This window comes from Sphingomonas sp. (assembly GCF_035944535.1).
Lineage (GTDB): Bacteria > Pseudomonadota > Alphaproteobacteria > Sphingomonadales > Sphingomonadaceae > Sphingomonas_B.
In genome coordinates this window covers 165,397-219,458 of sequence record NZ_DASZBC010000002.1, presented here as the reverse complement: position 1 = coordinate 219,458, position 54,062 = coordinate 165,397, and the positions used below count along the sequence as shown (strand labels likewise).

Annotated in this window: 61 protein-coding genes (1 of these 61 running past the window's edge); 31 read left to right on the top strand and 30 right to left on the bottom strand. The window is 65.9% G+C overall.

Going from position 1 to position 54,062, the window contains the following annotated elements:
* The 9 genes from VGT77_RS01650 to VGT77_RS01610 all read left to right on the top strand — a co-directional run.
* Window positions 1-196 carry the end of an acyl-CoA dehydrogenase family protein gene (locus VGT77_RS01650; RefSeq protein WP_327458912.1) on the top strand. It extends 1,082 nt beyond the left edge of the window, so 196 of the gene's 1,278 nt are visible here — the last part of the coding sequence; the start codon falls outside the window, past its left edge; its stop codon occupies window positions 194-196.
* Window positions 193-1,278 (top strand): Zn-dependent alcohol dehydrogenase, encoded by a 1,086-nt coding sequence (locus tag VGT77_RS01645; protein ID WP_327458910.1) that lies wholly within the window; start codon window positions 193-195, stop codon window positions 1,276-1,278. The genes VGT77_RS01650 and VGT77_RS01645 overlap by 4 nt, the downstream gene beginning before the upstream one ends.
* A gap of 82 nt (window positions 1,279-1,360) precedes the next feature.
* Window positions 1,361-2,431 carry a phosphotransferase family protein gene (locus tag VGT77_RS01640; protein WP_327458909.1) on the top strand — a complete coding sequence of 357 codons (1,071 nt, stop codon included), beginning with the start codon at window positions 1,361-1,363 and terminating at the stop codon, window positions 2,429-2,431.
* Between the two features lie 92 nt (window positions 2,432-2,523).
* On the top strand, window positions 2,524-3,288 hold the full coding sequence (locus tag VGT77_RS01635) for an SDR family oxidoreductase (RefSeq protein WP_327458907.1): 765 nt from the start codon (window positions 2,524-2,526) through the stop codon (window positions 3,286-3,288).
* 127 nt (window positions 3,289-3,415) lie between these two features.
* Entirely contained in the window at window positions 3,416-4,213 is a 798-nt protein-coding gene (locus tag VGT77_RS01630; RefSeq protein WP_327458905.1) for an SDR family oxidoreductase, read from the top strand.
* Between the two features lie 10 nt (window positions 4,214-4,223).
* Window positions 4,224-6,257, top strand: a complete 2,034-nt coding sequence (locus tag VGT77_RS01625) for a 3-hydroxyacyl-CoA dehydrogenase NAD-binding domain-containing protein (RefSeq protein WP_327458904.1) — start codon at window positions 4,224-4,226, stop codon at window positions 6,255-6,257.
* A gap of 100 nt (window positions 6,258-6,357) precedes the next feature.
* A complete protein-coding gene (locus VGT77_RS01620) occupies window positions 6,358-6,984 on the top strand; it encodes a hypothetical protein (protein WP_327458902.1) in 627 nt (208 codons plus the stop codon).
* Between the two features lie 65 nt (window positions 6,985-7,049).
* Window positions 7,050-7,862, top strand: coding sequence for a cytochrome b/b6 domain-containing protein (locus tag VGT77_RS01615; protein ID WP_327458900.1), 813 nt, complete (start codon window positions 7,050-7,052; stop codon window positions 7,860-7,862).
* Window positions 7,859-8,647 (top strand): molybdopterin-dependent oxidoreductase, encoded by a 789-nt coding sequence (locus VGT77_RS01610; protein ID WP_327458898.1) that lies wholly within the window; start codon window positions 7,859-7,861, stop codon window positions 8,645-8,647. The genes VGT77_RS01615 and VGT77_RS01610 overlap by 4 nt, the downstream gene beginning before the upstream one ends.
* Window positions 8,648-8,732: 85 nt before the next feature.
* Here VGT77_RS01610 and VGT77_RS01605 read toward each other — a convergent pair whose 3' ends face one another.
* Entirely contained in the window at window positions 8,733-9,152 is a 420-nt protein-coding gene (locus VGT77_RS01605) for a DUF1801 domain-containing protein (protein WP_327458896.1), read from the bottom strand.
* A gap of 53 nt (window positions 9,153-9,205) precedes the next feature.
* Here VGT77_RS01605 and VGT77_RS01600 point away from each other — a divergent pair, with 53 nt between their 5' ends.
* The 4 genes from VGT77_RS01600 to VGT77_RS01585 all read left to right on the top strand — a co-directional run bounded on the left by VGT77_RS01600 (window position 9,206) and on the right by VGT77_RS01585 (window position 14,800).
* On the top strand, window positions 9,206-10,429 hold the full coding sequence (locus VGT77_RS01600) for an argininosuccinate synthase (RefSeq protein ID WP_327458894.1): 1,224 nt from the start codon (window positions 9,206-9,208) through the stop codon (window positions 10,427-10,429).
* A gap of 62 nt (window positions 10,430-10,491) precedes the next feature.
* Complete coding sequence (locus VGT77_RS01595; RefSeq protein WP_327458892.1) at window positions 10,492-12,246, top strand: hypothetical protein; 1,755 nt, start codon at window positions 10,492-10,494, stop codon at window positions 12,244-12,246.
* An 8-nt stretch (window positions 12,247-12,254) separates the two neighbouring features.
* A complete protein-coding gene (locus VGT77_RS01590; RefSeq protein WP_327458890.1) occupies window positions 12,255-13,727 on the top strand; it encodes a hypothetical protein in 1,473 nt (490 codons plus the stop codon).
* A complete protein-coding gene (locus VGT77_RS01585; protein ID WP_327458888.1) occupies window positions 13,724-14,800 on the top strand; it encodes a glycosyltransferase family 2 protein in 1,077 nt (358 codons plus the stop codon). The genes VGT77_RS01590 and VGT77_RS01585 overlap by 4 nt, the downstream gene beginning before the upstream one ends.
* Here VGT77_RS01585 and VGT77_RS01580 read toward each other — a convergent pair.
* Window positions 14,693-15,097, bottom strand: coding sequence for a GtrA family protein (locus tag VGT77_RS01580; protein ID WP_327458886.1), 405 nt, complete (start codon window positions 15,095-15,097; stop codon window positions 14,693-14,695). The two genes, VGT77_RS01585 and VGT77_RS01580, sit on opposite strands and share 108 nt — an antisense overlap.
* A 105-nt stretch (window positions 15,098-15,202) precedes the next feature.
* A complete protein-coding gene (locus VGT77_RS01575; protein WP_327458884.1) occupies window positions 15,203-15,946 on the bottom strand; it encodes a methyltransferase domain-containing protein in 744 nt (247 codons plus the stop codon).
* A 58-nt stretch (window positions 15,947-16,004) separates the two neighbouring features.
* Here VGT77_RS01575 and VGT77_RS01570 point away from each other — a divergent pair, with 58 nt between their 5' ends.
* The gene (locus VGT77_RS01570) at window positions 16,005-17,777 is read left to right on the top strand and encodes an AcrB/AcrD/AcrF family protein (RefSeq protein WP_327458882.1); all 1,773 of its coding nucleotides are present in this window, start codon (window positions 16,005-16,007) and stop codon (window positions 17,775-17,777) included.
* On the opposite strand, the gene VGT77_RS01565 is transcribed toward VGT77_RS01570, so the two are convergent.
* The 8 genes from VGT77_RS01565 to VGT77_RS01530 form a co-directional block, all read right to left on the bottom strand.
* Window positions 17,770-18,390 (bottom strand): MarC family protein, encoded by a 621-nt coding sequence (locus VGT77_RS01565; RefSeq protein WP_327458880.1) that lies wholly within the window; start codon window positions 18,388-18,390, stop codon window positions 17,770-17,772. The two genes, VGT77_RS01570 and VGT77_RS01565, sit on opposite strands and share 8 nt — an antisense overlap.
* Window positions 18,391-18,465: 75 nt before the next feature.
* Window positions 18,466-19,356: a bifunctional methylenetetrahydrofolate dehydrogenase/methenyltetrahydrofolate cyclohydrolase FolD gene (gene folD / locus VGT77_RS01560; RefSeq protein WP_327458878.1), complete on the bottom strand. Its 891-nt coding sequence runs from the start codon at window positions 19,354-19,356 to the stop codon at window positions 18,466-18,468.
* Complete coding sequence (locus tag VGT77_RS01555) at window positions 19,353-19,652, bottom strand: YggT family protein (RefSeq protein WP_327459014.1); 300 nt, start codon at window positions 19,650-19,652, stop codon at window positions 19,353-19,355. The genes folD and VGT77_RS01555 overlap by 4 nt, the downstream gene beginning before the upstream one ends.
* Window positions 19,653-19,706: 54 nt before the next feature.
* Window positions 19,707-20,612 (bottom strand): acetylglutamate kinase, encoded by a 906-nt coding sequence (gene argB, locus VGT77_RS01550; protein WP_327458877.1) that lies wholly within the window; start codon window positions 20,610-20,612, stop codon window positions 19,707-19,709.
* Window positions 20,609-21,247: a queuosine precursor transporter gene (locus VGT77_RS01545; RefSeq protein WP_327458875.1), complete on the bottom strand. Its 639-nt coding sequence runs from the start codon at window positions 21,245-21,247 to the stop codon at window positions 20,609-20,611. The genes argB and VGT77_RS01545 overlap by 4 nt, the downstream gene beginning before the upstream one ends.
* A 136-nt stretch (window positions 21,248-21,383) precedes the next feature.
* A complete protein-coding gene (locus VGT77_RS01540; protein WP_327458873.1) occupies window positions 21,384-21,797 on the bottom strand; it encodes a holin family protein in 414 nt (137 codons plus the stop codon).
* Window positions 21,798-21,852: 55 nt separating this feature from the next.
* Complete coding sequence (locus VGT77_RS01535) at window positions 21,853-22,392, bottom strand: glycoside hydrolase family 108 protein (protein WP_327458871.1); 540 nt, start codon at window positions 22,390-22,392, stop codon at window positions 21,853-21,855.
* Window positions 22,393-22,554: 162 nt separating this feature from the next.
* Window positions 22,555-23,277: a sterol desaturase family protein gene (locus VGT77_RS01530; protein WP_327458869.1), complete on the bottom strand. Its 723-nt coding sequence runs from the start codon at window positions 23,275-23,277 to the stop codon at window positions 22,555-22,557.
* A gap of 198 nt (window positions 23,278-23,475) precedes the next feature.
* Here VGT77_RS01530 and VGT77_RS01525 point away from each other — a divergent pair, with 198 nt between their 5' ends.
* On the top strand, window positions 23,476-24,099 hold the full coding sequence (locus VGT77_RS01525; protein ID WP_327458867.1) for a TetR/AcrR family transcriptional regulator: 624 nt from the start codon (window positions 23,476-23,478) through the stop codon (window positions 24,097-24,099).
* Window positions 24,096-24,962, top strand: coding sequence for an alpha/beta hydrolase (locus tag VGT77_RS01520; RefSeq protein ID WP_327458865.1), 867 nt, complete (start codon window positions 24,096-24,098; stop codon window positions 24,960-24,962). Before VGT77_RS01525 ends, VGT77_RS01520 begins: the two co-directional genes overlap by 4 nt.
* A 72-nt stretch (window positions 24,963-25,034) precedes the next feature.
* Here the strand turns inward: VGT77_RS01520 and VGT77_RS01515 are convergent, their stop codons facing one another.
* Window positions 25,035-25,358, bottom strand: coding sequence for an ArsR/SmtB family transcription factor (locus VGT77_RS01515; protein ID WP_327458864.1), 324 nt, complete (start codon window positions 25,356-25,358; stop codon window positions 25,035-25,037).
* A gap of 49 nt (window positions 25,359-25,407) precedes the next feature.
* Between VGT77_RS01515 and VGT77_RS01510 the strand changes: the two genes are divergently transcribed.
* On the top strand, window positions 25,408-25,875 hold the full coding sequence (locus VGT77_RS01510) for an SRPBCC family protein (RefSeq protein ID WP_327458862.1): 468 nt from the start codon (window positions 25,408-25,410) through the stop codon (window positions 25,873-25,875).
* A 14-nt stretch (window positions 25,876-25,889) separates the two neighbouring features.
* Here VGT77_RS01510 and VGT77_RS01505 read toward each other — a convergent pair whose 3' ends face one another.
* Complete coding sequence (locus tag VGT77_RS01505) at window positions 25,890-27,014, bottom strand: FAD-binding oxidoreductase (protein WP_327458860.1); 1,125 nt, start codon at window positions 27,012-27,014, stop codon at window positions 25,890-25,892.
* Window positions 27,015-27,120: 106 nt separating this feature from the next.
* On the opposite strand from VGT77_RS01505, the gene VGT77_RS01500 reads away from it, so the two are divergent.
* Together VGT77_RS01500 and VGT77_RS01495 are read left to right on the top strand one after the other, a co-directional pair.
* Complete coding sequence (locus VGT77_RS01500; protein WP_327458858.1) at window positions 27,121-28,794, top strand: D-aminoacylase; 1,674 nt, start codon at window positions 27,121-27,123, stop codon at window positions 28,792-28,794.
* Window positions 28,795-28,865: 71 nt separating this feature from the next.
* A complete protein-coding gene (locus VGT77_RS01495) occupies window positions 28,866-29,516 on the top strand; it encodes a hypothetical protein (RefSeq protein ID WP_327458856.1) in 651 nt (216 codons plus the stop codon).
* 5 nt (window positions 29,517-29,521) lie between these two features.
* On the opposite strand, the gene VGT77_RS01490 is transcribed toward VGT77_RS01495, so the two are convergent.
* A complete protein-coding gene (locus VGT77_RS01490) occupies window positions 29,522-30,043 on the bottom strand; it encodes a GNAT family N-acetyltransferase (RefSeq protein WP_327458854.1) in 522 nt (173 codons plus the stop codon).
* Between the two features lie 8 nt (window positions 30,044-30,051).
* Complete coding sequence (locus VGT77_RS01485) at window positions 30,052-30,348, bottom strand: GCN5-related N-acetyltransferase (protein WP_327458852.1); 297 nt, start codon at window positions 30,346-30,348, stop codon at window positions 30,052-30,054.
* 44 nt (window positions 30,349-30,392) lie between these two features.
* On the opposite strand from VGT77_RS01485, the gene VGT77_RS01480 reads away from it, so the two are divergent.
* The 3 genes from VGT77_RS01480 to VGT77_RS01470 all read left to right on the top strand — a co-directional run bounded on the left by VGT77_RS01480 (window position 30,393) and on the right by VGT77_RS01470 (window position 33,760).
* Window positions 30,393-31,682, top strand: a complete 1,290-nt coding sequence (locus tag VGT77_RS01480) for a dicarboxylate/amino acid:cation symporter (RefSeq protein ID WP_327458850.1) — start codon at window positions 30,393-30,395, stop codon at window positions 31,680-31,682.
* Window positions 31,683-31,803: 121 nt separating this feature from the next.
* Window positions 31,804-33,117, top strand: coding sequence for an APC family permease (locus tag VGT77_RS01475; protein ID WP_327458848.1), 1,314 nt, complete (start codon window positions 31,804-31,806; stop codon window positions 33,115-33,117).
* A 307-nt stretch (window positions 33,118-33,424) separates the two neighbouring features.
* On the top strand, window positions 33,425-33,760 hold the full coding sequence (locus VGT77_RS01470; RefSeq protein ID WP_327458846.1) for a UrcA family protein: 336 nt from the start codon (window positions 33,425-33,427) through the stop codon (window positions 33,758-33,760).
* Window positions 33,761-33,858: 98 nt separating this feature from the next.
* Here the strand turns inward: VGT77_RS01470 and VGT77_RS01465 are convergent, their stop codons facing one another.
* Both VGT77_RS01465 and VGT77_RS01460 read right to left on the bottom strand, forming a co-directional pair.
* Window positions 33,859-34,596 (bottom strand): LytTR family DNA-binding domain-containing protein, encoded by a 738-nt coding sequence (locus VGT77_RS01465; protein ID WP_327458844.1) that lies wholly within the window; start codon window positions 34,594-34,596, stop codon window positions 33,859-33,861.
* Window positions 34,597-34,643: 47 nt separating this feature from the next.
* On the bottom strand, window positions 34,644-35,762 hold the full coding sequence (locus VGT77_RS01460; protein WP_327459012.1) for a sensor histidine kinase: 1,119 nt from the start codon (window positions 35,760-35,762) through the stop codon (window positions 34,644-34,646).
* Between the two features lie 151 nt (window positions 35,763-35,913).
* Between VGT77_RS01460 and VGT77_RS01455 the strand changes: the two genes are divergently transcribed.
* The 3 genes from VGT77_RS01455 (at window position 35,914) to VGT77_RS01445 (ending at window position 37,577) form a co-directional block, all read left to right on the top strand.
* Complete coding sequence (locus VGT77_RS01455) at window positions 35,914-36,156, top strand: hypothetical protein (RefSeq protein ID WP_327458842.1); 243 nt, start codon at window positions 35,914-35,916, stop codon at window positions 36,154-36,156.
* Between the two features lie 166 nt (window positions 36,157-36,322).
* The gene (locus VGT77_RS01450) at window positions 36,323-36,868 is read left to right on the top strand and encodes a hypothetical protein (RefSeq protein WP_327458840.1); all 546 of its coding nucleotides are present in this window, start codon (window positions 36,323-36,325) and stop codon (window positions 36,866-36,868) included.
* A 229-nt stretch (window positions 36,869-37,097) separates the two neighbouring features.
* Window positions 37,098-37,577 carry a hypothetical protein gene (locus VGT77_RS01445; protein WP_327458838.1) on the top strand — a complete coding sequence of 160 codons (480 nt, stop codon included), beginning with the start codon at window positions 37,098-37,100 and terminating at the stop codon, window positions 37,575-37,577.
* A gap of 196 nt (window positions 37,578-37,773) precedes the next feature.
* Here VGT77_RS01445 and VGT77_RS01440 read toward each other — a convergent pair whose 3' ends face one another.
* The 4 genes from VGT77_RS01440 to VGT77_RS01425 form a co-directional block, all read right to left on the bottom strand.
* Entirely contained in the window at window positions 37,774-38,955 is a 1,182-nt protein-coding gene (locus VGT77_RS01440; RefSeq protein ID WP_414713344.1) for a mechanosensitive ion channel family protein, read from the bottom strand.
* 17 nt (window positions 38,956-38,972) lie between these two features.
* Window positions 38,973-39,950 (bottom strand): DNA topoisomerase IB, encoded by a 978-nt coding sequence (locus VGT77_RS01435; RefSeq protein WP_327459009.1) that lies wholly within the window; start codon window positions 39,948-39,950, stop codon window positions 38,973-38,975.
* 239 nt (window positions 39,951-40,189) lie between these two features.
* Window positions 40,190-40,456 carry a hypothetical protein gene (locus VGT77_RS01430; protein WP_327458836.1) on the bottom strand — a complete coding sequence of 89 codons (267 nt, stop codon included), beginning with the start codon at window positions 40,454-40,456 and terminating at the stop codon, window positions 40,190-40,192.
* On the bottom strand, window positions 40,453-40,581 hold the full coding sequence (locus VGT77_RS01425; protein ID WP_327458834.1) for a hypothetical protein: 129 nt from the start codon (window positions 40,579-40,581) through the stop codon (window positions 40,453-40,455). The genes VGT77_RS01430 and VGT77_RS01425 overlap by 4 nt, the downstream gene beginning before the upstream one ends.
* Before the next feature lie 135 nt (window positions 40,582-40,716).
* On the opposite strand from VGT77_RS01425, the gene VGT77_RS01420 reads away from it, so the two are divergent.
* On the top strand, window positions 40,717-41,343 hold the full coding sequence (locus VGT77_RS01420) for a S24 family peptidase (RefSeq protein ID WP_327458832.1): 627 nt from the start codon (window positions 40,717-40,719) through the stop codon (window positions 41,341-41,343).
* Window positions 41,344-41,413: 70 nt separating this feature from the next.
* On the opposite strand, the gene VGT77_RS01415 is transcribed toward VGT77_RS01420, so the two are convergent.
* The gene (locus VGT77_RS01415; RefSeq protein WP_327458831.1) at window positions 41,414-41,890 is read right to left on the bottom strand and encodes a hypothetical protein; all 477 of its coding nucleotides are present in this window, start codon (window positions 41,888-41,890) and stop codon (window positions 41,414-41,416) included.
* A gap of 95 nt (window positions 41,891-41,985) precedes the next feature.
* Here VGT77_RS01415 and VGT77_RS01410 point away from each other — a divergent pair, with 95 nt between their 5' ends.
* Window positions 41,986-42,756, top strand: a complete 771-nt coding sequence (locus tag VGT77_RS01410) for a Coq4 family protein (RefSeq protein ID WP_327458829.1) — start codon at window positions 41,986-41,988, stop codon at window positions 42,754-42,756.
* Between the two features lie 93 nt (window positions 42,757-42,849).
* Here the strand turns inward: VGT77_RS01410 and VGT77_RS01405 are convergent, their stop codons facing one another.
* The 4 genes from VGT77_RS01405 to VGT77_RS01390 all read right to left on the bottom strand — a co-directional run bounded on the left by VGT77_RS01405 (window position 42,850) and on the right by VGT77_RS01390 (window position 45,955).
* Window positions 42,850-43,302, bottom strand: coding sequence for a PaaI family thioesterase (locus VGT77_RS01405; RefSeq protein WP_327458827.1), 453 nt, complete (start codon window positions 43,300-43,302; stop codon window positions 42,850-42,852).
* A gap of 100 nt (window positions 43,303-43,402) precedes the next feature.
* Entirely contained in the window at window positions 43,403-43,771 is a 369-nt protein-coding gene (locus VGT77_RS01400) for a GIY-YIG nuclease family protein (protein WP_414713340.1), read from the bottom strand.
* Window positions 43,771-44,556, bottom strand: coding sequence for a succinate dehydrogenase iron-sulfur subunit (locus VGT77_RS01395; protein WP_327458825.1), 786 nt, complete (start codon window positions 44,554-44,556; stop codon window positions 43,771-43,773). The genes VGT77_RS01400 and VGT77_RS01395 overlap by 1 nt, the downstream gene beginning before the upstream one ends.
* Before the next feature lie 43 nt (window positions 44,557-44,599).
* Window positions 44,600-45,955, bottom strand: a complete 1,356-nt coding sequence (locus VGT77_RS01390) for a lipopolysaccharide biosynthesis protein (RefSeq protein WP_327458823.1) — start codon at window positions 45,953-45,955, stop codon at window positions 44,600-44,602.
* Window positions 45,956-46,038: 83 nt separating this feature from the next.
* On the opposite strand from VGT77_RS01390, the gene VGT77_RS01385 reads away from it, so the two are divergent.
* Both VGT77_RS01385 and VGT77_RS01380 read left to right on the top strand, forming a co-directional pair.
* Window positions 46,039-47,148: a CDP-alcohol phosphatidyltransferase family protein gene (locus tag VGT77_RS01385; RefSeq protein ID WP_327458821.1), complete on the top strand. Its 1,110-nt coding sequence runs from the start codon at window positions 46,039-46,041 to the stop codon at window positions 47,146-47,148.
* Window positions 47,149-47,158: 10 nt separating this feature from the next.
* Window positions 47,159-47,587: an HIT family protein gene (locus VGT77_RS01380; RefSeq protein WP_327458819.1), complete on the top strand. Its 429-nt coding sequence runs from the start codon at window positions 47,159-47,161 to the stop codon at window positions 47,585-47,587.
* Between the two features lie 92 nt (window positions 47,588-47,679).
* Here VGT77_RS01380 and VGT77_RS01375 read toward each other — a convergent pair whose 3' ends face one another.
* Window positions 47,680-48,423, bottom strand: a complete 744-nt coding sequence (locus tag VGT77_RS01375; RefSeq protein ID WP_327458817.1) for a phosphocholine cytidylyltransferase family protein — start codon at window positions 48,421-48,423, stop codon at window positions 47,680-47,682.
* Between the two features lie 11 nt (window positions 48,424-48,434).
* Window positions 48,435-49,202 carry a nucleotidyltransferase family protein gene (locus VGT77_RS01370; RefSeq protein WP_327458815.1) on the bottom strand — a complete coding sequence of 256 codons (768 nt, stop codon included), beginning with the start codon at window positions 49,200-49,202 and terminating at the stop codon, window positions 48,435-48,437.
* A 64-nt stretch (window positions 49,203-49,266) separates the two neighbouring features.
* Here VGT77_RS01370 and VGT77_RS01365 point away from each other — a divergent pair, with 64 nt between their 5' ends.
* Together VGT77_RS01365 and VGT77_RS01360 are read left to right on the top strand one after the other, a co-directional pair.
* Window positions 49,267-50,415, top strand: a complete 1,149-nt coding sequence (locus tag VGT77_RS01365) for an alpha-hydroxy acid oxidase (RefSeq protein WP_327458813.1) — start codon at window positions 49,267-49,269, stop codon at window positions 50,413-50,415.
* A 240-nt stretch (window positions 50,416-50,655) separates the two neighbouring features.
* Window positions 50,656-51,471: an outer membrane protein gene (locus VGT77_RS01360; RefSeq protein ID WP_327458811.1), complete on the top strand. Its 816-nt coding sequence runs from the start codon at window positions 50,656-50,658 to the stop codon at window positions 51,469-51,471.
* A gap of 142 nt (window positions 51,472-51,613) precedes the next feature.
* Here the strand turns inward: VGT77_RS01360 and VGT77_RS01355 are convergent, their stop codons facing one another.
* Both VGT77_RS01355 and creD read right to left on the bottom strand, forming a co-directional pair.
* A complete protein-coding gene (locus VGT77_RS01355; RefSeq protein WP_327458809.1) occupies window positions 51,614-52,489 on the bottom strand; it encodes a PhzF family phenazine biosynthesis protein in 876 nt (291 codons plus the stop codon).
* Window positions 52,486-53,874 (bottom strand): cell envelope integrity protein CreD, encoded by a 1,389-nt coding sequence (gene creD / locus VGT77_RS01350; protein ID WP_327458808.1) that lies wholly within the window; start codon window positions 53,872-53,874, stop codon window positions 52,486-52,488. The genes VGT77_RS01355 and creD overlap by 4 nt, the downstream gene beginning before the upstream one ends.
* Window positions 53,875-54,062: the final 188 nt, after the last annotated feature.

The following is a 54,062-nucleotide window of genomic DNA, read 5'->3' as shown; positions in this document are numbered from 1 at the left end:
CGACGCCATCCAGGCCTTTGGCGGCGCCGGCGTTTCCGAGGATCCGGGTCTGGCCAAGATGTATGCCGGGCAGCGCACGCTGCGGCTCGCCGACGGCCCGGACGAAGTGCACAACCGCTCCATCGCCCGGCTCGAGTTCGGCAAATATGGCGGCAAGGAAGCAATCGAGGCGGCCAAGGCGAGGGTAGGCCGGTGAAAGCTGCCGTCCTCTTTCAGCCTAACGAGCCGCTGAGGGTCAAGGAGGTGCAGGTCTCCAAGCCCGGCCCGCGTGAGGTGCTGATCCGGACCGCCGCGTGCGGCGTGTGCCGGTCGGACCTGCATTTCGTCGATGGAGCCTATCCGCATGCAATGCCTGCCATTCCGGGCCATGAAGCGGCGGGCATTGTCGAGCAGGTCGGCTCGGAAGTGACGACGGTGAAGGTCGGCGACGCAGTCGTCACATGCCTCTCGGCCTTTTGCGGCCATTGCGAGTTCTGCGTGACCGGCCGCATGTCGCTCTGCCTGGGCGGCGACACGCGGCGCAAGGCGGGCGAGCCCTCGCGGCTGAGCTTTCCGGACGGCACGCCGGTCAACCAGATGCTGAACCTGTCGGCTTATGCCGAGATGATGCTCATCCACGAGCATGCCTGCGTCCGCATCGATCCCGAAATGCCGCTCGACCGCGCCTGCGTGATAGGATGTGCGGTGACGACAGGCGCGGGTGCGGTGTTCAACGCGGCCGATGTGACGCCGGGAGAGACGGTTGCCGTCGTCGGCTGCGGTGGCGTCGGCCTGGCGGTCGTGAACGCGGCCAAGATCGCTGGTGCAGGCCGAATCATCGCCGTCGATCCCGTCGCCGAGAAGCGTGACATCGCGAAGAAGCTGGGCGCCACTGACGCCGTCGACGCCTCGTCCGACACGGCCGCTGCCGAGATCGTGGAACTCACCAGGGGCGGCGTCGATCACGCGATCGAAGCGGTTGGACGGCCGCAATCGGGCGAGCTCGCCGTCAAGGTGCTGAAGCGCGGCGGGACGGCGACAATCCTTGGCATGATGCCTCTCAGTCACCAGACCGGCCTGTCGGCGCTCGACCTGCTGTCGGGCAAGAAGCTGCAGGGCGCGCTGATGGGCGCCAACCGTTTCCCGGTCGAAATCCCGCGCCTGGTCGACTTCTACATGCGGGGCATGCTCGATCTCGATACGATCATCGCCGAGCGGGTTCCGCTGACCGAAATCAACCACGCGTTCGATCAGCTTCGGAAAGGCGATACGACTCGCTCCGTGGTGGTCTTCGAGTGATAAAACTCGCGGCTCTGTGCTCCGGCGAAGGCCGGAGCGTTGCGGCACAGGGCTCCGGCCTTCGCCGGAGCACAGGTTGTTCATGACCGAGTCGCCCGCAACCGCCATGGTCGGCACCATGCCGGTGCCGGAGAAGGATCGTCTGGACGAGGCTCGGCTGACTGATTGGATGTCCGCCAATGTCGAGGGCTTTGAAGGGCCGCTGACCCTGTCCCGCTTCAAAGGCGGCCAGTCCAACCCGACATATCGGATCGACACTCCCGTACGGAGCTATGTGCTGCGGCGCCAGCCATTCGGAAACCTGCTGCCGTCCGCCCATGCCGTCGATCGCGAGTTCCGGGTGCAGGCGGCGCTGTACCCGACCGGTTTTCCGGTCGCGCGGCCCTATGGCCTGTGCACCGACAAGGCTGTGATCGGATCGATGTTCTACGTGATGGGCCTGGCCGATGGACGCAACCTGTGGGACGGGTCGCTTCCCGGCTACACGCCCGAACAGCGGCGCGGCGTCTATCATGCGATGATCGACACGCTTGCCGACCTGCACAACACGGATCACGAGGCGGTGGGTCTCGCCGATTATGGCAAGCCCGGCAACTACTTCGAACGCCAGGTTGCCCGCTGGACCAAGCAGTATAGGGCGAGCGAAACCGAGACGATCCCGGAGGTAGACCGGCTGATCGAATGGCTGCCGACGACGGTGCCGCAGCAGGACCGGGTGTCGATCGTCCATGGCGATTACCGCATCGACAATATGATCTTTCACGCCGCGGAAGATCGGGTGATCGCCGTGCTCGACTGGGAGCTCTCCACGCTCGGCGATCCGCTTGCCGACTTTTCCTATCTGCTGATGAACTGGGTGACGGAGCCAGAAGGGCGTTCCGGTATCAAGGGCCTCGACCATGAGGCGCTCGGCATCCCGACTATCGCGCAAGCGGTGGAGCGCTATTGCGCCCGCACAGAGCGGAGCGGGGTGCCGGACCTGAACTGGTATTTCAGCTACAACCTCTTCCGCCTGACCGGCATCGTTCAAGGCATCAAGAAACGCATCGTCGACGGCACCGCCTCCTCTCCTCAGGCCGCGGCCACGGCCGCCCGGGTTCCGGGGCTGGCGGCCGCATCCTGGCATTTCGCGCAACTCGCGGGAGCTCGCTGATCGTCATGCTGAACTCGTTTCAGCATAAGGCTTTCGGCTCGGGCCGCGTGACGAGCTTATCCCGAAACAAGTTCGGGATGACGGGGGAGTAGATGGGACAGCTTTTCGACCTGACCGGCAAAACCGCGATCATCACCGGTTCCTCGCGCGGGATCGGCAAGGCCATCGCGGAGCGGATGGCGGAGCATGGCGCCAATGTCGTCGTCTCCAGCCGCAAGCAGGACGCGTGCGACGAGGTCGCCGCCGAGATCAATGGCCGCTATCCGGGCAAGGCCATTGCGGTCGCTGCCAACATCTCCGACAAGGCCGGGCTGCAGCATTTGGTCGACGAGACGCGGCGCGCCTTCGGCCAGGTCGACATCCTCGTCTGCAACGCCGCGTCCAACCCCTATTACGGGCCGATGGACGGGATTGCCGACGAGCAGTTCAACAAAATCCTGACCAACAACATCGTCGCCAATCACTGGCTGATCGCGATGGTCGCGCCCGAGATGCGGACGCGCAAGGATGGCGCGATCGTCATCATCTCGTCCATCGGAGGATTGCGCGGCACGCCTGTGATCGGCGCCTATGCGATCTCCAAGGCTGCCGATATGCAGCTTGCCCGCAACCTGGCGCATGAGTTCGGACCCGACAATGTCCGCGTCAACTGCATCGCGCCAGGCCTGATCAAGACCGACTTCGCGCGCGCCTTGTGGGAGAATCCGGACACGCTGAAGCGCTCGACCCAGGGCGCGCCGCTGAAGCGCATCGGCGAACCGGACGAGATCGCCGGCGCCGCCGTCTTCCTCGCCGCGCCGGCAGGCTCGTTCATGACCGGCCAGACCATCGTGATCGACGGGGGGCAGACGATATGAACACGCCATCCTGTTCTCCCACTCCGCTTGCCCTGAGCTTGTCGAAGGGCTGTTTCTCCCCCTTCGTGCGATGTGGAGTCAGGAAAAGCAGGGCTTCGACAGGCTCAGCCCGAACGGAGTTGGAGCAATGAGCGGTAGGCTGCACGGTAAGGTCGCGGTCATTACCGGTGCGGGCTCCGGCATTGGCCGGGCCACGGCGCGCCGCTTTGCCGCGGAAGGCGCGAGGCTCGTCATTGGCGACAAGTCGGAGGGCGTGCACGAGACCGCGTCGATGATCGGCGGCGACGTGCATGCGATGCAGATGGACGCGGGCTCCGAAGCCGATGTGCAGGCGATGGTCGCTGACGCCGTAAACCGCTTCGGCGGGCTGGACATCGCCTATGCCAATGCCGGCGTATCCGGCGGGCTGACCGGCATCTTCGACCTGAGCGTCGAGGAGTGGCAGCAGCTTCTCCAAGTAAACCTGATCGGGCCTTGGCTGATGATCAAGCATGCCGGGCGGCACATGATGGAGCAGGGCCGCGGCGGTTCGATTATCTGCACCGCGTCGGTCGCAGGCATCCGTTCGGGAGCGGGTGGGCCGCATTATTCGGCGTCCAAGGCCGGGGTGATCAACCTCGTCATGACCGCAGCGCAGCAGCTCTCGGCGACGGGAGTCCGCGTCAATGCGATCTGCCCGGGCCTGATCCAGACCGGCATGACCCAGCGCGCGTTTGACTATGCGGCGGACAAGGGCGTGACCGACAAGATCGGCCGGTTGAACCCGCTGCGCCGCGCGGGACAGCCGGACGAAATCGCCTACATGGCGTTGTTCCTGGCGTCCGACGAGGCGTCTTACGTCAACGGCCAGGCCATCGCCGTCGATGGCGGCCTGTCCTCATCCCATCCCGTGACCCGTCAGGAGACGGGCAAGACCGCAGCATAAAGGAAGAACCATGTCCGGCCCCATCACCACTGAAGTCCGCGACGGCATCCTGATCGTCACCTCCAACAATCCGCCGGTGAATGCGCTCGGCGCGGCGGTGCGCCAGGGTCTCGCCGCTGCGATCGAACAGCTCGAGCGGGATAACGAAATCAAGGCGGCGGTGATCCGCTGCGAAGGCCGCACTTTCTTCGCCGGCGCCGACATCACCGAGTTCGGCAAGCCGCCAGTCGAGCCGATGCTGCCGCAGGTGATCGACCGCATCGAAGCATCGAACAAGCCGGTCGTCGCGGCGATCCAAGGCACGGCACTCGGCGGCGGCCTCGAAGTGACGCTTGGCTGCCATTACCGCGTCGCGGTTCCCTCCGCAAAGCTCGGCGTGCCTGAGGTGAAGCTCGGCCTTCTTCCCGGGGCCGGCGGCACGCAGCGCCTGCCGCGCATCGCCGGCATCGAAGCGGCGGCCGAGATGTGCGCGACCGGCAACCCGATCAGCGCCAAGCGCGCCTCCGAAGTCGGCCTCGTCGACCGCATCGCCGAAGAAGGCCGGCTGCTCGAAGAGGCACTCGAATTTGCCAAAGGCGTGGTCGGCGTCGAACCCCGCCGCAGCCGGGACGTGCCGGTGCATGGCGACCCCGCCTTTATCCAGAAGTTCGCAACCGAGAACGCCAAGAAATTTCGCGGCTTCGATGCGCCCGCCGCAAACCTCCGCTGCGTGCAGGCGGCGGTGGAGCTGCCCTTCGATCAGGGTATCGCTTTCGAGCGGCAGGAGTTCATGAAGCTGATGATGGGCACGCAGTCGGCGGCCCAGCGGCACATTTTCTTCGCCGAGCGCCAGGCGGCCAAGATCGACGGCATCCCCGAAGACATCAAGCTGCGCGATATCAAGAAGGTGGGCGTCATCGGCGCGGGCACGATGGGTGGCGGGATCTCGATGAACTTCCTCCAGGCCGGCATCCCCGTCACCATCGTTGAAGCCGCGCAGGAGAATCTCGATCGCGGCGTTGGCGTCATCCGCAAGAATTACGACGCGTCCGCCGCCAAGGGCCGGTTCAAGCCCGAGCAGGTCGAGCAATATATGGGTGCGCTGACGCCGACCCTCAGCCTCGACGATCTCGCCGACTGCGACCTGATCATCGAAGCGATCTACGAGAATATGGACGTCAAGAAGGAGACGTTCGCCAAGCTCGACAAGATCGCCAAGCCGGGCGCGATCCTTGCCTCCAACACTTCTTATCTGAACATCGATGAGATCGCCGGCGCGACCAGCCGGCCGCAAGACGTGCTTGGCATGCACTTCTTCTCGCCCGCCAATGTCATGAAGCTGCTGGAGGTGGTGCGCGGCGCCAAGACCGCGCCGGACGTGCTCGCGACGGCGATGGCTACGGCCAAGAAGATCGGCAAAGTCGCCGTTGTTTCAGGGGTCTGCTACGGCTTTATCGGCAACCGCATGCTGATGCCGCGCCAGATCGAGGCCAACAAGCTGCTGATGGAAGGCGCCACGCCGGAGCAGATCGACCGGGTCCATGTCGAGTTCGGCATGCCGATGGGGCCGTTCCAGATGTCCGACCTGGCCGGCGTGGATATCGGCTGGCATCGCGACCCGAACCGCATCGAGAGCGTCCGCGACGCACTCTGCGCCAAGGGGCGTTGGGGTCAGAAGACGGGCAAGGGCTTCTACGATTATGACGAGAAGCGCCGCCCCAGCCCCAGCCCGGAAGTGCAGGCGATCATCGACGAGTTCGCCGCCAAGGAAGGCACAAGCAAGCGCGAGATCAGCGACCAGGAAATCGTCGAGCGCACACTCTACACCATGGTCAATGAAGGCGCCCTGATCCTTGAGGAAGGCATCGCCCAGCGCGCGTCCGACATCGATGTGGTCTGGATCTACGGCTATGGCTGGCCCGTCTATCGCGGCGGCCCGATGCTCTGGGCCGACCATGAAGGCGCCGACAAGATCGTCGCCGGCCTGGAGAAACACGGCTTCAAGGTCGCCAAGCTGCTGAAGGAAAAAGCGGAAACGAAGACGCGGTTCAACCGGCCGGTCTGATGCTTTGATCGGTGCGAGCGAGGCGAAGCAATCCAGTCCAGCGTCCGGCGCCCTGGATTGCTTCGCTCCGCTCGCAATAACGGCGCGGGGAACGAACGCCATGCGCAAGCCCGGTTCGGTCAAGTCGCTAGAAGAACTCGGCCGGGTGCGCCTTTCGCCCAACTTCTTCATGCGCGATTTCCTCTATTCGGAGATCGCCAGCTTCCACGGCATTCCAAACATCCCCGGCTTTCCGGATCGGGCGATCGAGGCGGGCACTCAGCTATGCGAGCAGTTGCTGGAGCCATTGCAGGCCCGCTTCGGCCGTATCTCGATCCGCTCAGCCTATCGCTCTCCGGCGGTGAACCAGTTCGGCAACGAGCATGGGCTGAATTGCGCGTCCAACGAGGCCAACTATGGCGGGCACATCTGGGACTATGCCGATGCCAGGACTGGCGCGACCGGCGCCACTGCCTGCATCATCGTGAACAGTTTCGTGCCTTATTATGAGCGCACCGGCGACTGGCAGGCACTCGCCTGGTGGGTGCACGACCATCTGCCCTATAGCGAAGCGGAGTTCTTCCCGAAACTTGCCGCGTTCAACCTCAACTGGAGTTCGCAGCCGGTGCGAGCGATCTACAGCAATGTCGGCAAGGGACGCTCCTGCCTGACCAAGCCGGGCATGGAAAACTGGCCAGGGCAGCATGCCTCCGAATATGCCGAGTGGTTGGCGGCAGGCGAAGGCTGATCCAGCCCCGAAATGCATCATTCCCATGCATTGGAGAGCGTAACGATCTCTGCGATAGTGGCTGGATGCCGCCCGCTCCGACGCGCCTGATCTATCGCCATAAGCTGGCGACGCGCATCTGGCATTGGGTAAACGCGGTGACGATCATCGTGCTGCTGATGAGCGGGGCGATGATCTTCAACGCGCATCCGCGGCTTTACTGGGGGCATTATGGAGCCAATAGCGACCCGGCCTGGCTGCAGATCGCGTCCGATCGGCAGGGCGGCTATCTGCGGATCGGGGAGACGCGGCTGAACACGGACGGCGTGCTCGGCCGCTGGACGGCGGAGGACGGGTCGGTCCGGACGAACGCCTTTCCGTCCTGGGCGACCATTCCCTCCAACTATAATCTGGCGCTTGCGCGGCGCTGGCACTTGGCCTTCGCGCTGGTGCTGGGCTTCGGGCTGCTCGCTTTTCTGATCGCTAGCCTGTTCAACCGGCACATCCAGAAGGACCTGACGCTGCACCGGCGTGAGCTGACGCCGCGGCATCTGTGGCAGGACGTCGTCGAGCATCTGAAGCTCCGCTTCCACAATGCGGAGGACCCCGGCGCCTTCAACGTACTACAGAAGCTCAGCTATGTCGGCGTGATCTTCATCCTGATCCCGCTCGTCATCTTCACGGGTCTCGCCATGTCGCCGGCGATGGACATGGCCTGGCCCTGGCTGGTCGACCTGTTCGGCGGGCGGCAATCTGCACGCTCCATCCACTTCATCGTCGCGGCGCTGCTGCTCCTTTTCATCGTCGTGCATCTGGTGCTGGTGCTGCTGTCGGGGCCGCTGAACGGACTGCGCGGCATGATCACCGGCTGGCTGCGCGTGCCGGAGGCGAGGCCTTGAGCTGGAGTCGAAATCCTGCCCGGGACGGGGAGGACCTTGTTATCTCGCGCCGACGACTGATCGGCTCGCTCACTGCCGGCGGGCTGCTCTCCGGCTGCGACCGGCTGGGCGAGAACCCGCTGTTCCGCGACATCTTGTTCAAGGCGGAGGACGCGCACCGGCTGCTGCAGCGGTCGCTCACTGACCGCATGGCGCTCGCCCGCGAGTTCAGCCCTGAGCAGATGAGCCCGGTGTTCCGCACCAACGGCACCAACAATCCGAACACGCCGGCCTATCAGGCCCTCGCCGCAAAACGGTTCGCGGATTGGCGGCTGGTCGTTGACGGGCAAGTGGCCCGGCCTTTGTCGCTCAGCCTCGCCCAGCTCCGGTCTATGCCAACGCGGACCCAGATCACGCGCCATGACTGCGTCGAGGGCTGGAGCGCGATCGGCCAATGGCATGGCGTGCCGCTGAAACTGCTGTTGGATCAGGCGGGCATGCGCACGTCCGCCCGCTATGTCGTGTTCCACTGCGCCGACCTTTATGGCGAGCGGCCGTACTATGAGTCGCTCGACCTGATCGATGCCTTTCACCCGCAGACCATCCTCGCCTGGGGCATGAACCGGCGCATGCTCGACATCGGCCATGGAGCACCGATCCGCCTCCGGGCCGAACGTCATCTCGGCTACAAGCACGCCAAATATGTGATGCGGGTCGAGGCGGTCGAAAGCCTGGCCGGCATTCATGGCGGCAAGGGCGGGCTGTGGGAGGATATCGCCGGCTATGAATGGTATGCGGGGATTTGACTGATCTCGTCATTGCGAGGAGCGAAGCGACGAAGCAATCCAGCGGCTCCGAAGATGGATTGCTTCGCTGCGCTCGCAATGACGACTAGCGAGGATACCTCTCATCCATGTGCTTCAGCGCGCCGCGCATAATCTCCTCGAGCACTGCCATGTGCACGTCGGCCAGCTTCTTGATGTAAAGGCACGACTTGCCGGTCTTGTGCTTGCCGAGCCGGGCGAGCTGCTCCTGCTGTTCCGCCGTGCCGGTCAGCACGTACAGCACCTGCTCCGCTTTGCGCGGTGAAAAGCCGAGGCGGCAGGACGTGCCTTCATGGCCGCTGTCATATATGTAATGATAGCTGCCGAAGCCGATGATCGACGGACCCCACATCCGGGGAGTCTCGCCGGTGATCCGCTCCATCATGGCGCGGATCGTCCTGGCGTCTTCACGGCGCACCGGGTCGGCGACAGCGGCGATGAAGGCATCGACGCTCGCCTCGGTGGGCTTCGTCTTGGTCTCGGCCATTGCACCCCTCCCTTGTTGCGCATAGGGCGCGCGCGAAACGGAGGTTCTAATCGATGGCAGGTAAGGTCAACCGGGTGGTTCTCGCCTTCTCGGGCGGGCTCGACACCAGCGTGATCCTGAAGTGGCTGCAGCAGACCTATGACTGCGAAGTGGTGACCTTCACCGCCGATCTTGGCCAGGGGGAAGAGCTGGAGCCGGCGCGCCGCAAGGCCGAGCTGATGGGTGTGAAGCCCGAGCACATCTTCATCGAGGATCTGCGCGACGAATTTGTGCGCGACTACGTCTTCCCCATGATGCGCGCCAATGCGGTCTATGAGGGGCAATATCTGCTCGGCACCTCGATCGCGCGGCCGCTGATCGCCAAGCGCCAGATCGAGATTGCACGCCAGGTCGGCGCCGACACCGTTTCCCATGGCGCCACCGGCAAAGGCAATGATCAGGTCCGCTTCGAGCTCGGCTATTATGCGCTCGATCCCGACATCAAGGTGATCGCGCCCTGGCGGGAATGGGACCTGACCAGCCGCACCCGCCTGATCGAGTTCGCGGAACAGCATCAAATCCCGATCCCGCGCGACAAGCGGGGCGAAGCGCCCTTTTCGACCGACGCCAACCTCCTGCACACCTCATCCGAGGGCAAGGTGCTGGAGGACCCGTGGGAGGAGGTGCCAGACTATGTTTATTCGCGTACCAACAACCCCGAGGACGCGCCGGATACGCCCGAATACATCACCATCGATTTCGAGCGTGGCGATCCCGTCGCGGTGTGCGGCGAGGCGCTCGGCCCGGCCGCGCTGCTGGAGAAACTGAATGATTATGGCCGGACGCACGGCATCGGCCGGCTGGATCTGGTCGAGAACCGCTTCGTCGGCATGAAGTCGCGCGGCATGTACGAGACGCCGGGGGGCACCATCATGCACCTTGCCCATCGAGCGATCGAGCAGCTGACGCTCGACCGCGGCGCGACGCGGCTGAAGGACGAGATGATGCCGCATTATGCCGCGCTCATCTATAACGGCTTCTGGTTCTCGCCGGAGCGCGAGATGCTGCAGGCGGCGATCGACCACAGCCAGAAGAACGTGACCGGCACGGTGCGGCTGAAGCTGTACAAAGGCGCTGCGCATGTCGTCGGGCGCAAGGCGGACGTGAAGTATAACCTCTATTCGGCCGACATCGTCACCTTCGAGGACGATCTCGGCGCGTACGACCAGCGCGACGCGGAAGGGTTCATCAAGCTGAACGCGCTGCGCTTGCGGCTGCTCGGCCGGCGGGATCGGTGAGCGCCGATCCTCCCCTGCAAGGGGAGGGGGACCAGCCGAAGGCTGGTAAAGGGGGGTCAGCGTTGGAGTTCCATCCTGACACCGTGACACCCCTCCGTCGCCCTGCGCGCCCCACCTCCCCTTTCAGAGGAGGATCGTCCGCCCATCTCTCCCTCGCGCTTCTCCTCACCGTCGCGCTGACGGCGCTGTGGACCGCGCTCGCCTGGGCCGATCTCGCCGCACTTCGCCTGCCGGAGCCGGACGACATGGTCCGGCTCGCGCAGATCAGGGACTGGCTGGACGGGCAGGCGTTTGGCGATCTGGTCCAGGCGCGGCTCGGCCCGCCGGGCGGAACGCCGCTCCACTGGTCGCGGCTGCCGGACCTGGTGCCGGCCGGTGTGATCCTGCTGCTGTCGCCGTTCATGGGCGCGACGCGGGCGGAGATCGCCGCGGTGATCTTCTGGCCCGAACTCCTCTTCTTCCTGCACCTGCTGCTGATCGGCGGTATCACGCGGGCGATCGGCGGCGGCCGGAGCATTGCGCCGGCGCTGGCCATCGCCGCGCTGGCTTTCCCCACCATCGCCCTTTTCGCGCCCGGGCGCATCGACCACCACGCGCTGCAGATCGTGCTTGTCGAAACGATGCTGCTGGGCCTGGTGTCGTCGCGGCTGCTGATGGCGGGTGCCGCGGCCGGAACCAGCCTCGCGGTGGGCGCCGAGGCAGCGCCGGTGATCGTCACCGCCATGCTGTGGCTTGCTGCCGAGTGGGTCCGCACGAAGCGGCCTGTGGCAGGGTTCGGCACCGGCCTGCTGACGGCGAGCCTCGCCGCCTTTGCGCTGCTGCGCCCGCAAGGATGGACGGCAGAGCTGTGCGACGGCTTCACGCCGCCGATGTTCGCGCTGATGCTGATGGCTGCGGGCTCTTGGCTGGTGCTGGGTGGGCTGGCGCCGCGCCTGCCCCATGCACGATGGCGTAGCTGCGCAGCGCTACTGCTGGGCGCCCTCGTGCTGGCCGCCGGCTGGCTGGCGGCGCCGGCTTGTTTCGGCAGTCCCTATGGTCCGCCCGACCCGCTGCTCGCCCGCGCATGGCCCGAGCAGGTTGGGGAATATGGCAGCGTCTTGCAGCAGAGCCCGGGCGTGGCAGTCGCGTGGCTGGGCTTGCCGCTTGCGGGACTTGCTGCCGGTCTCTGGCTGAGCTGGCGGGAGCGCCGCGCACCGGTGCTGCTGCTGGCGGCGATCCTCGCTGTCGCCGTGGCGCTGAGCTTGGTGCAGCTGCGTTCGCTCTGGTTTGCGGCGGCTTTGGCCGCTCCGCTGCTGGCAATGGCAATCGGTCGTATCCGTGTGCGGATGTGGCAAGCAGTCGCGGCGATCGCCTCTGTCGGTCTGGTCTGGCAGTCACTCGGACAGTTTGTGTCGCCGCCGACCGCCATCGTGAAAGGCTGCACCGACCGCCGCACGCTGGCAGCGCTCGACCGGCTCGACACCGGCACGTTTGCGGCGCCGATGGACCTGTCCGGCTATATCGTCGGTGCGACTCAGCACCGGAGCCTTGGCGGACCCTATCACCGTAACCGCAACGGCAATCGGGCGCTGGCCGAGATGCTGCTGTCGAGCCCGGAGGCCGCCCGATACCAGGGGACGCTCTGGACCGTGGACTATGTCGCGCTCTGCCCCAGAAGCGATGGCGGACTGCCACGGGCGCTGCTCCGGCCGAGCGGCCTTGCCGCGCATCTTTTGAACGGGGCCGCACCCGATTGGCTCGATCCGGTGCCGCTGGTCGGCAGCGACCTGCTCGTCTGGCGGGTCCAGCCGGTTGCCGGTCCCGGACTGCGGCCGTAGGAAGCCACATGGCGGGGGATTGGCTCGACAGGCGCTGGGTATGGCTCGTGCTGGCGCTGGCGGCGGCGGTCCCGCTCGCCTGGCCGCAAGTGCCGCCGCTTGTCGACGTGCTCGGTCATATGGGCCGCTACCACATCCAGACGCAGATCGACCGCGTGCCCTCGCTCGCGGAGGCGTTCAGCTTCCAATGGAAGTTGCTCGGCAATCTCGGCGTCGATCTGCTGATCGTCCCCTTGTCGGCACTGTTCGGGGTCGAGTTCGGAACCAAGCTGATCGCACTGGCGATACCGCCACTAACGGCGATCGGCATGCTGCGGACGGCGCGCGAAGTGCATGGCCGGGTGCCGCCGACCGTCTTGTTCGCGCTGCCCTTGGCCTATGCCTATCCGTTCCAGTTCGGCTTCATCAACTTTTCCCTATCGGTGGCCTTTGCCTGGAACGCGCTGGCGCTGTGGATCAGGCTCGGGCGGTTTGATCGGCTGAAGCTGCGCACAGCCCTCTTTCTGCCGCTCGCCTGCCTTTTGTGGCTGACCCATATGGTGGGCTGGGGGCTGTTCGGGCTCGCGGCATTCGGTAGCGAACTGGTGCGGCGCCTGCGGGCAGGCGAACCGGTCGTGCGCACCGGGTTTATGGCGGGCGTGACCTGTCTGGCGCTCGCGCTGCCGCTCATTCCGATGATCCTGTTGCGCACCGACTCGCCCGAGACGGTGAGCTTCGACTGGTTCAACTGGAACGCGAAAATCTTCTGGATCACCTCGCTGTTGCGCGATCGCTGGGAGCTGTGGGACGTGCTCAGCGCCTGGGCATTGTTCCTCATCGTCGCCATCGCCGCGGTGAAGCGCCGGTTCGATCCGCTGCTCGGCGTACCCGTCCTGCTCTGCCTGGCGGCGTTCGTGCTGATGCCGCGGGTCGCGGTCGGCTCGGCCTATGCCGATATGCGATTGCTTCCCTTCACAATGGGTCTGGCGCTGCTCGCGATCCGCTCGGAGGCGAAGTGGATCGCGGCCGCCGGGCTGCTCTTCGTCGGCACGCGGCTGGCCGCGACGACCGCCAGCTTCCTGCTCTTCGACCAGAGCTATCGCAGCGAGCTTCAGGCGTTGGAGCAACTGCCGCGCGGCGCGTCGGCGCTGTCGCTGGTGGTGCGGCCCTGCGGCAATAGCTGGACCACGCCGCGGCTCGATCACCTGCCTGCGCTCGCCATCGTGCGGCGCGACGCCTTCACCAACGACCAGTGGACGGTCGACAGCGCCCAGGGGCTGGAGGTGATCAAGCCCGGCGTCGGCCGCTATGGCAACGACCCCTCGCAACTCGTCTATCCGAAGCAGTGCCGGGGCGAAGGATCGGACCTCGACACCGCCGTTGCCGAGTTCAACCGCGCCACTTTCGACCATGTCTGGGTGCTCGGCGGACGCGTCAATGCGACCGATCTACGCCCCATCTGGTCGAACGGGCATTCGACGCTCTATCGTGTGGTCCGATGACCCGGCTCGCTCTCTCCATTGTCGTGCCCTGCTTCAATGAGGAAGCGTGCCTGCCCGAGCTGCACCGGCGCCTGTCGGAGGCGGCGCACGAGACGGTCGGCGCCGCCCACGAGATCGTGCTGGTCAATGACGGGTCGCGCGACGCCAGCTGGCAAGTGATGCAGGCGCTCTCGGCCAGCGACCCGCACCTTGTCGCCGTCAACCTGTCGCGCAATCACGGCCATCAGCTGGCGCTCACCGCGGGGCTCGACCTGGCGGTTGGCGAGCGCATTCTGATCATCGATGCCGACCTTCAGGACCCGCCCGAGCTGCTGCCGGCGATGATGCGCGAAATGGACTTGGCCGGCGCCGACGTCGTCTATGGGGTGCGCCGTTCGCGGGAAGGCGAGACGGCGTTCAAGCGCGGCACCGCGAAGCTCTTCTACCGCCTTCTTTCCCGCGCGACCGATACCGAAATCCCGGTCGACACCGGTGATTTTCGCCTGATCAGCCGGCGGGCATTGGACGTGTTCCTGGCGATGCCCGAGCAGGCCCGCTTCATCCGCGGCATGGTGGCCTGGCTCGGCTTTCGGCAAGTGCCGCTTCCCTATGACCGCGACGAGCGCTTTGCCGGCACGACCAACTACCCGTTCCGCAAGATGCTGCGCTTTGCGCTCGACGCGCTGACCAGCTTCTCCTCCACGCCTTTGAAGCTTGCCAGCCATGCGGGGCTGCTGCTCTCGCTCGGCTCGTTGCTGCTGATCGTCTATATCCTTGCCGGTTGGCTGTCGGGCCGGGCGGTCGAGGGCTGGACCTCGCTCATGCTGGTGGTGGTCGCGCTCGGCGCCGTGCAGATGTTCTTCCTGGGCGTGCTCGGCGAGTATCTCGGCCGGCTTTACAGCCAGTCGAAGCAGCGGCCGCTCTACATTGTGTCGGACATCAGGGGCGCGCGCGCCGAGCGGCAGGCTCGGCTCGGGATCGACGCTTCAGCCGAACGTCCAGTGCCGATGCATCAGGAAGGTCGCGAAGGGCGTGACCAGGACGTTGGGCACGATCGGCCACCAGGTCGGGCCGCCGAGCGCCTTTACGAGTAGCCAGACGAAGAAGCTGTTCAGCGCAAAGCCGAACAGGTTCACCGCGATGAAGCGCAGGCTCATGCCCGCATGGTCGTCCCGGGCGCCATGCCCTGCAAAACTGATCCAGCCATGCGCGAAATAGCCGATCGCGACGCCGATCACGAAGGCGACCGCGATAGAAACATTGGGATCGAGCCGGCCCCATTCCACGCCATAGTAATAGATCGCCTGACCAAGCGCCGTGATCAGTGCGCCTATAATGGCATAGCGGATCAACTGGAGGGTGGCGGGCGAGTTCAGTCTCTTGAACAGCATTTCAGAATCCGGTTCGGCCTGAGCTTGTCGAAGGCCTCCCTTGTTCTTGATGCCGTGTAGAAGGGGAGGGCTTCGACAAGCTCAGCCTGAACCGGATTGTGGGGTTCACCGCAACCTGGCCTCGACCGCCGCCTTTGCCATGGCGATCGGCTTGACCAAGGCGGCCGGGATCAGCCGGACGACCGCGCGGCGGGTGCGCCAGCGCAGGTCGCCGGAGACCTCGACCGAGGCGCTCTCCGGAACGCGGGTCGCTCGGATGTCGTCCGACAGGCGCTCCGCGCCCGCTTCGTTCGCGTAGATCAGGCTGTTGAACCGGTACCAGGGCATCACTTCCGCATCGGCAGCGATGCGGGGGCGCAGCCAGTCATAGGGCTGGTAGCCGCGCACGGCGAACTTGGCGCGCCAATAGCCGAGCGGCTGTTCGTTGACGTGATGTTCTCCGCCCTGGTGCGGCACGGCGGCGGAGAAGAGGATCACGTCGCCGTGGCGAGTGAGGGAGTCCACGAAAGCGTCGGCTTTGTCCGCCGGCAGATGCTCGGCGACTTCCAACGACTGGATCAGGTCGAAGCGGCGGCCGAGGTCGAGCGGTTGCGACAGGTCGTGCGGCTGGAAGCGGTCGGAGGGGATCGCCAGCCGGTCGCGGGCGACATAATCGCCATCGACCGCGAGCACGTCCGGCACGCCCGCCGCCATCCATTCCGCCGCCCAGGCGCCATGCCCGGCGCCGACGTCGAGCAGGCTGCCGATCCGCATTTCGCCAAGCAGTAGCCGCGCGACGGTGCGTGCCGAGGCGCGCGAGCCGGCATCGATATAGTCGTAGAAACCGCCCGAATAGACGTGGTCAGCCATTGGTCTTTGCCCTTCGCGTGCGATCCCCTAATGAACCGCCTGACTTACTGAAAGAACAATGTCGGCCGATCCCACTTCCCTGCTCGACCGCCGCTGGCGCATGCTTGTCGTCCTGCTGTGGCTGGGGGCGTGCGCCTGGTTGATCTGGTCGCGCTGGGGCGGCATCCACTGGTTCGCACTCGGCGACACCGACGACAATATGCGCATTGCGCAGGTGCGCGCCTTGCTGAACGGCCAGGGCTGGTACGATCTTCGCCAATATAAGCTGAACCCGCCGGTCGGCTTCGACATTCACTGGTCGCGGCTGGTCGACCTGCCGATTGCCGGCTTGATCCTGTTCTTCAGGCCGCTGGTTGGGGGCCCGCTGGCCGAGCAGATCGCCGTGACGATCGCGCCGCTGCTGCCCTTGCTCGTGACGCTGTTCAGCGCGGCGCTGACCGCGCGGCGGCTGATCCACCCGCGCGCGGCCCTGCTTGCCGCGGGGCTGGTGCTGTGCTGCCAGGTCGCGCTCGACATGTTCCGGCCGCTCCGGATCGACCATCATGGCTGGCAGCTTGCCATGCTGATGGTGACCATCGCCGGGCTGGCCGACGCCAAGCGTATCCGCGGCGGCATCACCGTCGGCATAGCCAGCGCGCTGTCACTGGTGATCGGGCTGGAGCTGTTGCCCTATATCGCGGTGGCCGGCGCTTCGATCGGCCTGCGCTGGATCGGGCACCGTGAGGCGAGCCCGCGTCTCTTCTCCTACGCCGCCGCCTTCGGCCTCTCGGCCGCGCTCGGCTTCGCCCTGTTCGCCAGCTATGCGAATCGCCAGCCTGTTTGCGACGCCTTGTCGCCGGTATGGCTGTCGACGGTGCTGGTCGGCTGCGGCGCCCTTTTGGCGCTGACCCTGGCCGATCCAGGCCGCTGGCAGGCGAGGTTCGGACTGGCGCTGGTCGCCGCCGCTGGCGTTGCTGCCTTCTACTGGTTCAGCTGGCCGCACTGCCGCGGGCGGCTGGAGGGGGTGAGCCCCGAACTCTACAAGCTGTGGCTGTCGAACGTTCGCGAGGCGCGGCCGATCTATGCGCAGAACGCGCAGACGATCGTCGCGACATTGTCGGTGCCGGTGATCGGCCTTCTGGGCGCCGCCTGGGGCATCTGGCGGGCGCGGGGCACGGAGACGGTTTATAGCTGGTCGTCGATCCTGGTCATGTCGCTCTTCTCCGTCGGCATGCTGTTCTGGCAGGTGCGGGCGGGTGCCGCGGCGCAGCTGATCGGCATCACGGGCGCGGCGTTCCTCGGCTGGCATCTGGTCGGCCGGTTCGCCGCGTCGAAGCACATGCTGGTGCGGGTGTTCGGCGTCGTGGGCGCCTTTCTGCTCGTGTCCGGCATCGCGGGTTATGTGAGCTTTCCCTTCTTGCCCAAGGAGCAGCGGAACGAGGCCTATTGGAAGAAAGTGACGGCCGCCAATCGACGGTGCCCGACCCTGCCGGCGCTGCACCCGATCGCCAAGATGCCGCCGACGACCATCTTCACCTTTGCCGATCTCGGGCCCCGGATCATCTCGGTCACGCATCACAAGGCGGTGGCGGGCCCTTATCACCGCAACAGCCAAGCGATCCTGGACGTGCATCACGCCTTCGATGGTCCGCCGGAGCAGGCGCGTGCGATCGCCAAGCGGCATGGCGCGACCCTGTTGTTGGTCTGCCCGCACTTCGCCGAGTCGACCGTTTATCGGGCGCGAAGCCCGCAAGGCTTCTATGCCCGGCTGGAGCGAGGCGAGCGTTTCCCCTGGATGGAGCCGGTGCCGCTGCCCAAGAGCTCGCCCTATTGGCTGTGGCGGATCAAGTAAGCGCCGCGCGGATGCCGTCGATCACGAACTGGACGGCCAATGCGGCGAGGATCACGCCGAGAATGCGGGTGATCATCGCCTCCAGCCGATAGCCGAGCAGCTTCATCAGCGGCCCGGCGAGCAGCAAAGCGAGCAGGGTGAGGATCAGCACCAAAGCAAGTGCGCCCAGCACCGTCAGGTCCTGCTCCAGCCCTTCCGCGCGCGACGTGAGCAGCATTGCCGAGGCGATTGAGCCCGGGCCGGCGATCATCGGAATGCCCATCGGGAAGATGGAAATGTCGTCGTGGGCGGGTTGCGCCTTGACGTCCTCGGCCCGCTCCTCGCGGCGCGCCTGACGCTTTTCGAACACCATTTCGAGCGCGATCAGGAACAGCATGATGCCGCCGGCGATGCGGAACGCGTCGAGGCTGATGCCAAGTGCGCGGAGGAATGCTTCGCCGACCAGTGCGAAGATGAGCAGGATCGCGCCGGCCACAGCGACGGAGCGCAGCGCCATCGCACGGCGCTGCTGGGGCGCAGCGCCGCTGGTCAGGCTCGCGAAAATGGGCGCGCAGCCGGGGGGGTCGATGACCACGAACAGCGTGGCGAAGGCGGAGACGAACAGTTCTAGCACGCGCCAACCCCAAAGCCGTTCGTATCGAGCGAAGTCGAGATACGCTTCTCGACTTCGCTCGAAGCGAACGGAGGACTAGAGGCCTGCAGGAACATCCAAACCGTCCCGTCGGCAGGCGCCGACCAGCGTGTTCCGGAGGAGCACGGCTATGGTCATCGGGCCAACGCCCTTCGGCACCGGCGTGATGGCGCCCGCCAAAGGCAGAGCGCTCTCGAAATCCACGTCGCCGACCAGGCGCGTCTTCCCCTCGCCGGCATCGACGCGGTTGATGCCGACATCGATGACGGTCGCGCCCGGCTTCAGCCAGTCGCCCTTGACCATCCGCGGTCGGCCTACGGCGGCGACGACGATGTCGGCGCGGCGCACGACATCGGCCAAGTCGCGGGTGCGGCTATGGGCAATGGTGACGGTGCAGCTTTCGCGGAGCAGTAACTGCGCCATCGGCTTGCCGACAATGTTGGAGCGGCCGATCACCACCGCGTCCAGGCCGGACAGATCGCCGAGACGATCCTTGAGCAGCATGAGGCAGCCGAGCGGTGTGCAGGGCACGAAGCTGTCGAGCCCGCTCGCCAGCCGGCCGGCATTGACCGGGTGAAAGCCGTCGACGTCCTTGGCCGGGTCGATCGCCTCGATCACGGCCTGCTCGTCGATCTGCTTGGGCAAAGGCAGCTGGACGAGAATGCCGTCGACGGTGGCATCGGCGTTCAGCTGGCGGACGAGCGCGAGCAGGTCGTCCTGCGACGTGTCGGCGGGCAGCTTGTGCTCAAAGCTGAGCATGCCGGCTTCGACCGTGGCCTTGCCCTTGGAGCGGACATAGACCTGGCTCGCCGGGTCTTCGCCGACTAGCACGACGGCGAGCCCCGGCGCGCGGCCGGCGCGGTCGCGAAAGGCGGTCACGCCCTCCGCCACGCGTCCACGCAGGCCTGCCGCGAATGCAGCGCCGTCGATGATCGCTCCCTGGCTCACGCCACGCAGACGCTCATGAAAAGGCGCGGCATCAAGACCTGTTGAATGATCGAGAGCAGCAGCAACACGACCAGCGGCGACAGGTCCAGCGCGCCCAGATCGGGCATGATCCGGCGGATCGGCCGGTAGAGCGGCGCCGTCATCCGGTCGAGCGCGTAAAGGACCGTCCGGACGAAGTCGCTGTGCACGTTGATCACGTTGAAGGCGACCAGCCAGGAAAGGATCGCCTGGATGATGATGATCCACCACAAGGCATTCAGCAGAATCTGGAGGATTTGGGCGAGCGCGCACATCAGGTTAGGGTCCCCGCGAAAGTCGTTACGGCCGATTAGCCATATAGGGCGGCAAAGTCAGGCCCGCACCAGTGTGCCAACACCGGCCTTGGTGAAGATTTCCAAGAGCACCGCATGCGGTACGCGGCCGTCGAGGATGACGGCGGCGTCAACGCCGTCCTCTACGGCGCGCAGGCAGGTTTCGAGCTTGGGGATCATGCCGCCGCTGATCGTGCCGTCCTCGCGCAGCCGCTGGATGTCGGCGGGGACGAGGTCGGTCAGCAGCTGCCCCTGCTTGTCCAGTACGCCCGCGACGTCGGTCAGCAGGAACAGGCGGGCAGCGCCCAATGCGCCCGCGATCGCACCCGCCATGGTGTCGGCGTTGATATTGTAGGTCTCACACTCCGGCCCGACGCCGATCGGCGCGATCACCGGGATCATGCCGGCGATTTCGAGATGGTCGATCAGCGTGCGGTCGACCGCGACCGGCTCGCCGACGAAACCGAGGTCGACCAAAGTCTCTTCGTCCCGCTCAGGATCATAAACATAATGTTCGAGCTTGGCGGCGCGGAGCATGTTGCCGTCCTTGCCCGAAATGCCGACCGCCTTGCCGCCGGCCTGGCCGATCAGCGCGACCAGTTCCTTGTTGATCGCGCCCGACAGGACCATTTCAGCGACATCGGCGGTCTGTTCGTCAGTGACGCGGAGGCCGTCGACGAACTCCGACTTCACGCCCAATTTCTTCAGCATCGACCCGATCTGCGGGCCGCCGCCATGGACCACCACCGGATTGATGCCGACCGCCTTCAGCAGCACGATATCTTCGGCGAAGCTGGCCGCGACCGATGGGTCGCCCATCGCATGGCCGCCATATTTCACGACGAAGGTCTGGCCGGCATAACGCTGCATATAGGGCAGCGCCTCGATCAGGATTTCGGCGCGGGAGATCAGGTTGGCGGGATCAGTCACGGCGCGGACCCTCATGCACGATCAAGCCGGCGCCCGATGGCGACAAGCAGGTAGATGACGGGCGGCACCAGCAGCGCCGACAACACGACCTTGGCGAGCATCTGGCCCAGCAGCAGCTGGCCGATGGGGAAGACGCCGTAGAAGGCGATCATCACGAACAGCAACGTGTCGACGATCTGGCTGAGCACCGAGGCGACGCCCGCGCGCAGCCAGAGCAGCTGGCTGCCTTCCTTGCCCTTCAGCGCCGAGAAGATGGTGACATTCAGCGTCTGCGACACGCCATAAGCGATGATGCCGCCCAGCCAGATCCGGGGCGTGCCGCCCATGATCATCTGGAAAGCGTCGCGACGTGCCGGGTCCATTTCCTCGGACGCCGGGATAGCCAGCACCACGATCGACAGCAGCAGCGACGCGATCAGGGGCACGAAGCCGATCTGCACCAGCCGGTTGGCGATGTGCCGCCCATGGAGTTCGGCCACCGCGCTCGACGTGACGACCAGCAGCAAAAAGGCGAAAATGCCCGCCTCTACCGCGAGCGGCCCCAGTGCGACCTGCTTGTTGCCGAGCACGCCCGCGATGCAGACCATGCCGCCGTAGAAGATCGAAAGAGCGAAAAGCGACGGCGAGAGCGCCGGGCGGGGATCGTTCATGAGCGGCTGGTAGTGGGTTTGTTCCCTCGGGGAAAGAGAGTCGCTCGTCCTGAGCGGAGGCCGCAGGCCGTAGTCGAAGGGCGCGGGTGCAGCGCCCCTCGACTTCGCTCGGGACGAGCGGATTTGCTGCAAACTGCTATTTCTCCACGCCCTTCACCTTCCCCCATTGGCGCGCCGCCGTGTAGCCGAGGTAGCCCGTGCCGAAGAGGGCGTAGAGCGGCTCGGGCAGGGCGTTCAGGTAAGCCGTCATGCCGCGGGCCAAGGCTTCGGCGGTGTGCGGCGACAGGGCGCTGAGCAGGCCCATCGGGATCGACCAGAGCAGCAGCACGTACATGACGTAGAGGAAGCTCGGCCGGGCGCGGCTGGTCCATGGGTCGGGCGATTGCGCCTCGGCGACGATCGCCGAGAGCTGCGCCTTCACGGTCTCCAATTCCTGGCTGCCCTGCAGGCGCAGAAGTTCGAGCTTGGCGGCGTCGCGCGCCTTGGGGTCAGGGATGAGCTTGTCGATCAGGCCGGCAATGGGGCCAATCAGGGTTTCGAGGAGGGGCATCAATAGTCTCCCAAAGTCACGAAAGTCACACCACGTGCGGGTTTGGTGCGAGAAATCAGCCGATACGATTGGCGAGCCAGCCGTAGAGAAAGGCCTCGTTGGCGGGACGAGTCTCTGCGAGGCGGAGATAGCGTTCGCCCTGCAGCGCTTCCAAAGCCTTGAGGAGCACGGTCTCGCCCGCCGAACCGCGCGCGCGGACGAAGCCGGTAAGCGCCGCCAGCGTGGCAGGACCGATCAATCCATCGACGGCAATGTCGGCATAGTCGCGGGCGCCACGGTTGAGTGCGTTCAGCGCACGCTGGAGGAAGGCAGTGGCGACCTTCGGGCCCATATTGACGCCGGTATCGAACAGCTCGGCGGCGATGCGCGGCGCGTGTTGCGCCACGGCGTCATAACGCGGCTGGTGCCAGTAGAGACGGCGATAGATGGTGGCTGCGGTGGCGCGGGGCAGGCGGCGCATGTCGCCGGTCCAGCCATTGGTGCGCGCAACGGCTTGGGTGATGCCGAAGTTGGTGGGGCCGCCCCGATCGGCGGGATGGTTCACATAGCCGCCTTCACGGTCCAGCAATTCGTCGATCAACGTGTCGATAGTCATGGTCAGTCTCCCGGTTGCGAGTCGAGAGACTAACCAAATCGGTTACATGTAGGACAGTGAATTCGCACTTTCGTCATTGCGAGCGTAGCGAAGCAATCCAGTTGCGAGCGTGGAACTCCTGGATTGCTTCGTCGCTACGCTCCTCGCAATGACGGGGTGGTGTCACGCGATTTCGCGGCCGATCAGCATGGCGCCGATCTTGCGCGAGCTGCCGTCGTGGAAGCCGACTTCGGCCTCGAATTGGCGCGGGTTGGCGAAGGTGCCGAACATCATGTCGTAGAGCGGTAGGTCGCCATAGTTGTTGGCATGGTGGCCGCGCTTGTGGTGCAGCGAATGACTTTCCGGCCGCTGCACGAGATAGCCGAGCCAGCGCGGCGTGCGCACGTTCATGTGCTGGAACATCGAACAGAAGGTCGCGAGCACGTTGACGATCAGCGCCGCTTCACCGCTCAGGCCGAAGCCCAGCACCAGCGCCACGCTGGTGAAGAAAGCAAAGCCCAGAGTGTCCAGCGGATGGAAGTAAAAGGCGCCCCACACGTCGAGCCGCTCCGCGCTGTGATGCATCTGGTGGAACCAGCGCCACAGGAGAGGCGTGTTGTGCATCGTCCGGTGCCAGGCATAGATGAAAAACTCGAGCACCAGGAAGCCGCCCGCGACCTGCACCCAGAAGGGCAGCTGCGATGCATCGACGAGCTGATACTGACCGAGCCAGGCATCCCAGCCAAGCGGCGCCAGCGTCGCGACGACGAAATAGAGCAGGGTAAAGGCGAGGCCTTGTAGCCGCCAGCCGCGGACCTCAGGCCAGGACTGGGCGCGCCCGCCCAGCTCCAGCAGCACGAAGCCGCCGAACAAGGCCAGTGCGATCCAGTGATACAATCCGAACACGTCTAAAATCCCCTCGGCGCTGTTGCGATCAGGGGGCGGAACTAGTCGCGGGCGCCGTCTTCTTCCTAGCAGGAACGCGGTCGCTTTTCATCCGCCGTGGAGAAAAGCCCGTAGCTGTGATAGCTTAGCGTGGATTTCGGGGGCGGATGAACGACGATGGTCCAGCGGGTAATCGAGAAAACCAAACCGGGAGTACAGTTGGCGCCCGAACTTCGTACCAAGGGTGAACGGACGCGCGAACGCATCCTCGACGTCGCGCAGGACGCGATCATTCATAAGGGCTTCGCCGCGACGTCGATCGAGGAGCTTGTCGAGGCGGCGGGGATCACCAAGAGCGGCTTTTTCTACCATTTCCGCGACAAGAATGACCTGGCGCGCCAGCTGTTCGAACGATTCATGGACGAGGACAATGCGATCCTCGACACGCTGACGACGCGGGCGCGGACCCTTTCCGAGGATCCGCTGCAGAGCCTGCTGATCTTCCTGAACCTCTATGCCGAGACGATGGACGAGATGCCCGACCTGCACCCGGGCTGCCTGGTCGCGGCGATCACCTATCAGGAGCAGATGTTCGATCGCGAAGTGCGGCAGATGAACCGCGAATCGGTGCTGGGCCTGCGCGCGCGCTTCCGAGAATGGCTGGACGAGATCGGCCGCAAGCATCCGCCTAAGATCGCGACGGACCTGGACGCGCTGGCGGACCAGCTGACGACCGTCGTCGAGGGATCGATCATCCTGTCGAGAGCGCTCGCCGACCCCGGGCTGATGGGCCGGCAGATGCGGCTGTTCCGCGATCATGTGAAACTGATCTTCGGCGCATGAAGCTGGCGCTGTTGCAGCGGGCTGCACCGCTGCTGGGACTGGTGGCGGCGGCCTGTTCGCCCTTGTCCGCCTTCAACTCGGTTATGCCGAAGGACGCCGGTGGAAAGCTGACGGCGGCGGGCCTGGCCTATGGCGAGGGGCCGCGGCGACGGCTCGATGTCTATGTACCCAGAAAAATAGGGGACAGTCCCCATTTTTTGCGGCCAGTGATCGTCTTCTTCTATGGCGGGTCCTGGAACTCGGGCGACCGGCGCGGCTATTCCTTCGTCGGCAGGGCGCTGGCGGCGCGCGGCTTCGTGACGGTCATTCCCGATTACCGGCTGGTGCCGGAGGTCACCTATCCGGGCTTTGTCGAGGACGGCGCGGCGGCGGTACGCTGGGTGCGGGCGCATGCAAAGGACTATGGCGGCGACGGCGAGCGGATCGTGCTCGCCGGTCACTCGGCGGGCGCCTACATCGCCGCTATGTTGGCCGTGGATACGCGCTGGCTGGGCGCCGATCGGAAGGCGGTGCGGGGGCTCGCCGGGCTGGCCGGGCCCTATGACTTCGTGCCGTTCACGGTGGGCGCGTCCCAGGCGGCGTTCGGCCGGTGGCCCGACGCCGCCGAGACCCAGCCGGTCACCCATGCCGATGCCACCGCCCCGCCCGCGCTGCTGCTGACCGGCGCGGGGGACACGACGGTCAAGCCGCGCAACAGCGAAGCGCTGGCGGCGAAGCTCCGGGCGGCGGGCGTTTCGGCCGAAGTAAAGCGCTACCCGGACGTGGCGCACATCGGCATATTGACCGCGATCGCCAAACCGTTCCGCGGCAAGGCGCCGGTCGTGGCGGACGTGGCAACGTTCGCGGAGCGAGTGACTCAATAGTGTTCCCCGGCGAAGGCCGGGGCCCAGGTCCGCGCACTCGGCTGGGCCCCGGCCTTTGCCGGGGAACAGCTCCTAGCGCTCCACATCCTCCTTCAGCCGGGTCAGCAGTGCCGCGGCGCGTTCGGCGTGGGGGCCGATCCAGCGTTCGTGAATCTGCTGGATGGGCACGGCGTTCAGGTGGTTCCAGCGTTCGCGCCCGCGCCGTTCGGGGATGATCAGCTCCGCCTCTTCCAGCACCTTGATGTGCTGCATCACCGTGCAGCGATCGAGCTCGGGGAAGTGCGCGCAGAGCATGCCGGTGGTGAGCGGCTGGTCGCGCAGATCGTCGAGAATCTGGCGGCGGATCGGCGCGGCCAGAGCCTTGAACACCCGGTCGTGGCGGTCGCTGATTGACATGTCATGAAAACATAACATATTAGTCGCCGCCTGCCAAAGAGGAAGAGACATGGAGCTCAAGTTCCGTATCGCCGGCCGCATCGCCAAGCCGGTCGAGCAGGTGTTCGAGGCGGTCGCCGATCCCGGCCAGCTGTCGTGTTACTTCACTACCGGCGGCGCCAAGGGACGGCTCGAGACCGGCGCCACGGTAACGTGGGACTTTCACGATTTTCCCGGCGCCTTTCCGGTGCAGGTGATCGAAGTGGTCCCGAACGAGCGCATCGTCCTGGAATGGCAGGCGCATGAAGGGGCGGGCGAGAGCGGGAGCGCGGCGGACTATAGGACGCGCGTCACGATGGCTTTTGCACCCCTCGATGACGGCCGCACGCTGGTGACGATTTCGGAGCAGGGCTGGCGCGAGAGCGAGCAGGGGCTCGCCGGCTCCTATGGCAATTGCGAAGGCTGGACGCAGATGCTGTGCGCGCTGAAGGCCTGGCTCGAACACGGCATCAACCTGCGCCAGGGCTTCTACAAGTAACTCGTCATGCCGGATCAAGTCCGGGGTGACGAGGAAAAGCGGTTCGGCTCGATTTGCGAGCGGGTCGCGCCCACGTCCGGAAAGGCGCTGCCGGTCACCAAGGCTTCGACGATCTCCGCCATGGCCGGCGCGGTTTGCAGGCCATAGCCGCCCTGGCCTGCCAGCCAGAAAAATCCCTGCGCGTCCGGCGCAAAGCCGGCGACGGGCACGCGATCGGCGGCGAAGGTCCGCAGGCCCGCCCATTTGTGGGTGAAGCGTCCGACCTCCAACGTGGTGAACTCGGTCACCCGGTGGGCGGCGACGGCCATGTTATATTCGTCCGGTTGGGCGTCGCAGGGGTCGTCGCGATTCTCGTCGACCGGCGAGGCGATCAGCCGGCCCGCGTCGGGCATGAAATAGAGATGGTCGACCGCCGTTTTGACGAACGGCCAATCGCGCACGTCCGTAGCGGGCGGCGCGTCGAAGCCGATGATCGTGCGGCGCAGCGGCGTCAGGCCGAGCGGCCGCACGCCGGCCATGGTGGCGACGCGGTCAGCCCACGCGCCGGCGGCGTTCACCAGCACCGGCGCCTCGTAGCTGACGCCGGCCTCCGTTCGCACCTGCCAGCGGGGGCCGATGCTCGCGACCCGGGCACCGGTGACGATCTCTCCGCCCGCTGCCTTGATTCTGCGCACATAGCCCTGGAGCAGCGCGTTGGGCTCAAGGCGAAGGCCCTCGCGGTGGACGAAGGCGCTGACGACCGCATCCGGCGCCCAGCGCAGTGCCGGGCAGAAGCGAGCGGCGCTCGTCTCGTCCACCCGCTCGACCGCACCGCTCAAGGTGCGCGTGATCCGCTCCAGCTCGGCAAGCGCCGGCAGCATCGCTTCGTTGGCGATGAACATGGCCGGCATGATCCGGGCGAGCGCCCCGAAGCCGTCAGGCGGATCGAGGAAGAAGGCGCGGCTGTGCGCGGTCAGCGCTCGCACCGTCTCGCCGCCGATACCGAAATGCGAAAAGGTCGCGCTGCGTCCGGAGCTGTGGAAGCCGAGCGCGTCCTCCGCCTCCAGCAGCAACACGCGGCCATGCTTCGCAAGCGCGGCTCCGGCCGACAGCCCGGCCACGCCGCCGCCGATGATGAGGAAGTCTGCTGTTTTGGTCACCATCGCTCCGTCCGGCCTGAGCTTGTCGACGGCCTGCTTTTCTTGCTTGATGCTCTAGGAAGAAGAACTGGGCTTCGACAAGCTCAGCCCGAACGGAGTGGGGTTCATGCGTAAAGCCTTAGTGTCCATTCTAGCAGCCACACTCCTCGCCAGCGCGGCGCCGCTGCCGGCCCATGACGTCGTGATCCGGGGCGGCACCATCTATGACGGTTCGGGCGGCGCGCCGTTCGTGGGCGATGTGGCGATCAAGGGCGAGCGGGTCGTTGCGGTCGGGCGCGTGACCGGACGCGGCTCACGCGAAGTGGATGCCAATGGCCTCGCTGTCGCGCCGGGCTTCATCAACATGCTGAGCTGGGGAACGGAGTCGCTGATCGAGGACGGGCGCGGGCAGAGCGACATTCGCCAGGGGGTCACGCTCGAAGTGATGGGCGAGGGCCATTCGATGGGCCCGCTCAACCCAACGATGAAGGAGAAGGAGCTGCGCCGGCAGAGCGACGTCAAATATCCGATCAGCTGGACCAGCCTGGGCGAGTATCTGGCTTTTCTGGAGAGGAAGGGCGTGTCGCCCAATGTGGCGAGCTTCGTCGGCGCGACGACGGTGCGGGTGCATGAGCTGGGCGAAGGGGATGTCGATCCGACGCCGGAGCAACTAGACCGGATGCGGGCGCTGGTCCGGCGCGCGATGAACGAAGGCGCGATGGGCGTCGGATCGTCGCTGATCTATGCGCCGGCCAACTTTGCGGAGACGCCCGAGCTGGCGGCGCTCGCGACGGAGAGCGCCAAGTGCGGTGGCATGTATATCAGCCATATCCGCGACGAAGGGCCGCGGCTGCTGCAAGCGATCGACGAGCTGATCGCCATTGCCGAGCAGTCGAAGAGTCCGGCGGAAATCTATCACTTCAAGCAATCGGGCCGCGAGCATTGGCCGAAGATCGACGCGGCGATCGCGCGCGTGGAGGCGGCGCGCGCGCGCGGGCTGCGCATCACAGCCGACATGTACACTTACCCGGCAAGCTCGACCGGCTTCGACGCGGCGATGCCGCTGTGGATCCAGGCAGGCGGTATCGAATCTTGGGTCGAGCGGCTGAAGGACCCGGCGCAGCGGGCGCGGGCACTTGCGGAGATGCGCCGTTCGGATGACCACACTGCAAAATTGGTGGTGGAAGAGCCCGAAAAGGTGCTGCTGCTTGCCTTCAAGACCGAGCGGCTGAAGCCGCTCACCGGCAAAACGCTCGCCGAAGTGGCCCGCGCGAGGGGCAAGTCGCCAGAGGAGACAGCGGCCGACCTGATCGTCGAGGACGGCACCCGCATCCAGGTCGCCTACTTCGCAATGAGCGAGGAGAACGTGCGGCGGCACGTCGCCTTGCCCTGGATGAGCTTCGGCTCCGACGCGGAGGCGCAGGCGCCCGAAGGCGTGTTCTTGAAATCGAGCACGCACCCGCGCGCCTATGGCAATTTCGCGCGCGTGCTCGGCAAATATGTGCGCGACGAAAGGGTGCTGACGCTGCAGGAGGCGGTGCGGCGGATGACCGGATTTCCCGCCGCCAATCTGGGGCTGAAGGACCGCGGACTGCTGAAGGTCGGCTATCATGCCGACCTCGCGATCTTCGATCCGAAGACGATCGCCGACCGCGCCACCTTCGCCCGCCCACAGCAATATGCGACCGGCATGCGCCACGTCTTCGTGAACGGCGTCCAGGTGCTGAAAGACGGCGAGCACACCGGCGCAAAGCCCGGCCGCTTCGTCAAAGGACCGGGCACGGGACGCTGCCTGGGCTGATCCAGGCCAGGAACCGCCCTCATCGCTGTTCGTTTTGGCGCCCGGTTCTCAACAGACCGGGAGTATTGATTATGAACCTCAGGAACATGCTGTGGGGGGCCGCGCTTTCGGGCGCTTTGCTGGCCGCGACGGCGGCACCGGCAGCCGATCAGGACACGCGCGCCAAGGCCGCGATCGCGGAAGCTTCCGCCAAGGTCGAGGCGGCGCTGGCGGCGAAAGGTGGCACGGGCAGTGCCGCGCTGACTACCGAGGCGCAGGCGAGCTTGCGCGAAGCGCGCGAGCATATGGGCAAGGACAATGAAATGCAGGCTATTCAGGCCGCTCAGAAGGCGTCGCAGCTCGCCGACCGGGCGCTGGCCGAGGCGCGCACCACCGAGGCAGCGGCGGCCGAGACCCAGGCCAGCACGCAAGCGGCGGTGAGCGCTGCCCAGCAGGATGCGGCGGCGGCGAATGCTCGTGCCGAGGCGGCGCAGGCAGCGGCGTCGCAGGCAGCGGCCGATGCGGCAGCGGCCCGTGCCACGGCGGCGACCGCAGTGGCCCAGCCTGCGCAGACCACCGTCACCACCTCAACCGAAACTCAGGGCAGCAGCGTGACCTCGGGTTCCGGCACGGTGACCAAGGCCAAGCGCCCGGCCCGCCGCACCACCACGACGCGGCGCACGACGACGGCGGCCACGCCGAAGGTGAAGACCACGACGACGGTCACCACCGACCCGAAATAAGGCGATCAGTCCTGGCCGAGCGGAAAGCGCATCGCGCAACGCCGCTCGGCCGGCAGACCTTGGCGGGATTCTTTCGCTCTGATGCCGGCGAGCCGGGCATTGAGCGCTCTAGGCGGCACTTCCTTAAAGCCCAGCCGGGCATAGAAGGGCGCGTTCCAGGGCACGTCACGGAAGGTCGTCAGAGTCACCCCGGTCAGCGCGTCATTCTCCGCGCGCGTCAGGGCAGCCTGGATCAGCGCTCGGCCAATCCCGATGCCCTGTTTTTCAGGCAGCACAGAAAGTTCGACGATGTGAAGCTCCGGGCCGGCGCGCTCGGCGGCGAGGAAGCCGACGAGGCGATCTTTTTCCCCGGCAACCCAGCAATGGCCCTGCGCGATCAACAGGCGATACGCGGCTTCGGCCATCGGTTCGCCATCCGCGATCCACGCCAAATCGGGCAGCGCGCGGAAGAGCGCACCCGCCGCCCGTTCGATCGCCGGCAACGCTGCCGCGTCTTCCGCTTTTGCGATTCTGATGGAGAGAGACATGGGCCGCTCTAGCGTCGGCGCTTGCGCCAGTCGAGCGAGCGGCGATTGAGCTGATGCAGGTCTTCGCTACCATCGGCACAAGCCTCTCCGAGCTGCACGGCGCGGGCAAGGAGCGCCGAATCGGCATGGGCGTAGGCGGGGCGCTTGGGCAGGAAATCATACCAGACGCCGCCGCATGCATTGTCGAGCAGGATGCGCTGGAAGCAATGATCCTGGTCGACCGGCCAGCAGCGTTGCCGGGCCAGCGCGGGCAGTCGCGTGCGCGTCAGTTCCAGCCAGCGGGCCTCGAGCGCGGCGCGGTCCATGCCGCTTCCTTGCCATTTGCCGGAAAGTCGCGAAAGCAGGCTGGATGTTGAAAGCGTTGCTGTCACCCCCGGGACGAATCCTGATCGCGCTGATCGCCGGGCTGCTGCTCGGCATCATGGCGGCCGGCTATGGCGATGAGGGCTGGACAGGGTTGGCGCTGACGGTTGGTGAGACGGTCGGCGGGCTGTGGCTCGATGCGCTGCGCATGACGATCGTGCCGCTGCTGGTCTCGCTGCTAGTCACCGGCATCTCCGCCAATGCCGAGGCGGCGCGGGCCGGCGGCATCACCGCGCGCGCGGTTGCGATGTTCGCCATCTGCCTGGTGAGCTCGGCGACTTTGGCGGCGATCATGATCCCTTCGCTGCTCTCGGTCTTTCCACTCTCGCCGGAGAGCGCCGCCGCCTTGCGCACGGCGCTCGGCCAGGCGCCGCCCACGCCGACGGATACGCCCGGCATCGCCCAGTTCCTCCGCTCGATCGTGCCGACCAATCCGGTCGCGGCGGCCGCAAGCGATGCGATCCTGCCGCTGATCCTGTTCACGGCCGTGTTCGGCTTTGCCGCGACACGACTGCCCGAAGAGCCGCGCCGGCTGCTGACCGGCTTCTTCGCGGCAGTCGTCGAGACGATGCTGATCATCATCAACTGGGTGCTGTGGCTGGCACCGATCGGTGTGTTCGCGCTGGCCTTCGTGGTCGGCGGCAGAGCGGGCGTGGGCGCGTTCGGCGCGCTTATCCATTACATCCTGATCGTGTCGAGCGTCGGCGTGGTGATCTGGATCGCTGGCTTCGTGATCGGACCCGTGCTGGGAAGGCGGCCGTTCGGCACCTTCCTGAAGGCGGCGGCGCCGAGCCAGGCGGTCGCTATCTCCACCCAGTCTTCGCTCGCCAGCCTGCCGTCGATGCTGCGTGGAGCCGAGCGCATGGGCGTGCCGGTCAGCGCAGCCGGCGTGGTGCTGCCGCTCGCAGTCGCGATCTTTCGGGCGACGGGACCGGCGATGAACCTCGCGGTGGCGCTGTACGTCGCCCATTGGGCGGGGATGGAGCTGACGCCGACCCAATATGCGGCGGGAATCTTCACCGCTTCGATTACCACCCTGGGCGCGGTCAGCCTGCCGGGGCAGGTGAGCTTCGTCACCTCGATCGCGCCGATCTGCGCCGCGATGGGCGTGCCGATCGAACTGCTCGGCATATTGATCGCGGTCGAGACCATCCCGGACATTTTCCGCACGCTTGGCAATGTCAGCATGGACCTAGCGGTGACTTCAACAGTCACGCGGGGGCTGGACGAGACCGAAGCCGATGCGGCGCTGGAGCGGTTTGTCGAGGAGCACTGAACGTCATCCCGAACTTGTTTCGGGATAGGGGTTGGGCCAGCATGGACCCAGAGTTCTTGCGGCGAATATCCGTCGCTCAGGAGCTTATCCCGAACCGAGTTCGGGATGACGGGGAGAGTTGATGGCGACGCAGGTGCTGGACGAAGCCGTCGACCGCGATCGGGGGCTGAAGCGCGAGATCGGCACGATCGCCTTTGCCGCGACCATCGTGAACGGCGTCATCGGCGGAGGCATCTTCGCGGCGCCGGCCGCCTTGTCGGGATCGGTGGGCGTGTGGGCGCCGCTGGCGCTGCTCGCCTGCGGGATCGCGATGGGCGCGATCGTGCTGTGCTGCGCCGAGGCCGGCAGCCGGGTGCCGTCGAGCGGCGGCATCTATGCCTATGTGGAAGCGGCATTCGGGCGCGGCTGGGGCTTCGTTACGGGCATGGTGCTGTGGGTCAGTTGCGTGCTGGCGGCAGCCGGAGTCGCGGCCGCCTTCGCCGATGCGATCGTGGCGCTCTACCCGGTCGGCCCGCCCGGCGTACAACGTGTGCTGCTGTTGGTGGGCGTGATGGCGCTGATTGCCGGTGTGAACCTGCGCGGCGCAAAGCTGGGCGCGCGCTTTGCCGCCATCTCATCGGTGATCAAGCTGGCGCCGCTGCTGCTGTTCATCGGCGTGGGCCTGTTCTTCATCGACTTCGACAATCTGCGGCCGACGACGGAGCTGGACCCGGGCTCACTCGGCCGGGCGATGATTCTGTCGATCTTCGCCTTTTCGGGCATCGAAACGGTGCTCGGCGCGAGCGGTGAAGTGGCGCGGCCGGAACGGACCGTGCCGCGCGCGCTGGTGCTAGCGATGAGCATTGTGCTGGTGCTTTACGTCGCGATCCAGATCGTCGCGCAGGGACTGCTCGGCTCGGCGCTGTCGGGCTCAGCCGAGCCGCTGGCGCAAGCGATCGGCGTCGCTTCGCCCGCCCTGGTGCCGGTGATCGCGATCGGAGCGGCGCTGTCGCGAGGCGGCTGGCTGTTCAGCGATGTGATCGGCGCGCCGCGCCTGCTCTTCGCCTTTTCGCGCGACCGGCTGCTGCCGGAGTTTCTCGGCCGCGTGAACGGCGCGCAGGTGCCAGCGAGGGCGATCCTGGTGCATGTCGTGCTGGCGCTGATCCTGGCGCTCGTCGGATCGTTCGGATCCCTGGTGCTGCTGTCCGGCCTGTTTACCGTGCCCATCTATCTCGGCGCGTGCCTGGCCGCGCTGAAGCTCCGCCGGATGGACGTGCGGCTGACCGGCAGTCCTTATGTCGTGCCGGGGCTGGCGCTCGCGGCCGGCATCGGCGTTGCCAGCATGGTCGCGCTGATCGCTCTTGCCCAGTGGATTGAGGTCGTCGGTCTGGCCGCTGCAACGGCGCTCAGCGCGCTCATCTACTGGTTGCGAAAGGGCCGCTCGTCCCGAGCGTAGTCGAGGGGCCTCTGCTCGACTCTACGACTCACGCCCCTCGACTTCGCTCGGGACGAGCGAGCATGTGAAACAACGATTACACTTGTCGTTGGTCGATGGGCGAACGCCGTTCATCGGCCTTTCTCGCGGTTTGCAGATGCGCGGCCCAGGCCCGTCGAAGCTGAAATGCATCGCCGCAAGACCCGATCTAACCAGAGAGTGCGCGGCGGGACGGAAATGCTCCCCGGCCCCTTCCGGACCGCCGCCAAACCAGGCTCCGCCCCCTTCGGAGCCGCCCGACAAGAGCATTCGAAGGAAGGATCACGCCATGTTTACTCGTTTCGTTTCCAAGGCCCTGTTGGCTTCGGCCGCCGCCGGTTTCGCCACTTTCGCCCTGACGCCGGCCCATGCCGAGTTGGGCGCGCCGCGCTCGATCGCGGTGTCCTATGCCGATCTCGACCTCAAGACCGACACCGGCAAGGATCGGCTGAAGCGGCGCGTCGCCTATGCCGCCGAGACGGTGTGCGGCGCGGTGGACGAGTTCTCCTACTTCAACAAGAAGTCGGTCGGTGCCTGCCAGGACCGCGCCATCGCCAACGCCAGCCGCGGCATGGTCGAAGTCTTCGCCAACGCCGAAGGCACGATCCGCGTCGCCGCCAACTAAGTTTCAAAAGAGGTCACTCGGGTCCGGTTGCTTCCCCTCATCTCCGGACCCCTTCCAGGGAGCCCCGGCCTGTCCACCAGGTCGGGGCTTTCTGGCGTTTATCGCCCGGCCATGGCCTTGGCGTGATCGAGATAGGTGCGGCCGATGCGGACTTCGCCGCCCTCGCCCAAGTCGGCGGACCAGACGCCGCCGCCGTCATGCTTCAGGCCACGTATCCGGTCGCGGCGCACGATGGTCGAGCGGTGGAGGCGAATGAACTTGTTCGGGTCGAGCCGCTCCTCGAGCGCGCTGATCGTCTGGTGGAGCAGATAGCTGCGACCGCCCACATGGAGCCGCATATAGTCGCGTTCCGCGTCGATCCGCTCGATATCGTCGGCGGCGATGCGGATCAGCTCGGAGCGGTGCGGTACCCAGAACTCCTGGACGTAATTGGCGGTGGGCGTGCCCGCTTCGGCGGTGCCGCGCCGTTCGAGCACCCGCTCGATGCCGCGCTTCAGCCGGTCCGGAGAGACGGGCTTCAGAAGGTAGTCGACCGCGGCGACGTTGAACGCCTCGACCGCGAAGCTGTCGAAGGCGGTCACGAAGATCACCGCCGGCCGGTGCTTGGCTGAGCCGAGCGCCCGCGCGACGCCCATGCCGTCCAGTTCCGGCATTGAGATGTCGAGCAGCAGCGCCTCGGGCTCCAGCGCCTCGGTCATGCGCAAGGCGGCGAGGCCATCGGAGGCGGTGCCGACCAGGTCAATCAGCGGCTCGCGGGCGCACAGCACCTGCAGGCGCTCGATCGCGAGCGGCTCATCATCGACGATCAGGGTACGGACAGGCTTGTTTTCACTCATCAACCGCGGGTTTCGAGCGAAGTCGCGAATCGGTCAAGTGCCGAAGGTCAGCAGCCGTTCCTGACCTCGGGCATGGCCACGGTGACCTGATAGCCGCCTTCCTTTGGCGCATGTGTCACCACGCCCGCGCGGCTGCCGAAGCGGGCCTGGAGCCGGTCGCGGACATTGGCGAGGCCGACACCGGTGCCGTGATCGTCGGCGCTGGCGGGGCCCTTGCCGTCATCTGCGACGGTCAGCACCAGCTTGCCGCGTTCGCTTCGCGCGGTGATCGAGATGGTGACCGGCCGGTTCACGCCAGACACGCCATATTTGATCGCGTTCTCGACCAGCGGCTGGAGGATGAGGCCCGGCACGCAGAGCGTCATCAGCTCCTCCGGCACGTCGATCTCGGTCTTCAGCCGCTCCGGGAAGCGCACCGCCTCGATATCGAGGTAAAGGCGCTGCAGCCGCACTTCCTCGGCAAGCGGCACATCGTCCATCGGGTCTCCGGACAGGCTGGTCCGGTAGAAGGTCGACAGGTTCATGATCATCGACTCGGCCTCGTTGTTGCGGCCGGTCATCACCAGCGACGAGAGCGAGTTCAGCGTGTTGAACAGGAAGTGCGGATTGACCTGGTAGCGCAGAGCGCGGATTTCCGCTTCCTTCGCGGCCTGGGCGAAGCCGGCGACGCGCCGCTCCGCCTCGCGCGTCTCGGCTGCATAGGAGATGGCGAGGTAAAGCGCCGACCAGGCGGAGAGGAAGAAATAGCGCGACACCGCGACGTCGGCGACATTCTTCCACATCTTGGTGTGGGTCGACATCTCGCGGATCATCGCCTGATCGGTGTGGATGTCCTCCGGCCGATACAGGTTGAACATATAGTAATTGGTCAGCGCGATCGCGATCGCCGCCGGTATCGCGGCCACGAAGGCTACCGCGATGCGAGTGCCGAACGGCCGGTCGTCGGCACGGCGCAAGATGAAATAGAGCAGGAACGTGATGCCGATCCCCGCGGCGGTAACCACGAGGCGACGCTGCGCCATTTCGACCTGGTCCGGCCATCCCGTGATCAGCGACTGGGTGGTCGCGATCAGCACATAGAACAGCCAGAAGCCGAGAATTGAATAGATCGCGACCTCGAGGCCGACGCGGGTGTTGCGCCGGCGGTCGCTGGTATCTTCTGCCATTACGCCCAGTCTAACGCTCCAGACGCTGGAGCGCGACTTGGCGTCGCGCCCCCGGTCGAACCGGAGGGCGGGTTCATCGAAGGGCAGCAGGAAACCCCCGTCCGGCTGGTTCGTTACGGATGTGTTGGCAGACATCAAACGGAGTGATCCCATGCCAGAGACTGGAACTCAAGACGCAGGCACGCGCGATCCCCGGCAGGACGCGCATCAGGACAAGTCGATCGAGCGGCGGCTGCAGCGCGATCCTTTCGATGCAGACGCCAAGGTGGATGCCGGCTCAGACGAGTCGATGGATGCCTCCGACCCGCCGGCCGCGGCTGCTCCGGGCAGCCAGGAACCCGCGCCGTCGTCCGGTTATGACGAAGCGGCGGAGCGGGCAAATCTGCAACAGTAAGCTGCTTATCCACTGATTTCATTGCGCGGCGAAGGCGTTCGTCGCAACCTGTGTTGCGTTGCAACAGGCTTTCTGGTTCGATTCTGATCGGGGCTGTGATGCAGTTAACGGCGCGTAAAGCACCGGGGCTGCATAACGGTACGGGCAAAAGGTCGGAGTAGAGAGCATGGCGAGCAAGGTCGGCCCCGCTGCGGGCGCGATGTCCCTGGTCGAGATGAAGGAGTTTGCGAGCTTCCCTGCGGGAACGCAGCGCTACATCCGCCGCGCCCTCGATATCGGCCTCGAACGCCATGATGCCGTGAAGCTCTGGTCGCGCGACGTGGTCGAGGCGGCGAGCATCAAGGCCCAGGCCAAGATGTATGAGCGGCTGGAGGAAGTCCGCGCGCTGGTGCCGGACGATAGCGGCCTGGACGCGGTCGAGCCCTTCATGATGCCGCTGGTGACGCTGTCGGCATTCGACCTGGGGCAGGGCCGGATCGAGACTTTCTCGGCCTATCGCTTCTTGTACGAGCGCCTGATCGGGCCAGGCGTGCGCCCGTGGCTGCCGAGCGCCTTCTGCGCTGCCGCCGCCCTGCCGCATCTCCATCCGGACAAGCGCCGCAAGTTGCTTCAGTCGATCAGCGAAGCCGCTGCGACCGCGCCGGGCTGGTCGAGCCGTGCCCCCGCCTTCTACCCGCAATGGGTGGACAAGGTGGAGCCGGTCGCGAACTGAGCCGTTCCCCGGCGCAGGCCGGGGCCCAGCGGCGGACATGTGGACCCCGGCCTACGCCGGGGGGCATGCGCCTTAATCGTTCCGAATGCGGCTTTCGCAGACAGGGCGCACCTCCAACGCACCCACCTGCACCTCCGTCGAACGGGAAAATACAGCGCGAGTGGCGGATGTCACAGCGCCGCTCCGTCTTACGTCTAGACAGCGTTGTCAGACACCACGGAGACCAAGAATGCTGTTTCACCTGTCGATCGAAGGCGATGATCCGAAGCGCACCGCCGAAGTGCTCGCCGAGATCTGGGGCGGGGTGGCGATGCCCTTTCCGCCGGTCGCGGAAGGGTCATGGATGGCGTTTCACGGCGCCGACAATGGCACGATGATCGAAGTCTATCCGCGCGGCACCGACCTGGCTTATGGCGAGCAGGGCGCGCTTGGGCTGCCCAAGGGGGACCGCCGCGCGAGCGCGACGCACTTCGCGATGTCGACCGACAAGACCATCGAGGAGATCTACGCCATCGCCGAGCGCGAGGGCTGGCACGCCCAATATTTCAGTCGCGCCGGCCTGTTCGGCGTGATCGAAGTGTGGATCGACGGCTGCCAGATGATCGAAGTGCTCACCCCCGAGATGGAGCGCGAATATCTCGACACCGTTACCATCCAGGGCTGGTCGCGCATGCTGGAGACCGCGGAGCCGCAAAAGCTCGCGGCGTGACGTAAACACGTCGTCATTGCGAGGAGCAAGGCGACGAAGCAATCCACGCGCACCCGACTGGATTGCTTCGCTTCGCTCGCAATGACGAAAGCAGTTCTGAGTTGACCGAACATCATGCCCGGCTCCCCTCGGGCATCCACCTCCCTCTCCCCGACCCCATGCGGAGGTGGGCCCCGCTGCCTGATCCACCCCTTTTTCAGGCGCGGGGCGATGCCGGGGGCGCGTCACCCTCGGCGTGGATCTCCGACACGCGCTGCACCTGCGGATAGGGCATGATCAGCCGTCCGTCGGGCGCTGCCGTGTAGCTGGTCTGGGTCGGGTAGGCGAAGCTGATCCCTTCCTCGGCGAAGCGCTTCAGGATCGCCATGCCGACCGTGTGCCGGCCTTCGAAGAAGGTCTCGTAATCCTCCGCGTGCACGTCGAACTCCAGATCGAAATCGATCGAACTGGCGGCGAAGTTGATGAAACCTGCGCGCACGAAGCTGTGGCCGGCCGTTTCGACGACCTCCCTGAGAATGCCCGGCAGCGCCGCCGCTTTCTCCGGCGGCAGCTGGTAAACCAAGCCCAGCACGAACTTGGCGCGGCGATGTTCCAGCCGCGTATTGTTGCGGATTTCCTTGTCGAGCAGGTTCTTGTTGGAGATGATCCGCTGCTCGCCGGTGACCGAACGGAGGCGCGTCGACTTGAGCCCGATCGCCTCGACCGTGGCGTTGGTCTGGTCATAGGCGACCGAGTCGCCGCGGCGGAACGGCCGGTCGAACAGGATCGACAGCGCCGCGAACAGGTCGGCGAAAATGCCTTGTGCGGCGAGGCCGATGGCGATGCCGCCGATGCCGAGACCGGCGACCAAGCCAGTGACGTTCACGCCCAGATTGTCGAGGATGACGACGCCCGCGAGGATGAACAGCGCGACCGTGACCAGCAGGCGGATGATGTTCATCGCGCTGCTCAGCGCCTCGTGCTCGCCCATTCGGGTGCGATGCTCGACAATGCCGAGAATGATCTCGCGCGCCCAAATGGCGACTTGGAAAACGGCGACCACGGTGAAGACGAAGTCGATCGTGTTCTCGACCAGCTCGGGCGGCTGGGAGAAGCCGTCGACCAGCTTGGCGGCCGCGACGATGATGAAGAGGTTGCCGGTCTTGTCGATGGCGCGGCCCATGATCGTGGCCCAGCCGGTACCGCTCTGATCCTGGCGGCAGAGACGCCGGCCGAGATTGCGCAGCGCGTGCAACAGGATGACGATGGCGGTGCCCGCGGCGAATCCGATCAGGATCTCCAGCCAATGCTGCTGGAACCAGAGCGCGACGCCGTCCCAGGTGTCGATGAGCTGCTGGCGTGCCGAGCGCGGGGCTGCGGCCGTGTCGGTTTCGTTGATAGCTCTTACTCCATCGATCAGGCGGCGGCGCGAAGCTCCTCGCGTGCCTCTGCCAACTGGTCGAGAAATGCAATCAGACCGCGTTCGTAACGGTCTAGATAGCGGGTGGTGCGCGGCAGGCGCATGTTCACGTCCCAAGTCGCCCCGCTCTTGGCGAGATCTATCAGCGCCGGATGAACGTAGGATTTCCGCGCGATCGACGGCGTGTTGCCGAGCTCGTCGGCGACCACCTCAAGCATCTGCTTGAGCGTGACCTTGCCGTGCGTGTCGAACAGGACGCGATAGGCGATGACGCTCGCGCCCCAGGTGCGGAAATGCTTAGCCGTGAAGTCCGCCTGCATCGCGTCCTTGATATATTGGTTGACGTCGGTGGAGGTGACCGGGTGGGTCTGGCCGTCCTGGTCGCACCAGCGAAACAGGTGCTGGCCGCCCAGGTCCTGCATCTTCTTGACGAAGCGCAGCAGCGATCGGTCGCTGATCGTCACCTTCCGCATCTTGCCGGACTTGGCGCGGAACTCGAGCTTGAGCGTGCCCGCCCTAACCGCGGCGTGGCGCTTGCGCAGCGTGGTCGCGCCGAAGCTCTTATTCTCCTGTGCATAAGCCTCGTTGCCGATGCGGACCTTGGAGAGGTCGAGCAGACGCACGACCGCGGCACAGGCCTTGTCCTTGCCCAGGCCGTTCTTCGCAAGGTCCGCCTCGACGCGGGCGCGGAGCGCGGGCAGCATCTGGCCGAAGGCGGAGCAGCGATCATATTTCGCCGCTTCCTGGGCTGCACGGAAGTCGGCGTGATAGCGATATTGCTTCCGCCCGCGCTCGTCCCAGCCGATCGCCTGGATATGGCCGTTCGGGTCCGGACAGAACCAGGCGTTGGTGTAGGCGGGCGGCAGTCCGATTTTGTTGAGCCGGTCGATTTCGTCGCGATCGGTAATCCGCGCGCCTTGGGGCGAGAAATAACCCCAGGCGCGGCCGAAGCGGCGGCGGGTGATGCCGGGCATTTCATCATCGACGAAATTCAGATGAGAGTCGCTGAGATCGGTCACGAAGTTGGAATGCGTGAGGGGGAGGGGGCGTTCCTTGGCCGACCGAGCATCGTCATCCATCGTCATCCCGAACTTGTTTCGGGATAGGGCTGACGCTTGCGTGATGGTCGACGCAGCGACGGCACGGTCGCCACCCAGCATCAGTCACGCGAAACCCTTATCCCGAAACAAGTTCGGGATGACGCCAAGGAGGGTTAATCATCCTCGATCGTCAGCGCTTCGACAACGATGCCCTTCGCCTCCGCGCGCCAGCACAGGTCCACCACGACATGGCGCGGCAGCGGCAGCTCCACTTCCTCTGCTCCGGTCAGGTCCACGCCCGGCGCGCAGAACAGGCGGTGGCGGGTGCCGGTAAAGGTGACGCTCGCCCAAGGCTCGGTCGCGGAGGTGAGAATCAGCAGGCCGGGATAGCGGGCGATTAGCGCCCGAATCAGCGCCCTATGGGGATCGGCGCGCCTCATGACTGTTCGCCGATAAAGGCGGAGATCCGTGCGCTCAGACGCGCGCCGACCTCGCGGCCGCGCCTCAGGTCATGGACCAGCCGCGGATCGCGCGCAACCGTGCGGCCGAAGGTCGTCGCCGACATGCCGCTCCTGCGAAGATATCGTTCCACTTGCCTCAAGATCATGCCTGCCCTCCCGCGACTCACCGAATAGGAATTTTCCTATCTCATAGGCCATTTCCTATTTGTCTATGCAAATTCCTATGCTAGAGAGCAGGCATGGACGGAGAGGCCCGTGCCGCGCTCGAGGCGCTAATCCAGGAGCGGCGGGAGGATTATGCCTCTCTGTCGCGGATGCTCGGCCGCAATCCGGCCTATATTCAGCAGTTCATCAAGCGCGGCGTTCCGAAGAAGCTGGATGAGGAGGACCGCCGCAAGCTCGCCCGCTATTTCGGGGTCAGCGAGGCGCTGCTCGGCGGACGGAATGCGGCGCCGGATGATCTGATCAGCGTTCCGGTGCTGGACGTGCAGGCCTCGGCCGGCCCGGGCGCCTTCGCCGATTCGGAGCGGCCCAAGGCGCGGATGCGGTTCGACCCGAGCTGGCTGCGCGGGCTGACCCTCGACCCGCGCCAGCTGTCGGTCATCCAGGTTACAGGCGATTCGATGGCGCCGACGCTGCACGATGGCGACGACATCCTGGTCGATCGCGGCGACCGGCGCTTCCGCGACGGCATCTATGTGCTGCGGCTGGACGGCGCGTTGAACGTCAAGAGATTGCTGCTGGAGCCGGGACGCAAGGTCACGATCCGCAGCGACAATCCGGTTTATCCAAGCTGGCCGTCGCTCGACCGCGGGGAGGTCAATCTGATCGGCCGCGTCGTCTGGGCGGGGCGGCGGCTGGGTTAACTGCTCCCCGGCGGAGGCCGGGGCCCAGAGTCGCGTGCTACTGGTCCCCGGCCTTCGCCGGGGAACAAGACTAGCTGCTGGCCGCGACCTTCATCGCCGCCGGCTTGCAGCGCCGGGCCTGGGCGATGCCGCGGAGGTAACCGCGCCGGGCGAGGCCAGCATCGACCGCTGCATTGTAGCGGCGCTGGGCGCCGGCGGCGCCGGTGACTTCGCGGATGACGCCCCGGAACGGAATGAAGCTGCCGACCACGCTCTTCGCGACTTTGGTGGCGTCGAGGCCGGTCTTGCGCCCCTCGCCCGAATCGAAGTCCGGGCCGAGCGCCGTGTCGAGCTCGGCGATGGCGACATTCAGCTGCGTGCAGGTGCGCGTGCCTTCACGCGAATAGGGATCTTCGGCGGCGGAAAGCAGCACCGGCGGGATCTCCCGCTTCTTCACGTTCACATCCTCAGCCGGTGTCATCACCGCTTCCTCGGCGACCTTGTCGACCGACTGGGCGGCTGCCGGACACGCCGCCATCAGCAACGCTGCGCCACAAATGATGCGCATGATCATCTCCCCTGTTGCGCGACCCTTATGAAGCCGAAACGATCAGGTGAGGAGCCGGGTTGCAACCAAGTGCGCGAATCGATATACTGACACACATGTCAGCAGAGTTCGCCCAGCCCAAGCCCGCGGAGCTGCCGGTTCCGTTCCTCGGCACCCGCCGCGACTGGAAGGCAGCGCTCGTCGCGCTGCGCAAGCTGCTCGCCAATGGCAACGACACCGTCCAGGTGTTCCGCATCATGCGCGCACTCAACGCCGATGTGGGCGCGCGCAACTATCACAAGCTGCTGGAAGCGCCGGGCGGCGGCCGCATCGCCTATCGGCGAACCGAACTCGCGCAGCTGTTCAGCGACCCGTCCTATATCGCGAGCTTCAAGCCCGGCACGGTCGGCGCCGCCTATCGCGACTTTCTCAACCGCACCGGCTATTCGGCGATGGGCCTGGCCGAAGTCGCCAACTCCGACAACATCCCGCACGAGACCGAGCATCCCTATAGCTGGTACGGCCGGAGGGAGCGCGATATTCACGACGTCTGGCATGTGCTGACCGGCTACCAGGCCGACGAGCCGGCCGGCGAAGCCTGCCTGGTCGCCTTCTCCTTTGCGCAGACCAAGGGCTGGGGTTGGGCAGCGATCGCGCTCGGCGCTTCCTTGAAGGCGAAGAAAGTCACCGGCAGCTGGCTGTTCGCCAAGGCAGTGATCGAAGGCTATCGCCGCGGCAAGCAGGCGCGGTGGCTGTCCGGCGAGGATTATGAGCAGCTGATGCACGAGCCGATCGACCAGGCGCGGCGGCGGCTGCGGCTCGGTGAGCCGGTGCTCTACCGTCAGCTCCAGACCTGGCTGGCCGAGCGGGGCTATACGGGGCTTTAGGGTTCGTCATTGCGAGCAGAGCGAAGCAATCCGGTCGAGCCTCGACGCCAATGGATTGCTTCGTCGCTACGCTCCTCGCAATGACGAACCGGGCTAGCCGGAAGGCTTGCGCACCGTGCCGGAGTAGGAGGCGATGATCGCGTCGCCCTGCTCGACCAGGCCGCGGATGAAGACCAGCCGCCGCGTGGTCCGCAGCACTTCGCTGACACAATCGAGCGGCGCGTCGAGCCGGCCCGCGCCGATGAACTGTGTCGAGAGATCGAGCGTCACCGCCGTGCCCGCCTCGATGATGCCGTGGCTGCGGCAGGTCGCGAACAGCGCCACGTCGATCCAGCCGAGCAGCGCGCCGCCGTGCACGTTGTCGCCAAGGTTGGAATGCTGGCGCTGGGGAAAGGCCCGCATCCGCACCCGCCCGTCCGGCTCCGTACGCACGATCATGTCGCCGAGCAGCGCGTTGAACCGCGTCGGATCCTTGAACCCCCAGCGCATCCAGCCGGGATTCGCCGGATCGGGCTCGTGAAGGAAGCCGGGAGAGAGGTCGGTCATTCTGGTGCTGTAGCGGGTGGGAAAATGCCGTCTAGCTCCCCGGCGAAGGCCGGGGTCCAGTCGCGCCCGAGCATGGGCCCCGGCCTGCGCCGGGGAGCAGCTAGATGAGGCTCTCGTACAGATCATCCCAGGTCGGGTTCATCTCCTCGATCCGCTTGATCTTCCAGGCGCGGCGCCACTCCTTCATCTGCAGTTCGCGCGCGCGGGCATCCTGAATGTCGGCATGGCCCTCAAACCAGACGAGGCACTTGAGACCATACTTGTTTGTGAAACCTTCGATCAGCCCTTCGCGATGCTGCCAGACGCGCTGAACGAGGTCGCTGGTTACGCCGATATACAGCGTGCCGTTCCGTTTATTCGTCATGATGTAGACGTAGCCGGGCTTCGTCATCACCAGTTCCCCGGCGAAGGCCGGGGCCCATTCTTGAACCGCCGCGGGGCCCCGGCCTGCGCCGGGGAGCAGAAGCATCAAATCGCCCGCTCGACTTCCATCTTCTTGATCTCGGCGATGGCCTTCGCCGGGTTCAGGCCCTTCGGACACACATTCGCGCAGTTCATGATCGTGTGGCAGCGGTAGAGGCGGAACGGGTCTTCCAGCTCTTCCAGCCGCTCGCCGGTTTCCTCGTCGCGGCTGTCGGCCAGCCAGCGATAGGCCTGGAGCAGGATGGCGGGGCCGAGGAACTTATCCGAGTTCCACCAATAGCTCGGGCAGCTGGTCGAGCAGCAGGCGCAGAGGATGCATTCGTAAAGGCCGTCGAGCTTGGCGCGATCGGCCGGCGTCTGCAGCCTTTCCTTGCCGGAGGGCGGTGGCGTCACCGTCTTCAGCCACGGCTGGATGGTCGCATATTGCGCGTAGAAGCGGCTGAAATCAGGGACGAGATCCTTGATCACGTCCATGTGCGGGAGGGGCGTAATCTGCACATCGCCCTTCACATCGGCGATCGCCTTGGTGCAGGCGAGCGTGTTGCGGCCGTCGATGTTCATCGAGCAGCTGCCGCAAATCCCTTCGCGGCAGGAGCGGCGGAAGGTGAGCGACGGGTCCTGCTCCGACTTGATCTTGATCAGCGCGTCCAGGATCATCGGGCCGCAGCTGTCGAGATCGACCTCGAACACGTCGTACCGCGGGTTCTCGCCCGCATCGGGATCGTAGCGGTAGATCTTGAACTTCTTGACGCGGGTGGCGCCGGGCGTGGCGGGAAAAGTCTTGCCGTTCTTGCGGATGACACTGTTCTTGGGCAGCGCGAATTCGGCCATGCTTCGTCCTTCGTTTCGGGGCGGAGATAGACGCTCACGCGGCCTAGCTCAATGCCTCGTCGGAAGCCTCATCCGGCTCCGCCACGACAGGATCGTTGCGCCACACGGCGCGCAGGGAAGCGACCCCTTTCAGCAGGAAACCCAGGCTGGAGCTGATCAGCAGCGCAAAGCCAGCGCCGGTCGCACCCTGGCTCGGCAGCAGCAGCACCATGGCGGCGATCAGCACCAGCGTCACGAACAACTGAATGCGGAAGGCAAGGCCCGCCTTGCCCGTTGCGATCAACGCCGGTTCGAAGCTGACGCCGACCAGGTCGATCACGGCCGCCGTGCCGAGCAGCAGCAGCAGAGGATACATGGGCAGGAAGGCAGGGCCGGCGACCAGGCCAAGCAGCACCTTGCCTGCGAAGAACAGGATCGCGAGCATCAGCGCGCCGCCAATCAGCGATCCGCGCACCGTGCGCTTCAGCAGCGAGCGAAGATGCTGCGGGCCGTCGCTCATCGTGCGCGAGCGGACCAGTTCCGGCAGCAGCGCTCGCGAGATGAGCTGCGACAACTGCATGCCGGCGCGGCCGAGCTGATGCGCGAGGCGGAAGCCGCCCGCTTGTGCCGCCGTGCTGAAGAAGCCGACGAGCAGCACCGGCAGCTGCTTACCGACCAAGTTGAAGGTCTGGCTTGCGTTGGTCGCGCCGGCGAAACGGATCACGCCCTCATTCTCGCGGCGCAGACGTTTCAGTGAGAGCTTGCCCTCCCGCCATGGCAGCCCGCGGATGCTCGACTGGGCGAAGGACCATACGGTCGCAGAGGCCACGAACTCGGCCGCGATCCACGCCATCAGAAAGCCTTGCACGTTCGGCGAGAAGAAAAGCGCGATCAGCACGCCGATCAACCGGACGATCGAGGTGGTGGCGTCGGCGACAGATGCTACGGCAAAGCGGTCGTGGAGTCTGAGAATGCCGACGGGAGTGGATCGAACCGCGATCAGCGAAATCAGGCAGAAGCCGAGCGCATAGGGACGCAGTTCGAGGGGCCAGCCGAGGCGGGGGCCGAGCAGGAACACGGCCGCGACCGCGAATAGCGCACCGACGATCGCCGCGGTCGCATCGAGCGTGAGCACGCCCTTCAGCAGCCTGGCGAGCGCAGGCCTGTCCCGGTCGCGCAGATGCTTCATGCCGTAGGTGACGATGATCTGCCAGGTTTGGAAGCCGACGATCGCGGTGATCGTCTGCGCCGTGCTGCTGACCAGAGCGAACTGACCGAAGCCCTCAGGCCCGAGCGTGCGCGTGATGATGCCGAGATAGACGAGGCTCAGCACCGCTGCGACGCCGCGCCCGCTCAGGATCCAGCCGAAGTTGAGGAAGGCGGACTTCAGGCTAGCCGCGCGCGGCCCTTCGACAGACATGGCCTTCGCCTATCGGAAGCGCGGCGCTTCGCCAAGGACGCTACATTGCGGCCAGGTGCCCGCCCAGCTAGTCAGCCGCCACTATGGAAAACAGGCCGACCATCGTCCCCGTGGGCGACAATCCGACGAAGCTTTGGGGGATGACCAATCGCGAGCGCATCCGGCGCCTGGCAGGCAAGCAGAGGCTGAGCTTCGAGAACGCAAGCGCCGCGACGGTGTTGCTGGTCAGCACCGACTGGGCGTTCGATCCGACGCTGCTGCGCTTCATGGCGGGCGAGAATGGCGCCGCGCTGGTGGCGGATGGCAGGATCGTGATGGCGCATGTGCCCGCCGGCGAGCGCGAAGCTGCGGTCCGGCTGATGGAGGCGGGCGAGCTGCCGGCTGGCTCTGCCCTCCGGGTGATTGACTATGGCCCCGACTTCACACTCTACAATAACGAGCTGCGCAAGCGCGAGCGGCCGTTCCTGACCCGGCTGGTGCCGGAGAATGTACGCGGCATCGAACGGGACAGCTATTTCGGCGCCTACAAGGGCGTGACTGATATCCTCACCAAATATCTTTGGCCGGAATGGGCGCTGGTGCTGACGCGCATCGCGGCGCGGATCGGCATGACGCCGAACATGGTGACGGCGATCGGTGCAGTGCTGTGCGTGCTCGCCACCTTCCTCTTCTGGGAAGGCCATTATTGGTGGGGCATGGCCGCGGGGCTCGGCTTCATGGTTCTCGATACGGTCGACGGGAAGCTTGCCCGCTGCACCATCACTTCGTCAGCAATCGGCAATGTGCTCGATCACGGCCTCGATCTCGTCCACCCGCCCTTCTGGTGGTGGGCTTGGGGCGTGGGCTTAAGCGCGTGGGGCCTCGCCTACACGCAAGCCGAGTTCGCCTGGGTGATGGCGGCGATCCTGAGCGGCTATGTGGTGCAGCGGATCATCGAAGGCATTTTCATGCGCCGCTTCGGCATGCACATCCATGTCTGGGAAAAGATCGACAGCGACTTTCGCCTGATCACCGCGCGGCGCAATCCGAACATGGTGATCCTCTTCTTCGCCACCTTGGCCGGGCGGCCGGACATCGGCTTGACGGCGGTGGCGGTCTGGACCGTGCTGTCGTGCATCTTCCACGGCGTCCGCCTCGTTCAGGCGGAGGCCGCGCAGAGGCTGGGACGCCCGGTGGAGAGCTGGCTCAGATAAGGAGGGTCCAATGAACGACACGATCCGGAAGTTCGGCCATCCCGATACTCTGGTAAGGGATTATACGCATTGGGTGGTGCTGCTCCGGCCGCAGCAGCCGACCGCCGGCTCGCTGGTGCTGGCCGCCAAGTCGGACGCGACTGCCTTCGCCGACCTGGAGCCGGGAGCCTTCGCCGAACTGGCCCAGGCGATTGCAGATATCGAGACAGCGCTGACAGCGGCGGTCTCGTACACGCGCATCAACTATCTGATGCTGATGATGGTGGACCCCCATGTGCACTTCCACATCATCCCCCGCTATAACGGCGAGCGGACGCTGGCCGGCGTGACCGTGCCGGACAAAGGCTGGCCAAAGGTGCCGGACCTGGGCTCGGCGGTGACGCTGGAGGCGGAGCAGGTCCAAGCGCTTGTGGCTGAACTCAAGGGCCTGTGGCACTAAGTATAGCTTGTTATTGCGAGCAGCGCAGCGACGAAGCGATCCAACGGCGGCGCGGGGCTCTGGATTGCTTCGCTTCGCTCGCAATGACGGGGTCAGAACCCCTCGCGCACCCATTTGTCGGCCAGCTGTTCGGCGGGGACGAGGTCGCTCGGATAATCGACTTCGCCCCAGCCCAGGCCGTGGATAGAGACGGTGCCGACCACGCCTTCCGGGGCGATGCGGTCGATGGCGCGGAGATACCAATTGGAGGTGCCGGCGGGCGTGCGCATCATGTCCTCCACCTCGCGGCGGAAGCGGGGACCGCCGTCGCGGCGAAAGGCGAGCATCCCAATCGATTCGGCGTTGGACTGCTCCGGCGTCAGCGTCTTGCCGATATGCACCAGGCGGTCGCCGTGGCGCTCGACCTTCATGTCGTCGGCGTCATAGGCGTCCTTCACGTCCACCGTGACGGTGATCGGGAAGCCATCGGCGGCGATCAGCCGGGCGACGATCTCGGGCGAGACCAGAGTGTCGCCATTCAGAATGATGAAGTCGTCACGCATCTCCTGGCGCGCGATCCAGAGGGAGCCGAGATTGTCGGCGACCTGATAGAAGGGATTGAACACCACGCGCGCTCGCACGTCAGTCGTCCGATCGAGCTCGGCCTCGACCATTTCGCTCTTGAAGCCGGTGACGACGGCGATGTCGGTGACGCCGTTCTGCCGGAGCGCCTCGATCTGCCAGCCGAGCAAGGTGCGCCCCTTAAAGTCGATCAGGCATTTGGGCCGGTCTTCGGTGAGGGGCAGCAGCCGGGAGCCCTGGCCGGCGCTGAGGATGATTGCGTGGCGGATGGTCATGGGCGGCGCGCCTAGCAAACTGGCGAACTCTCGGCCAGAATTGCCGTGGCGAGGTGCAAATCGTCCATCTTGTCGATGTCGATACAGGCCTCGGCAAAGGGCAGGGGCACGCCGCGAATGTCGAGGCCGAAGCGTTTGCCGGCGCGTGCCATCGCCTGGTCAAGCGAGAGCAGGCGGAGACCGACACCGATCGAAAGGGCAGGGCCGAGCATGCCGATGATCGCGCTTGCCCGTTTGCGCTGCTGCTCCACCTCGGCCCAGAGATCGAGCAGCGGCAGCACGGCTGCGTCCTTCACCCAAAACAGGTTCGCGCCCGAATAGGCGCCTCCACGAAACCTGAGCCAGGTGCGGCGGCTTTCGGGGAAGCGGGCGAGCAGGGTGTTGCGCTCGACGAGACCGACGGCGACGTCGACCTCGGTCGCATGGGCGAGGAAGTGCGACAGCATGTCATCGGTGACGAGCGCATTGTCGGCGGTGGTGACGAGCAGGCGGGTGGCGCCGTCTGCCAGCAAGGAGCGGATCGTCTGGGCGATGGTCGCCTCGCTGCGGCCGACAGCGGCGCCGGTGCCGGCGAGGGCCGGAGCGATCAGGTCGGGCTGCTGGGCGAGGACCCGAATCGACCCGATCTCCGCCACTTGAGACGCCGCCTCGGCGACGCGGCGCACCAGCGGTTCGCCGTGTAACGGGATCAGCGCCTTGGCTGGATAGCCGGCCTCACGGGCGAGCGGGTCGCCGCCGGGGCGCTCGCCGGCCAGGATGATCGCGGTGATGGGTTGCACGATGCGGGGCTTAGCAGCGGGGGAAGGGCTGGCAAGCGCGGGCGCTGCCGTTTAGGTCGCGGCCATGCGCCTCACCGATTGCCACAATGTCGAGGATTTCCGCCGTCTGGCGCAGCGCCGGCTGCCCGGGCCTGTCTTCCATTATATCGACGGAGCCGCCGATGACGAGGTGACCAAGGCGCGCAACACCGCCGCTTTCGACGACTGCGACCTGGTGCCGCGCGTGCTTGCCGGCGTCGAGCAGGTGGACATGAGAACGACGCTGATGGGGAAGGAGATTGCGCTGCCGCTCTTCTTCTCGCCCACGGCACTGCAGCGGCTGTTCCACTGGCAGGGTGAGCGGGCCGTGGGGGCTGCGGCCGAGAAACTCGGCACCTGGTTCGGCATCTCGAGCCTTGCGACTGTCAGCATCGAAGAGGTCGGCGCCACCGTGCGCGCGCCCAAGCTGTTCCAGCTCTATGTCCATAAGGATGAGGGGCTGAACCGGTCGATGATCGACCGGTGCAAGGCGGCCGGCTTCGATGCGATCGCGCTGACCGTGGACACGATCGTCGGCGGCAACCGCGAGCGATGCCTGCGCACCGGCTTTACCTCGCCGCCGCGGCTGACTCCGCGTTCCGCGATCAGTTTTGCCGCGCACCCGCGCTGGACGCTGGACTATCTTTTCCGCGAGCCGTTCGCGCTGCCGAACCTGCAGTCCCACGTTGCGCACGGCACCAAGGTTGCGACGTCGATCGGCGATTATTTCTCGACCATGCTCGACCAGTCGATGGATTGGAAGGCGGCGGAGCGGATCCGCGCCGATTGGGGCGGCGCCTTCTGCCTCAAGGGCGTGATGTCGGCCGAGGACGCCCGCCGCGCGGTCGATATCGGCGCAACGGCGATCATGGTCTCGAACCACGGTGGGCGGCAGCTGGACGGCAGCCGTGCGCCATTCGACCAACTCGCCGAGATCGTCGATGCGGTCGGCGACCGCATCGAAGTGATCTGCGACGGCGGGGTCAGGCGTGGCAACCATGTGCTGAAGGCGCTGTCGGTCGGCGCCAGGGCGTGTTCGGGCGGGCGCATGTATCTCTACGCGCTTGCCGCCGCCGGTCAGCCGGGCGTCGAGCGCGCCATGGGCAAGCTCAAGGACGAGATCGAGCGCGGCATGAAACTGATGGGGGCCAAGAGCCTCGCCGACCTGGGCCGCCACAACCTGCGCTGGCGCTAGAGTCCGCTCCGTCATTGCGAGGAGCATAGCGACGCGGCAATCCACCGGCTCCGCGCTACTGGATTGCTTCGCTTCGCTCGCAATGACGAGAAAAAGGGCAGTTCGTGCGACGAAAATGCTCGTCGCAGATCGCTCCGCTCCCGTCGATGCTGCAGTGCATCCAGGCGCCGGATCGGCTCGTAGCTCCCCCGCGGCCGCACCAAGCGGCGCTGAAATCAAGAACCTTCGGGGAATGAGAACATGAAGACGACCATTGCTTTTGCCCTTCTCTTCGCAAGCGCGGCAACGCCCGCCATGGCGCAGGACGATGTCTGGACCGGCCCCTATGTCGGCATCCAGCTTGGCTATAACTTCGTCGACAACAACAAGAACGAGACCGTTCAGTTCGACAAGGATCTGAACGGCAGCTTCGGCGATACGGTGACGACCGCAGCCGGCGCCAACGCCTTTGCGCCGGGCTTCTGCGGCGGCGCGGCGCTCGGCAACTCGGCGGCCGGCGGCTGCCGCGGCGACAAGGACCGCGTGTTCGGCGGCATCCATGCCGGCTACGACAAGCAGTTCGGCAATGTCGTGCTAGGCGTCGTCGCCGACTATAACCGCACCAACGTCCGCGACAGCGTCACCGCGTTCAGCTCGACGCCGGCTTCCTACACGCTGACCCGCCGGCTGAAGGATACGGCGAGCCTGCGCCTGCGCGCCGGCTATGCATTCGGCAACACTTTGGTCTACGGCACCGGCGGCGTGGCCTGGGGCAAGGTCAAGAACCGCTTCGCGACGACCAACACCGTCAACAGCTTCACTACCAACGGCAATGACGATGCCTGGGGCTATCGCCTGGGCGCCGGCATCGAGCACAAGGTGACGCCGAACATGTCGGTCGGCCTGCTCTATACCTATCAGAGCCTAGACGATGACGGCTACCGCGTCCGCGCGGGCGGCCCGGCGCCGGCCACCAACCCGTTCATCCTGACCAACGCGAACGGCACCGATTTCCGCCGCTCGGACAAGTCGTTCGGGATGCATGGCGTGGCGCTGACCGCCAGCTACCGCTTCTGACCAGACAGGCGGGGAGCCCGTTTTCCGGTCCGCAACCGGGGCTCCCTGTCTTCGTCATTGCGAGCGAAAGCAAAGCAATCCAGCGCGGACCTTGGATCTGGCTGGATTGCTTCGTCGCTTCGCTCCTCGCAACGACGAATATCTAGAGCGTCGCCACCCCTTCCAGCACCGGGACACATTGCCCGCCGACCGAGGCGCGCACATTGTCCCCCTCGCGCCAGGCGCGAGCGGCCAGGCGGCTCGGCCGGCCCATCTCCGCGCCCTGTAGAGCCTCGTAGGCGAGCTCCGGCTCGTCGGTGAGCGACAGCAGCAAGGCCGCCAATGTCGCATTGGCGCTGCCGGTCGCGGGGTCCTCCCATGTGCCGGACAGAGGCGCGAACATGCGCGCGCGGAGCGGTCCGGAAGGCGGCCGACAATAGAAGAAGATGGAAAAGCGGTCCGCATCCGAAGCGGCCTCTGCCATGCCCTGCCGGAAGCCGGCCAGGTCAGGCGCGGCGCGGGCGAGCGCGTCTTCGCTGACTTCGGCCAGCACGAACTCGACGCCGACGCTGGCGCGCACCGGAGCGTGGGTGGCGGTGAGCACATCGGCTTCGGCCAGGCTGAGCGCGCGCGCGGCCGCGGCGGGCGGCACTCCGCCGAGCAGCGACAATGGCTGCGGCGCCTCGATCTCGGCGCCGCCATCCGCGCTCAGCCGCACTTCGACCAGCCCGGCCAGTTCCTCGAACTGGAAGCGGTCCTTGCCCGGCCGCAGCTGCGCCAGCACATAGGCAGTGCCGACATTGGGGTGGCCGGCAAAGGGCATCTCGGCAGTCCGGTTGAAGATGCGCACGCGCGCGTCGTTCGCGGGATCGGCCGGCGGCAGCACGAAGCTCGTCTCGCTCAGGTTCATCTCGGCCGCGAGCGACTGCATCTCGGCATCGCTGAGGCCTTCAGCGTCGGTGAACACCGCCAGCTGGTTGCCGCCGAAGCGCGTGTCGGTAAACACGTCCACCGTCTGGAATGCGTAGCGTCGCGTCATGCCACTCCCCTCTTGCCGGTCCAGTCGACCCGGCGCGTCACATACATGACGGCGCCAAGGGCCAGGAACAGCATCACCGATCCGATCAGCAGCGAATAGGCCTCCAGACTGAGCAGGATGTAGAGCACTCCGTAGAGCGCCGCGAGCAGGCCGCCGACCCAGGCCGCGCGCCGCCAGCTCTTCAGCACCGCCGCAGAGTAGGCGGCGATCTGGCCGATGATCGCGGCGCTGGCGAGCAGATAGGCGGCGGTGAAGCCAATCACCTCGGCAAAGGCGAGCAAGAGCACGAAGAACAGCACCAGCCCGACGCCGACCAGCAGATATTCGACTGCGGCGACGGGCACGCCGCCGATCACGTCGAACATAAGGAAGGTAAGGAAGGTGAAGCCGATGAACAGGAAGCCATATTTGACGGCGCGGTTGACCTGGGAGTAGAGATCGACCGGCTGCACCAGTGTCACGCGTGCTTCATAGTCACCGGCATCGGCGGCGGGCATGCCTCGTGGCCGAATCTCGGCCGGAGCGGCTTGGGCGGGGTCACGGACGGCGACGAGGGACTTGCCGAGCGCCAGATTGCCGAGCCGGTAGGTAGCGCTGAAGCCCTGGCCGTCGACGCGGCGCGTCGCGGGCAGGAACCCGCCCTGGAAGCTCGGATGCGGCCAGGGCGACGCCACGGTCCAGCGCGTGTCGCCTGCGAGCGGAGACAGCGTCAGCCAGCCATTGCCGCGCATCGCATAGTTGAACTCCGCAACAACCGGCGCGTCGCGAAGCGCGTTGGCTTCAAACGGCGCGTAGAAGCCCGAACCGTCGGTTTCGCTCGGCCCTTTGCCGGGCTGGAGCGGGAGAGCCCTGCCGCCTATGGCAACGCGTGGCGGCGCGCCGAACAGGCCGCGCGCATCCGACAGTCCGAAACGGAGTTCGGCGCGATCGAACGCCAGCCGGTCGAGCGACACGCCATAGCGGGCGAGGTCAGCCGGAAGGGCAAACCGCGCGCGGCCCTGGACGGCGGCCTCATAGACAACCGCTTCGTAGATGGAGCGCTGGCGGCGTTCCGGCTTCAGCCTTGTGTCGATCTCCGCGACGTCTGGCGCGAGCACCAATTCGCGCCAGACATCGCTGCTGCGGGTGATCTGTCGCCCGGCTTCGGTGACGGTCTCGGTCGCCTGATCGAGATAGGGAGTGACGAGGAACGGGCCAGCCATGATCTGCGGCCCGCCCCAGCCTTCGGCGATCGAAGCCCGCGCGGTTTCCGACTGCGACTGGCGGTCGTACACGAGGAGGTAGACCGAGAAGAGCGGGATTGCGAGCAGCAGGCCAATCAGGCCGGCGAACAGGAACTTGGCGCCGGGCGAGCGTTCGCGTCGGGCAGTGGCGGGATCGTCCATCGGGTCACCTCCGTCGAGCCGTTCCATATCAGCGACGAAATGAACGAAGCCAGTCGCAAACTGTCGCGGAGTGTCGCCTCTGTTGCTCCCCGGCGCAGGCCGGGGTCCAGCGAGAACGTGGACCCCGGCCTTCGCCGGGGAACTGTTGCGGATAGCAACTTCAGGTTAGAGACAGGCGCAACCGACCA

Bases quoted from the DNA above. Each gene is read 5' to 3' on its own strand.
- VGT77_RS01640 (WP_327458909.1), top strand. From the start codon at position 1,361: ATGACCGAGTCGCCCGCAACCGCCATGGTCGGCACCATGCCGGTGCCG.
- VGT77_RS01635 (WP_327458907.1), top strand. From the start codon at position 2,524: ATGGGACAGCTTTTCGACCTGACCGGCAAAACCGCGATCATCACCGGT.
- VGT77_RS01630 (WP_327458905.1), top strand. From the start codon at position 3,416: ATGAGCGGTAGGCTGCACGGTAAGGTCGCGGTCATTACCGGTGCGGGC.
- VGT77_RS01625 (WP_327458904.1), top strand. From the start codon at position 4,224: ATGTCCGGCCCCATCACCACTGAAGTCCGCGACGGCATCCTGATCGTC.
- VGT77_RS01620 (WP_327458902.1), top strand. From the start codon at position 6,358: ATGCGCAAGCCCGGTTCGGTCAAGTCGCTAGAAGAACTCGGCCGGGTG.
- VGT77_RS01615 (WP_327458900.1), top strand. From the start codon at position 7,050: ATGCCGCCCGCTCCGACGCGCCTGATCTATCGCCATAAGCTGGCGACG.
- VGT77_RS01605 (WP_327458896.1), bottom strand. From the start codon at position 9,152: ATGGCCGAGACCAAGACGAAGCCCACCGAGGCGAGCGTCGATGCCTTC.
- VGT77_RS01600 (WP_327458894.1), top strand. From the start codon at position 9,206: ATGGCAGGTAAGGTCAACCGGGTGGTTCTCGCCTTCTCGGGCGGGCTC.
- VGT77_RS01590 (WP_327458890.1), top strand. From the start codon at position 12,255: ATGGCGGGGGATTGGCTCGACAGGCGCTGGGTATGGCTCGTGCTGGCG.
- VGT77_RS01585 (WP_327458888.1), top strand. From the start codon at position 13,724: ATGACCCGGCTCGCTCTCTCCATTGTCGTGCCCTGCTTCAATGAGGAA.
- VGT77_RS01580 (WP_327458886.1), bottom strand. From the start codon at position 15,097: ATGCTGTTCAAGAGACTGAACTCGCCCGCCACCCTCCAGTTGATCCGC.
- VGT77_RS01575 (WP_327458884.1), bottom strand. From the start codon at position 15,946: ATGGCTGACCACGTCTATTCGGGCGGTTTCTACGACTATATCGATGCC.
- VGT77_RS01570 (WP_327458882.1), top strand. From the start codon at position 16,005: ATGTCGGCCGATCCCACTTCCCTGCTCGACCGCCGCTGGCGCATGCTT.
- argB (WP_327458877.1), bottom strand. From the start codon at position 20,612: ATGAGGGTCCGCGCCGTGACTGATCCCGCCAACCTGATCTCCCGCGCC.
- VGT77_RS01545 (WP_327458875.1), bottom strand. From the start codon at position 21,247: ATGAACGATCCCCGCCCGGCGCTCTCGCCGTCGCTTTTCGCTCTTTCG.
- VGT77_RS01540 (WP_327458873.1), bottom strand. From the start codon at position 21,797: ATGCCCCTCCTCGAAACCCTGATTGGCCCCATTGCCGGCCTGATCGAC.
- VGT77_RS01535 (WP_327458871.1), bottom strand. From the start codon at position 22,392: ATGACTATCGACACGTTGATCGACGAATTGCTGGACCGTGAAGGCGGC.
- VGT77_RS01520 (WP_327458865.1), top strand. From the start codon at position 24,096: ATGAAGCTGGCGCTGTTGCAGCGGGCTGCACCGCTGCTGGGACTGGTG.
- VGT77_RS01515 (WP_327458864.1), bottom strand. From the start codon at position 25,358: ATGTCAATCAGCGACCGCCACGACCGGGTGTTCAAGGCTCTGGCCGCG.
- VGT77_RS01510 (WP_327458862.1), top strand. From the start codon at position 25,408: ATGGAGCTCAAGTTCCGTATCGCCGGCCGCATCGCCAAGCCGGTCGAG.
- VGT77_RS01500 (WP_327458858.1), top strand. From the start codon at position 27,121: ATGCGTAAAGCCTTAGTGTCCATTCTAGCAGCCACACTCCTCGCCAGC.
- VGT77_RS01495 (WP_327458856.1), top strand. From the start codon at position 28,866: ATGAACCTCAGGAACATGCTGTGGGGGGCCGCGCTTTCGGGCGCTTTG.
- VGT77_RS01490 (WP_327458854.1), bottom strand. From the start codon at position 30,043: ATGTCTCTCTCCATCAGAATCGCAAAAGCGGAAGACGCGGCAGCGTTG.
- VGT77_RS01485 (WP_327458852.1), bottom strand. From the start codon at position 30,348: ATGGACCGCGCCGCGCTCGAGGCCCGCTGGCTGGAACTGACGCGCACG.
- VGT77_RS01480 (WP_327458850.1), top strand. From the start codon at position 30,393: ATGTTGAAAGCGTTGCTGTCACCCCCGGGACGAATCCTGATCGCGCTG.
- VGT77_RS01475 (WP_327458848.1), top strand. From the start codon at position 31,804: ATGGCGACGCAGGTGCTGGACGAAGCCGTCGACCGCGATCGGGGGCTG.
- VGT77_RS01470 (WP_327458846.1), top strand. From the start codon at position 33,425: ATGTTTACTCGTTTCGTTTCCAAGGCCCTGTTGGCTTCGGCCGCCGCC.
- VGT77_RS01465 (WP_327458844.1), bottom strand. From the start codon at position 34,596: ATGAGTGAAAACAAGCCTGTCCGTACCCTGATCGTCGATGATGAGCCG.
- VGT77_RS01460 (WP_327459012.1), bottom strand. From the start codon at position 35,762: ATGGCAGAAGATACCAGCGACCGCCGGCGCAACACCCGCGTCGGCCTC.
- VGT77_RS01455 (WP_327458842.1), top strand. From the start codon at position 35,914: ATGCCAGAGACTGGAACTCAAGACGCAGGCACGCGCGATCCCCGGCAG.
- VGT77_RS01450 (WP_327458840.1), top strand. From the start codon at position 36,323: ATGGCGAGCAAGGTCGGCCCCGCTGCGGGCGCGATGTCCCTGGTCGAG.
- VGT77_RS01445 (WP_327458838.1), top strand. From the start codon at position 37,098: ATGCTGTTTCACCTGTCGATCGAAGGCGATGATCCGAAGCGCACCGCC.
- VGT77_RS01435 (WP_327459009.1), bottom strand. From the start codon at position 39,950: ATGCCCGGCATCACCCGCCGCCGCTTCGGCCGCGCCTGGGGTTATTTC.
- VGT77_RS01430 (WP_327458836.1), bottom strand. From the start codon at position 40,456: ATGAGGCGCGCCGATCCCCATAGGGCGCTGATTCGGGCGCTAATCGCC.
- VGT77_RS01425 (WP_327458834.1), bottom strand. From the start codon at position 40,581: ATGTCGGCGACGACCTTCGGCCGCACGGTTGCGCGCGATCCGCGGCTG.
- VGT77_RS01420 (WP_327458832.1), top strand. From the start codon at position 40,717: ATGGACGGAGAGGCCCGTGCCGCGCTCGAGGCGCTAATCCAGGAGCGG.
- VGT77_RS01415 (WP_327458831.1), bottom strand. From the start codon at position 41,890: ATGCGCATCATTTGTGGCGCAGCGTTGCTGATGGCGGCGTGTCCGGCA.
- VGT77_RS01410 (WP_327458829.1), top strand. From the start codon at position 41,986: ATGTCAGCAGAGTTCGCCCAGCCCAAGCCCGCGGAGCTGCCGGTTCCG.
- VGT77_RS01405 (WP_327458827.1), bottom strand. From the start codon at position 43,302: ATGACCGACCTCTCTCCCGGCTTCCTTCACGAGCCCGATCCGGCGAAT.
- VGT77_RS01400 (WP_414713340.1), bottom strand. From the start codon at position 43,771: ATGCTTCTGCTCCCCGGCGCAGGCCGGGGCCCCGCGGCGGTTCAAGAA.
- VGT77_RS01395 (WP_327458825.1), bottom strand. From the start codon at position 44,556: ATGGCCGAATTCGCGCTGCCCAAGAACAGTGTCATCCGCAAGAACGGC.
- VGT77_RS01390 (WP_327458823.1), bottom strand. From the start codon at position 45,955: ATGTCTGTCGAAGGGCCGCGCGCGGCTAGCCTGAAGTCCGCCTTCCTC.
- VGT77_RS01385 (WP_327458821.1), top strand. From the start codon at position 46,039: ATGGAAAACAGGCCGACCATCGTCCCCGTGGGCGACAATCCGACGAAG.
- VGT77_RS01380 (WP_327458819.1), top strand. From the start codon at position 47,159: ATGAACGACACGATCCGGAAGTTCGGCCATCCCGATACTCTGGTAAGG.
- VGT77_RS01375 (WP_327458817.1), bottom strand. From the start codon at position 48,423: ATGACCATCCGCCACGCAATCATCCTCAGCGCCGGCCAGGGCTCCCGG.
- VGT77_RS01365 (WP_327458813.1), top strand. From the start codon at position 49,267: ATGCGCCTCACCGATTGCCACAATGTCGAGGATTTCCGCCGTCTGGCG.
- VGT77_RS01360 (WP_327458811.1), top strand. From the start codon at position 50,656: ATGAAGACGACCATTGCTTTTGCCCTTCTCTTCGCAAGCGCGGCAACG.
- VGT77_RS01355 (WP_327458809.1), bottom strand. From the start codon at position 52,489: ATGACGCGACGCTACGCATTCCAGACGGTGGACGTGTTTACCGACACG.
- creD (WP_327458808.1), bottom strand. From the start codon at position 53,874: ATGGACGATCCCGCCACTGCCCGACGCGAACGCTCGCCCGGCGCCAAG.